This is a genomic window from Blautia faecis, from assembly GCF_020554845.1.
Classification (GTDB): Bacteria; Bacillota; Clostridia; order Lachnospirales; family Lachnospiraceae; genus Blautia_A; species Blautia_A faecis.
Genome location: NZ_JAJCIA010000022.1, coordinates 1 through 57,671 on the forward strand (window position 1 = coordinate 1; position 57,671 = coordinate 57,671).

At 44.0% G+C, this 57,671-nt stretch carries 48 protein-coding genes and 2 pseudogenes (1 of these 50 running past the window's edge); 11 read left to right on the plus strand and 39 right to left on the minus strand.

The window, feature by feature from the left end:
* Positions 1–135: 135 nt before the first annotated feature.
* A complete protein-coding gene (locus LIZ66_RS11555) occupies positions 136–2,166 on the minus strand; it encodes a diguanylate cyclase domain-containing protein (protein ID WP_227200845.1) in 2,031 nt (676 codons plus the stop codon).
* A 217-nt stretch (positions 2,167–2,383) separates the two neighbouring features.
* Positions 2,384–2,572: a DUF6783 domain-containing protein gene (locus LIZ66_RS20005; RefSeq protein ID WP_373131549.1), complete on the minus strand. Its 189-nt coding sequence runs from the start codon at positions 2,570–2,572 to the stop codon at positions 2,384–2,386.
* On the opposite strand from LIZ66_RS20005, the gene LIZ66_RS11560 reads away from it, so the two are divergent.
* The 3 genes from LIZ66_RS11560 to glgD all read left to right on the plus strand — a co-directional run bounded on the left by LIZ66_RS11560 (position 2,566) and on the right by glgD (position 5,211).
* Complete coding sequence (locus tag LIZ66_RS11560; RefSeq protein WP_179988292.1) at positions 2,566–2,796, plus strand: hypothetical protein; 231 nt, start codon at positions 2,566–2,568, stop codon at positions 2,794–2,796. The two genes, LIZ66_RS20005 and LIZ66_RS11560, sit on opposite strands and share 7 nt — an antisense overlap.
* 155 nt (positions 2,797–2,951) lie before the next feature.
* Entirely contained in the window at positions 2,952–4,094 is a 1,143-nt protein-coding gene (locus LIZ66_RS11565; protein ID WP_195590329.1) for a glucose-1-phosphate adenylyltransferase, read from the plus strand.
* 1 nt (position 4,095) lies between these two features.
* Positions 4,096–5,211 carry a glucose-1-phosphate adenylyltransferase subunit GlgD gene (gene glgD / locus LIZ66_RS11570; RefSeq protein WP_195590328.1) on the plus strand — a complete coding sequence of 372 codons (1,116 nt, stop codon included), beginning with the start codon at positions 4,096–4,098 and terminating at the stop codon, positions 5,209–5,211.
* An 88-nt stretch (positions 5,212–5,299) separates the two neighbouring features.
* Here glgD and LIZ66_RS11575 read toward each other — a convergent pair whose 3' ends face one another.
* Positions 5,300–7,726, minus strand: coding sequence for a GGDEF/HDGYP domain-containing response regulator (locus LIZ66_RS11575; RefSeq protein ID WP_187565798.1), 2,427 nt, complete (start codon positions 7,724–7,726; stop codon positions 5,300–5,302).
* Positions 7,727–8,131: 405 nt separating this feature from the next.
* Between LIZ66_RS11575 and LIZ66_RS11580 the strand changes: the two genes are divergently transcribed.
* From LIZ66_RS11580 to LIZ66_RS11590, 3 genes and pseudogenes are all read left to right on the plus strand, one after another.
* Positions 8,132–8,299, plus strand: coding sequence for a hypothetical protein (locus tag LIZ66_RS11580; RefSeq protein ID WP_227200846.1), 168 nt, complete (start codon positions 8,132–8,134; stop codon positions 8,297–8,299).
* Positions 8,300–8,317: 18 nt separating this feature from the next.
* Positions 8,318–9,298: pseudogene (fliB, locus tag LIZ66_RS11585) on the plus strand (flagellin lysine-N-methylase); the annotation flags it as partial.
* 92 nt (positions 9,299–9,390) lie between these two features.
* On the plus strand, positions 9,391–10,026 hold the full coding sequence (locus LIZ66_RS11590; RefSeq protein ID WP_227200847.1) for a GNAT family N-acetyltransferase: 636 nt from the start codon (positions 9,391–9,393) through the stop codon (positions 10,024–10,026).
* 137 nt (positions 10,027–10,163) lie between these two features.
* Here LIZ66_RS11590 and LIZ66_RS11595 read toward each other — a convergent pair whose 3' ends face one another.
* From LIZ66_RS11595 to LIZ66_RS19370, 16 genes are all read right to left on the minus strand, one after another.
* On the minus strand, positions 10,164–12,554 hold the full coding sequence (locus LIZ66_RS11595) for a glycoside hydrolase family 31 protein (RefSeq protein ID WP_148463177.1): 2,391 nt from the start codon (positions 12,552–12,554) through the stop codon (positions 10,164–10,166).
* 132 nt (positions 12,555–12,686) lie between these two features.
* The gene (locus LIZ66_RS11600; RefSeq protein WP_195590323.1) at positions 12,687–14,051 is read right to left on the minus strand and encodes a GH1 family beta-glucosidase; all 1,365 of its coding nucleotides are present in this window, start codon (positions 14,049–14,051) and stop codon (positions 12,687–12,689) included.
* Between the two features lie 275 nt (positions 14,052–14,326).
* Positions 14,327–16,846, minus strand: coding sequence for a beta-mannosidase (locus LIZ66_RS11605; protein ID WP_173769786.1), 2,520 nt, complete (start codon positions 16,844–16,846; stop codon positions 14,327–14,329).
* A 179-nt stretch (positions 16,847–17,025) separates the two neighbouring features.
* Entirely contained in the window at positions 17,026–18,834 is a 1,809-nt protein-coding gene (locus LIZ66_RS11610) for an amylosucrase (protein ID WP_173769792.1), read from the minus strand.
* A 73-nt stretch (positions 18,835–18,907) separates the two neighbouring features.
* Positions 18,908–20,401 (minus strand): glycoside hydrolase family 32 protein, encoded by a 1,494-nt coding sequence (locus tag LIZ66_RS11615; RefSeq protein WP_173769785.1) that lies wholly within the window; start codon positions 20,399–20,401, stop codon positions 18,908–18,910.
* Positions 20,402–20,498: 97 nt separating this feature from the next.
* Positions 20,499–21,362 (minus strand): carbohydrate ABC transporter permease, encoded by an 864-nt coding sequence (locus LIZ66_RS11620; protein WP_330382723.1) that lies wholly within the window; start codon positions 21,360–21,362, stop codon positions 20,499–20,501.
* Positions 21,359–22,240, minus strand: coding sequence for a carbohydrate ABC transporter permease (locus LIZ66_RS11625; protein WP_118581952.1), 882 nt, complete (start codon positions 22,238–22,240; stop codon positions 21,359–21,361). The genes LIZ66_RS11620 and LIZ66_RS11625 overlap by 4 nt, the downstream gene beginning before the upstream one ends.
* A gap of 205 nt (positions 22,241–22,445) precedes the next feature.
* Positions 22,446–23,708, minus strand: coding sequence for an ABC transporter substrate-binding protein (locus LIZ66_RS11630; protein WP_173716089.1), 1,263 nt, complete (start codon positions 23,706–23,708; stop codon positions 22,446–22,448).
* 604 nt (positions 23,709–24,312) lie between these two features.
* Positions 24,313–25,299: a LacI family DNA-binding transcriptional regulator gene (locus LIZ66_RS11635; protein WP_118581958.1), complete on the minus strand. Its 987-nt coding sequence runs from the start codon at positions 25,297–25,299 to the stop codon at positions 24,313–24,315.
* Between the two features lie 98 nt (positions 25,300–25,397).
* Entirely contained in the window at positions 25,398–25,940 is a 543-nt protein-coding gene (locus tag LIZ66_RS11640) for a DUF308 domain-containing protein (protein WP_173716088.1), read from the minus strand.
* Entirely contained in the window at positions 25,937–27,769 is a 1,833-nt protein-coding gene (gene ftsH / locus LIZ66_RS11645; RefSeq protein WP_173716087.1) for an ATP-dependent zinc metalloprotease FtsH, read from the minus strand. Before ftsH ends, LIZ66_RS11640 begins: the two co-directional genes overlap by 4 nt.
* Before the next feature lie 34 nt (positions 27,770–27,803).
* On the minus strand, positions 27,804–28,244 hold the full coding sequence (locus LIZ66_RS11650; protein WP_226820626.1) for a hypothetical protein: 441 nt from the start codon (positions 28,242–28,244) through the stop codon (positions 27,804–27,806).
* 182 nt (positions 28,245–28,426) lie between these two features.
* Positions 28,427–28,534, minus strand: coding sequence for a DUF6783 domain-containing protein (locus tag LIZ66_RS20010; RefSeq protein WP_368369207.1), 108 nt, complete (start codon positions 28,532–28,534; stop codon positions 28,427–28,429).
* A gap of 247 nt (positions 28,535–28,781) precedes the next feature.
* Positions 28,782–29,324, minus strand: a complete 543-nt coding sequence (locus LIZ66_RS11655; protein ID WP_227200848.1) for a TetR/AcrR family transcriptional regulator — start codon at positions 29,322–29,324, stop codon at positions 28,782–28,784.
* A 222-nt stretch (positions 29,325–29,546) separates the two neighbouring features.
* Positions 29,547–30,200 (minus strand): hypothetical protein, encoded by a 654-nt coding sequence (locus LIZ66_RS11660; RefSeq protein WP_148463192.1) that lies wholly within the window; start codon positions 30,198–30,200, stop codon positions 29,547–29,549.
* A gap of 118 nt (positions 30,201–30,318) precedes the next feature.
* Entirely contained in the window at positions 30,319–30,483 is a 165-nt protein-coding gene (locus LIZ66_RS19370; RefSeq protein WP_306797090.1) for a DUF6783 domain-containing protein, read from the minus strand.
* Between LIZ66_RS19370 and LIZ66_RS19375 the strand changes: the two are divergent.
* From LIZ66_RS19375 to LIZ66_RS11670, 3 genes and pseudogenes are all read left to right on the plus strand, one after another.
* A pseudogene (locus LIZ66_RS19375) lies at positions 30,421–30,564 on the plus strand (DUF6783 domain-containing protein); the annotation flags it as partial. The gene LIZ66_RS19370 and the pseudogene LIZ66_RS19375 sit on opposite strands and share 63 nt — an antisense overlap.
* Positions 30,565–30,609: 45 nt before the next feature.
* On the plus strand, positions 30,610–31,299 hold the full coding sequence (gene thiE, locus LIZ66_RS11665) for a thiamine phosphate synthase (RefSeq protein ID WP_227200849.1): 690 nt from the start codon (positions 30,610–30,612) through the stop codon (positions 31,297–31,299).
* Positions 31,293–31,952 carry an HAD family hydrolase gene (locus LIZ66_RS11670; RefSeq protein WP_173772272.1) on the plus strand — a complete coding sequence of 220 codons (660 nt, stop codon included), beginning with the start codon at positions 31,293–31,295 and terminating at the stop codon, positions 31,950–31,952. Before thiE ends, LIZ66_RS11670 begins: the two co-directional genes overlap by 7 nt.
* Positions 31,953–31,995: 43 nt before the next feature.
* Here LIZ66_RS11670 and LIZ66_RS20015 read toward each other — a convergent pair whose 3' ends face one another.
* A complete protein-coding gene (locus LIZ66_RS20015; protein WP_368366522.1) occupies positions 31,996–32,121 on the minus strand; it encodes a DUF6783 domain-containing protein in 126 nt (41 codons plus the stop codon).
* Between LIZ66_RS20015 and LIZ66_RS20020 the strand changes: the two genes are divergently transcribed.
* Positions 32,086–32,184, plus strand: a complete 99-nt coding sequence (locus LIZ66_RS20020) for a DUF6783 domain-containing protein (protein WP_334285441.1) — start codon at positions 32,086–32,088, stop codon at positions 32,182–32,184. The genes LIZ66_RS20015 and LIZ66_RS20020 overlap by 36 nt on opposite strands.
* 56 nt (positions 32,185–32,240) lie before the next feature.
* On the opposite strand, the gene LIZ66_RS11675 is transcribed toward LIZ66_RS20020, so the two are convergent.
* The 5 genes from LIZ66_RS11675 to LIZ66_RS11700 form a co-directional block, all read right to left on the minus strand.
* Positions 32,241–35,552, minus strand: a complete 3,312-nt coding sequence (locus tag LIZ66_RS11675) for an SbcC/MukB-like Walker B domain-containing protein (protein WP_227200850.1) — start codon at positions 35,550–35,552, stop codon at positions 32,241–32,243.
* Entirely contained in the window at positions 35,549–36,700 is a 1,152-nt protein-coding gene (locus tag LIZ66_RS11680) for an exonuclease SbcCD subunit D (RefSeq protein WP_173716080.1), read from the minus strand. The genes LIZ66_RS11675 and LIZ66_RS11680 overlap by 4 nt, the downstream gene beginning before the upstream one ends.
* Before the next feature lie 100 nt (positions 36,701–36,800).
* Positions 36,801–38,303, minus strand: coding sequence for a DUF4186 family protein (locus tag LIZ66_RS20360; RefSeq protein WP_306797089.1), 1,503 nt, complete (start codon positions 38,301–38,303; stop codon positions 36,801–36,803).
* A 516-nt stretch (positions 38,304–38,819) separates the two neighbouring features.
* Positions 38,820–39,029, minus strand: coding sequence for a hypothetical protein (locus tag LIZ66_RS11695; protein ID WP_173735824.1), 210 nt, complete (start codon positions 39,027–39,029; stop codon positions 38,820–38,822).
* A gap of 186 nt (positions 39,030–39,215) precedes the next feature.
* Positions 39,216–40,898, minus strand: coding sequence for a phospho-sugar mutase (locus tag LIZ66_RS11700; protein WP_227200851.1), 1,683 nt, complete (start codon positions 40,896–40,898; stop codon positions 39,216–39,218).
* A 506-nt stretch (positions 40,899–41,404) separates the two neighbouring features.
* On the opposite strand from LIZ66_RS11700, the gene thrH reads away from it, so the two are divergent.
* Positions 41,405–42,010 (plus strand): bifunctional phosphoserine phosphatase/homoserine phosphotransferase ThrH, encoded by a 606-nt coding sequence (gene thrH / locus LIZ66_RS11705; RefSeq protein WP_173735825.1) that lies wholly within the window; start codon positions 41,405–41,407, stop codon positions 42,008–42,010.
* A gap of 161 nt (positions 42,011–42,171) precedes the next feature.
* On the opposite strand, the gene LIZ66_RS11710 is transcribed toward thrH, so the two are convergent.
* The 14 genes from LIZ66_RS11710 to LIZ66_RS11775 form a co-directional block, all read right to left on the minus strand.
* Complete coding sequence (locus LIZ66_RS11710) at positions 42,172–43,170, minus strand: LacI family DNA-binding transcriptional regulator (protein ID WP_227200852.1); 999 nt, start codon at positions 43,168–43,170, stop codon at positions 42,172–42,174.
* Between the two features lie 104 nt (positions 43,171–43,274).
* Complete coding sequence (gene rbsD, locus LIZ66_RS11715) at positions 43,275–43,676, minus strand: D-ribose pyranase (protein WP_173716076.1); 402 nt, start codon at positions 43,674–43,676, stop codon at positions 43,275–43,277.
* A gap of 100 nt (positions 43,677–43,776) precedes the next feature.
* The gene (locus tag LIZ66_RS11720) at positions 43,777–44,823 is read right to left on the minus strand and encodes an ABC transporter permease (protein WP_118582012.1); all 1,047 of its coding nucleotides are present in this window, start codon (positions 44,821–44,823) and stop codon (positions 43,777–43,779) included.
* Positions 44,824–44,842: 19 nt separating this feature from the next.
* Positions 44,843–46,381, minus strand: coding sequence for a sugar ABC transporter ATP-binding protein (locus tag LIZ66_RS11725; protein ID WP_148463203.1), 1,539 nt, complete (start codon positions 46,379–46,381; stop codon positions 44,843–44,845).
* A gap of 14 nt (positions 46,382–46,395) precedes the next feature.
* Entirely contained in the window at positions 46,396–46,983 is a 588-nt protein-coding gene (locus tag LIZ66_RS11730; RefSeq protein ID WP_173774067.1) for a DUF2291 family protein, read from the minus strand.
* A gap of 174 nt (positions 46,984–47,157) precedes the next feature.
* A complete protein-coding gene (locus LIZ66_RS11735; protein ID WP_118582021.1) occupies positions 47,158–48,141 on the minus strand; it encodes a D-ribose ABC transporter substrate-binding protein in 984 nt (327 codons plus the stop codon).
* 429 nt (positions 48,142–48,570) lie between these two features.
* On the minus strand, positions 48,571–49,461 hold the full coding sequence (locus LIZ66_RS11740; protein ID WP_173774066.1) for a ribokinase: 891 nt from the start codon (positions 49,459–49,461) through the stop codon (positions 48,571–48,573).
* A gap of 211 nt (positions 49,462–49,672) precedes the next feature.
* The gene (locus tag LIZ66_RS11745) at positions 49,673–50,728 is read right to left on the minus strand and encodes a nucleoside hydrolase (RefSeq protein WP_173718358.1); all 1,056 of its coding nucleotides are present in this window, start codon (positions 50,726–50,728) and stop codon (positions 49,673–49,675) included.
* A gap of 24 nt (positions 50,729–50,752) precedes the next feature.
* Positions 50,753–51,721, minus strand: coding sequence for an ABC transporter permease (locus LIZ66_RS11750; RefSeq protein WP_173774065.1), 969 nt, complete (start codon positions 51,719–51,721; stop codon positions 50,753–50,755).
* 42 nt (positions 51,722–51,763) lie between these two features.
* Positions 51,764–52,900: a sugar ABC transporter substrate-binding protein gene (locus LIZ66_RS11755; protein ID WP_173718356.1), complete on the minus strand. Its 1,137-nt coding sequence runs from the start codon at positions 52,898–52,900 to the stop codon at positions 51,764–51,766.
* A gap of 75 nt (positions 52,901–52,975) precedes the next feature.
* Positions 52,976–53,929 carry an ABC transporter permease gene (locus LIZ66_RS11760; RefSeq protein ID WP_173774064.1) on the minus strand — a complete coding sequence of 318 codons (954 nt, stop codon included), beginning with the start codon at positions 53,927–53,929 and terminating at the stop codon, positions 52,976–52,978.
* A gap of 12 nt (positions 53,930–53,941) precedes the next feature.
* Entirely contained in the window at positions 53,942–55,444 is a 1,503-nt protein-coding gene (locus tag LIZ66_RS11765) for a sugar ABC transporter ATP-binding protein (RefSeq protein ID WP_173774063.1), read from the minus strand.
* A 250-nt stretch (positions 55,445–55,694) separates the two neighbouring features.
* On the minus strand, positions 55,695–57,407 hold the full coding sequence (locus LIZ66_RS11770) for a sensor histidine kinase (protein WP_173774062.1): 1,713 nt from the start codon (positions 57,405–57,407) through the stop codon (positions 55,695–55,697).
* A gap of 28 nt (positions 57,408–57,435) precedes the next feature.
* Positions 57,436–57,671 carry the final stretch of a response regulator transcription factor gene (locus LIZ66_RS11775; RefSeq protein WP_173774061.1) on the minus strand. 1,333 nt of this gene lie beyond the right edge of the window, so 236 of the gene's 1,569 nt are visible here — the last part of the coding sequence; its start codon lies off the right edge, out of view; its stop codon occupies positions 57,436–57,438.

The following is a 57,671-nucleotide window of genomic DNA, read 5'->3' on the forward strand; positions in this document are numbered from 1 at the left end:
TTTTAGCAGGATAATATAAATGTGTAATATCTAATCTTAAGTTTATGATGTTGAGTTCAGCTGGTGGTTTCTCTTTGATTTGACAAAGGGGCTTGTGATACCGCTCTAAAGGGTGGCATCACAAGCTCCCAATTCTCACGCGCCTTCATTATTCGCCCTGCTCACCGACTTCTTCCTATGCTTCTTCGCCTCATAAAGCTGCTGGTCTGCAAGGGAAATCACCTGCTGGATGTCTGTTGAAATATTTGGGCGGAACTCGGCAATTCCAAGGGAAATCTCCACCAGGAAGGGCTTGCCGGATTTTTCATTAAACAGCTTACATGCCATCTTCACACGCTCCCGGAACTTCTCCCCGAAGTCGGCTTCCTCGCATTCCAGCATGATAATATATTCATCACCGCCCACACGGCCCAGAATATCATTGCTGCGCAGACATCCCTTTAATATTTCGGCAACACTCCTAAGGGCAAAGTTCCCTGCCGGATGCCCCCAGGTGTCGTTAATCTCTTTTAAGTGATCCAGATCACCGTAGATCATATATGCCCGCTGGCCATTCCCAGCCTGGCAAACCCGCCTGGTGTGCTCCATAAACCCGCGCAGATTCAGAAGTCCGGTCAGCTCATCATACTCGGAAATAATACCAAGAACGCGGTTTTTCTCCTTAATCTCTTCTATATCCCTGGACATCTCCAGCCGTCTGGCCGCCTCTGCCTTGCTTATCTCCAGATAATGCAGGGACAGACCAATCTGCAGGCTAATCACATAGAAGAACGGGAAATCCTCCTGGTCAATGTCACAGGCCAGAAGTCCATACTGCTTCTCCCCGGAAAAAAGAAGAAAGACCATAAACTGGTGGCGCTCTTCGTTCTCCATCAGATCACAGATTCCGTTTTCCTTCATAACCAGAGGTCTTTCATAAGCCGCCTTGGTAATGATCTTGCCATTCTCATAGCTGGCAGCAAGATGAAGGTTATAAGGGCAGGTCCACTTCCGTTTGCCATCGTAGACAATCGGTTCATCCAGAAGAAAAAGATGAGTACATCTTGTATGAAGCTCCCGCATTTTCTCCATAATTTCCTTCAGAAAAGCCTGCTCGTCATCCATGCAGTCATTTAAATCCCGGGCAAGAACCGGAATAAACCAGGATTTTCTCTGAAAACTGATCAGCTCCAGCTTCATTCCAGTAATGGTCTTATTCAGCCTGTGCACCTGGGCGCCAAGCCCCACAGGTGTCTCTTTCTTCGAAACATCCTCTGACACACAGCCGCAGGACTCTCTTTTTACAAAAGAAACCGGCACGCGTCTGGATACCGCTTCTTTTCCGGGATCTTTTCCATCCAGGCGGTTTACCAGATCGTAGACTGCCATTTTACCCATAAGCTCTCCGTCCTGCTGAATTGTAGTAAGGGGCGGTTCCATCCCGGATGCACGCTCGCAGTCATCAAATCCGGTAATCATAATATCCTTGCCAACCACAAGCCCACGCTTCTCGCAGACACGATAGCCGGCAAAAGCCATCTCATCATTGGCAAATACAATGGCCTGGGCATCCGGGTTGCTATCCAGAAGGTATTCCACCTGTTTGTCCACAAACTCGGAATAGTCCCCCTGGGCAATCATTCCATGGGTTACAGGAAGCCCGTATTTCTTCATGGTTTCCAGATAAGCTTCCTTGCGCTCAATGGCATCTGTGTTATGCTCCGGTCCTGCCATGAACAAGATTCTGGACAGATGATGCTCTTCCACCAGATGAGAAATGACCATCGCAATACCACCTTTGTTGTCACAGATCAGGGAGTGACAATTGGGCACATCCACGACTTCTGTAAGAAAAACCGTGGTGATCCCATTATATTTCCGGGCAAATTCGTTGGGATCAACCTCCCGCAGCTGGATTCCCAGTGTTCCATAATTAATGATCAGACCATCCAGTCCGCCGATCAGGCTGTAGTCATGTATGGTATTAAATTGATAGTCATAGGAATTTTTCTGTTTGCTGCCCAGGACATCTTCAAAAAAGTCCTTCGTCCGGGTTCCCAGAAAAAAACAGACATTTACATCCAGCTCTGCCGCCGCCTCAGAAATCCCCTTGATATGCTCTTTTGGAAAATAGGTATGCACTCCTCCGATGAGGACTCCAAGATTATACCTCTTTTTTTCTTCCATCTTCACACCTCTTGCTGCAAAAATTTGATATTTTTTCTTTCTCCTTCATATCGCACTTCATCTGTTTTTCACGTTCTTTTTTATCCAAAATCAGCTTTTGGCTTTCGTCTATTATAACAATGTTTCCTATAGCATGTAAAGTCGCTTTTGTGAACTTTCGCTAAATATGTGAATATTTGAGTCCTTCATTGCAGTGCAGATTTTTTTCTGGTATACTTTAGGCATCAAGCGCACATCTGCAAATTAAAGCAGTAAAGAATTGGACTTTATCGGTTATAGAGGGAACCGTTTTCATCGTCCCAGAGCATGTTTGAAAAAGGCTTTCTGCAAGATGTGCGTCACAATTTGCGGGAACAATTTTCCAAACACACTCTGGCGCTTGATAGGAAGGATAAAAAAATGGCAATTAACCCCATGAAATTACTTGAACTTAAGAACCTGTGGAACGCTTTTACAAGGCGTCACCCGAAATTCCCACAATTTATTTCCGCCGTACAGCAGGCCGGCATTTCCGAAGGAACCGTGATCGAAGTTCAGATCACCACACCAGATGGCAGAACTTTCACTTCCAACCTGAAGGTACAGCAGGAAGACATCGAAGCTGTGAAAAGTCTACAGAATTACCAGTAAATATTTAGCTAAATTTCATCTGGATTTTACAATATTTTTGCACAAAAAAATTGTATTTTTATTGAAAATATTGTATAATATGGCTTAAAGCATTCCTGTTTGCAGATACATTTCCGCGAACAGCAGCCTTAAAGAAATGAAAGTGAGGGTTCACCATGAAACAGAACAGTATGTTAGCAATGATTCTGGCTGGCGGCCGTGGCAGCCGTCTTCACGATCTTACCAACAAAGTGGCTAAACCGGCAGTTTCCTACGGCGGTAAATACCGTATCATTGATTTCCCCCTCAGTAACTGTGCCAACAGTGGCATCGATGTAGTAGGCGTACTGACACAGTATGAGTCAGTTGAGCTGAACAGTTATGTTGCAGCCGGCGGACGTTGGGGACTGGATTCCAAGGACAGCGGTGTATATGTACTTCCGCCTCGTGAGAAAGCAGACACCGGACTCGACGTATATCGCGGAACAGCCGACGCGATTTCCCAGAACATTGATTTTATAGATCAGTATGATCCGGAATACCTTCTGGTACTTTCCGGTGACCACATTTATAAAATGAATTATGACAAGATGCTTGCCTTCCATAAAGAGAGACAGGCCGATGCTACCATCGCCGTTATCGAGGTTCCTCTTAAGGAAGCCAGCCGTTTCGGTATTATGAACACTGACGGCGAGACAGACCGTATCACCGAGTTTGTTGAGAAGCCGCCGGTACCTGAGAGCAATCTTGCCTCTATGGGTATCTATATTTTTAACTGGAAGCTTCTTCGCAAGCTGCTTCTTGCAGATATGAAGAACCCGGATTCCAACCATGACTTTGGCAAGGACATCATCCCTACTCTTCTTGGCGATGAGAAACGTCTTTTCGCTTACCGTTTCAAGGGCTACTGGAAGGATGTTGGAACCATAGATTCTCTCTGGGAAGCAAATATGGATCTTCTCAGCCCGGATAATGAGCTGGATTTAAGCGACCTTACCTGGAAAATTTACACCGAAGATGTAACCGCACTTCCGCAGTATATTGGCACAGAGGCCAGGATCCAGAACGCTTACATAACCCAGGGCTGTGTAATTGAAGGCGAGGTTACCAATTCCGTAGTCTTTACCGGAGCTAAGGTAAGACCAGGTGCAAAGGTAATTGACAGTGTACTTATGCCGGGTGCCATTGTGGAGGATGGTGCTGTCGTAATACGTGCCCTTGTTGCCAATGGCGTAAACATCGGCAAGGGTGCTCTTGTAGGAAGTGCTGACAGTGAGCACATCGAGCTGATCGCGAGACGAGTAAAGGGGGCCGAATAATATGTATAAAGCATTTGGAATTGTAAACTCATCATCCAGAAACATCCGTGTAGAGGGACTTGAGGACTACCGTCCAATCGGAGCTTTCTCATTCCTGGGCAGATATCGTATGGTCGACTTCCCGATTTCCAACCTGAGTAACAGCGGCATTGACCGCATTCAGGTCTACGTGAAAGAGAAACCAAGAACTCTGGTTTCCCATATCGGCACCGGACGTCATTATAACATTAACTCAAAGAGCGGACGGCTGCAGGTTCTTTTCACTGACAGCGACCAGAGAAACAATATCTATAACACCGATATTGCTTCCTATTACGAAAATATGGAATGCATCGAAGAAATGCATCATCCATATGTAGTAATCACACCAGATTACATGGTTTATACTGCTGATTTTTCCAAGCTGATCGAGCAGCATATCCAGTCTGAGGCTGACATTACCCTGTTTTATCACGCAGTAGACAATGCGAAGGATGCTTATCTGAACTGTAATATCCTGAATCTGAACAAGCAGAAGGGTGTGCTCTCCATTGAGCCAAACCACGGAAATGCCAAGAACCGCAATATTTTCATGGACACTTACATTATGAAGAAGGATCTGTTTATCGAGCTGATCCGCAAGGCAAAGGCAATTTCTTCAGCCTTTACTCTTGCAGACATTATCAATGAGCTGCATAATGAGCTGGATGTAAGAGGAGTTTCCCACCGCGGCTTCTTCGCTTCCATCACAGATTTCCAGAGCTATTACAACGCCAATATGGATCTGATCGATATCAAGGCTGCACAGACACTTTTCGATCCGGAATGGCCAATTTATACCCGTACCAATGATTCCTGTCCGACTCACTATTATGAAACCGCCCAGATCCGCAACTCTGTCGTTTCCAACGGCTGTCAGGTGGAGGGAACCATTGAGAATTCCATTCTCGGCCGTGGCTGCATTATTCACAAGAATGCCGTGATCAAAAACAGTGTAGTTCTTTCCGGTGCTGAAATTGGTGAGGGCGTACATGTAGAGAATCAGGTAGTAGACAAGATGGTCAAAATCCTTCATGTGAAGGAGGTTGTCTCAGATCCGGCACTTCCTGGATACATTAAGAGAAGAGATATTCTGTAAATATTGCATTCCAGAACCTGTTTGAAAAATCAAACACACTTAGGAAAAACAAAAGTCCCGAGCGGTTTTGCCCGCCGGGACTTTCTTCTTATATTCTTACCTGCTCCAGCATTTCCTCTACCCTGCCTGGTATACTGGTACCGGCAGTAACAAGCTTCAGCTGCACTCCAGGCAGCTCCGGAAATCTCAGGGCCTCTACTCTTCTGCACATTTCCTTCTGGATTTCGGAAAGCTCCTCTTCCGTAGCCTTAAAAAATACTGTCACAAAATCATCGCCGGAATATCTGAGCACATCGCCTTTACCAGCCGCAACATCCCGAAGCACACCTGCAACCTGGCGCAGCACATCATCTCCAGCCTGATGTCCGAAATTCTCATTGATCCTTTTAAAGTTCTTAATATCCGCAAACATAAGAGCTGCTGCATTGTCCATTTTGCTCAGCTTCTCCACATAATAGCGTTTATTATAAACTCCGGTTACCGGGTCTATATAAACCTTCTCCTTATGAATCCTTACAGATGACAAGATCTCATCCCTGGAATACCCATCGGGCATAAAATCACCATCTATCCTGGAAGCCATCTCCAGACAGCAGGGCTTCCTATCAATCTCCACATACATGGATACCACCTGATACGGATCCTCCCCTGCAACCTCAAGCTTTGTCATGCGCTTCCCGGTCTGCATGCTGAGTCTGGAAATACAGTTGCTGCATTTTTCCAGGCAATTCCATATGTCTGAGCAGGCAGTTTCACTCTCCCACATTTTTCCGTCTTTTTCTATATGGATAACCTTATTCGTTATAGGATCTACATATCGGACCAGATCATAGGGTATCTGCAGGTACTGAAGCAGAAGCCACGCTTCCGTTCCATCTGTAGAGAAGCCGCATTTCTTAAACCGGTCATAAAAACCGGAAAATTCTGCGCTGCGGTCTTTTTCCAGGACTTTCAAACCTTCCTCCCGGACGTTTTCCATAACCATATAATCATCCGTAATATCTGTCAGCTTTCCAACAACGCCTGTATAGCCTTTTTCAGCACCATCAGTCCAGATCACCCTGCATTGGCACCGGTAGTGGCAGGGATTTTTTCCATCTGTGAGCAAAAGATTGCTTGTCACGTCCGGTGTTTCCCGGGTGGCCTGGGTAATCTTCCGGATAAGCCGTTTCAGGGATTGCTCCTCCACAAGATCTTTCAGCACTCCGCTCTGCAATGGAGAAAATGAAGGTTCTGTAATCCCGCTTCGTTTACAGCCAGCCTGGTTAAAGGTGAGTAGCGGCGGTGAAATGGTATAAGTAAAAACAATATTTCTGCTGCCCTCCGCCAGGAAATTATAGCGCATTCTCTCAAATTCCAGCTGCTGCACAATTTTCTCTGAGGAATCCATCTCAAAATCGTGAAATCTGCTAGCAATATCAGAAAGGTCTGTCTGTTCATACCTTTCCTTGGATTTATAGCCCATTTTTTTCTTCAGGGAAGAAGAAATATCCAGAAGGCACTCCAGCATCAACGGATTAAATGCACCGCACTGTCCTGCCAGTATCATCTCGATGGCCTTCTCATGGGAATAAGCATCTTTATAGCATCTCTCACTGGTCAATGCGTCATATACGTCAGCTAACGCCACAACCTGTGCTGAAACAGGGATTTCTTCCCCTTTTAATCCATCCGGATATCCGCCTCCATCGTAGCGTTCATGATGCCAGCGGCAGATCTCGTATGCAGTCTTGACAAGAGGCTCCTCCTTCTGGTCAAGCGGCAGTTCTGACAGCATATTGGCTCCTGCCATGGAATGTCCCTTTATTACTGCAAATTCTTCGGCTGTAAGTCTGCCTGGCTTATTCAGGATTTCATCCGGAATACTGATCTTGCCAATGTCATGAAGCGCAGAGGCTGTGGTAATCATCCGGATCTGCTCCTTGCTCAGGGCATATCTGTTATTTTCCTTCTGAACCAGCTGGCGAAGGAGCATTTCTGTGATTGTCTGAATGTGCAGCACATGAAGTCCGCTCTCCCCATTGCGGAACTCCACTATATGAGAGAGGATATTGATCATCAGCTTGCTGCTTTTTTCTCTCTCGTAAATCTGATTGGAAACAATACTGGTCATTCGGCGCTGCTTGGCTCCAAGAAGTATGGCATTGGCCGAACGGCGTAATACCATATTTGCATCAAAGGGCTTTCCGATAAAATCAGTGGCGCCCAGATCATACCCACGTTTTATGTAAATAGGTGAATTTTCTGACGAAATAATCACAACCGGAATAGCATCAATCCAGTGTTCTTTATTCATATAAGAAAGAACCTCGAAACCATCCATGTGGGGCATAACAATATCCAGAAGAAGCAGGGAAATCTCCTCGGCCTGTCTCTGAAGGCAGTCAACTGCCTGCACACCGTCGTTCACCTGTATGATATCATATTCCTCTTCCAGAATTGCAGCTAAAAGTTCGCGGTTCATTTCTGAATCATCCGCTATAAGAATCTTTTGTTTAGTTATAACTTCACTCATTTTATAATTTCCCTCGCTGGTGCAGGTACCCCCCCACGCCAGTTTCCGTTTTACTGTTAAGCTGACAGCTTTTATAATATGGGTGCTATCATGTCCTGATATTTCTGTCGTTTCATGTGAATTTTTCTTCGGTCTGAAATTCTTAAAATTTGTTTTGGAAATTTCAACAGAACTGTCAAGATTTAATTATCGCAGTGCAGGTATCAGAAAGCTATCGTTCGCGGACTGGTCAATAGCTGCCTAAGTTCTTTCCGATCCTAACTTTACCTATATGAGTTTAACAGTCCGCCGCATGAATGTCAACCATCTATAACTTTTTTTGTCCAGAGGATTTACACAGCTTTGAAATACCGTTACAATAGTTGTATTTGAAATATACTGATCACTGTTACCAGGAGGTTTTTTATGGAGATTACAAGACCTGATTATTATAAAGAGTTTTCCTGTATTGCAGGTGCCTGTCCCGACACCTGCTGTGCCGGCTGGCAGATCGTCATTGACGACAAAAGCCTGAAAAAATATAAGCGTGTGAAGGGTACTTTCCGGAATCGCCTTCATAATGATATTGACTGAAAGGAGAAGGTTTTCCGTCAGTATGAGAAGCGGTGTGCATTTTTAAATGAGGACAGCCTTTGCGACATCTACAGCGAGGTTGGAAAACGAATGCTTTGCGACACCTGTCGGAAATATCCGCGGCACATCGAAGAATTTGAAGGTCTGCGGGAATATTCCCTGTCTCTTTCCTGTCCGGAGGCAGCCAAGATTCTGCTTGGCAGAAGGGAAAAGGTAACCTTCCAGACAGCGGAGGTTCCCTCCCCGGAAGAAACTTATGATGATTTTGACTATATGCTTTTCACTGCCCTTGAAGATACCAGGGAATACTTTCTTGAGGTGCTGCAGAACCGGCAGATTCCCATGCGGCTTCGTATGTGGAAAATACTGGCTGCAGCCAGTGATTTCCAGCGCTGTGCAGACCGGAACCAGCTTTTCAAATGGGAAGAGATCCGGGAGCGCCATAAAGCCTCTGCATATGGCGAAGCCTTTACTTCCAAGGTGCAGAAGCATATGAATAAAAAGGCTGCGCCAGATGAACTTCTGAAGACCATGTGGAAGGCGGTTGTTCCCAAAATGGAGGTTCTCAGACCGGACTGGCAGGAATTTCTGAAAAAAAATTTACAGGCGCTTTATAGCAGTGCAGAGTCTTCCGGTGTCTCCCCCGCTTCTGTTTACTCTCAGAACCGGGCTGATTTCGAAAAGGCTTACCCAGACTGGAATATTCAGGAAGAGCAGCTGCTTGTGTATTGGATTTACACATATTTCTGCGGTGCTGTTTACGACGGCGAAATTTTCGCAAAGGTAAAAATGGCTGTGGTCTGTACCCTGCTGATTCATGAGCTGGATATGGGCGCTTACCTGAAAAATGGACGGGTGTTCTGTCTGGAAGACCAGATAGATATTTGCTACCGTTTCTCCAGAGAGCTGGAGCATTCAGATCTGAACCTGAATGCGTTTGAAGATTTACTTGCTGCTGATAAGCTGTTTGCTCTGGAAAACATGCTGAAAATCTGTTAAAACGAAATTTACGAAAATAAGACTGCACTTCATCATATGTGCTATAATACAGCTAAAATTTTCGTTTGCAACTACAAAGGAGGAATCCTGCCATGTCATTACCAGTTACTATCCGCCCGGCAGCCCCAGAGGATGCAGAGGCGCTCCTTTCCATTTATGCACCTTATGTAAAGCACACTGCAATTACCTTCGAATATGAAGTTCCCTCTGTAGAAGAATTCCGGAAGCGGATTGCACACACACTACAGCATTATCCTTATCTTGTAGCCGAACGGGGAATAAACAGCTCCGCACCAGGCAGCAAAGATGAAGGGAACTGCAGTGCATGTACTGAAATTGCAGGCTACGCCTACGCAGGACCGCTCCACGCCCGGGCAGCCTATGCCTGGTCTGTGGAAACTTCCATCTATGTAAGAGAATCCGAAAGAAAATCCGGAATCGGCAAGGCGCTTTACGCTTCTCTGGAAAAAGCGCTTGCCGCCCAGAATATGACCAACCTGAACGCCTGCATTGCCAGTCCTGTAGTGGAGGACGAATATCTGAATCATAACAGCATTCAGTTTCATCAGCATCTGGGGTATTCCATGGTAGGGGAATTTCACAAATGTGCTTACAAGTTCGGGCGTTGGTACAATATGGTCTGGATGGAGAAGATCATCGCAGATCACCCTGACAGACAGCCCGATGTGATTCCCTTTGCACAGATTCCTCCTGAAATTTACTGCTGATTTTAAATGCTCAACAGATTGAAAAATACTTCAATGTTCTATGCAGACTGTTCCCCCTTCTTAAATAACAGCTTATTAAAACACCCGGGAACAAATACTCCCGGGCTTTTTACTGTCTTTCATATTCTGTTTATATCTTACTCTATCGCAGTCAAAATCTCTCCCACAGCTCCCACAATTCCTTCTTCCGGATGCATTGCGGTAAGCTGGGTGAGTTTGGCGGCATTGGAAATCTTCTTGTCCAGGATTTCCATGATAGCTACTTTCTCCATGTATGGGATTTCAGCCTGGTTGAGAAGGTTAAATACCTGAGCTTTCACATCATTCTCACGCAGCGCCGGAATTCCCAGAGTAATGATGATTTCAGATGTTACAGAAGCTTCCGGAACACTTACCTTCAGGCAGCCAAGTGCTTCATCATACTCTTTAGAAGCTTCTACCACTGTACCTTCCACTTCGACGGTAACCTCAGTGTCCTTCACACCCCAGAACTCTACAGTCCAGGTTCTCTTCTGCGGGATCAGTTCCAGCCTGCCTGCTGCCTTTTGGATGACGAAGCGGCCAGTACTCCACTTCAGATCCATGTCTGTGAGAACGCACTCGTCTTTCAGGTAAGCGTTGGACTCGTTGTCGTCTTCGTAAAGCTGGAAGCTGCCGTCTGCACCGCCGTATACACGGATGGTCATAGTTTCCGGATTTCTGTCTGCTTCCTGTCCAAATATTTCCTCAGTCATCGGCACAATGGCACCTGCTTTTGCCAGAACCGGTATGGAATGAAGGTCACGGTACATATCCATCTCTCTGTCGCCGGAATATACCAGACCTGTGAAGAAATCAATGTAAGTACCCTCTGGCAGCCATACATGAGTCCTGGCTCTTCCAACGCCCTGGACAGATTTCTCCGTAACAGGTGCTACAATAAATGCGGTTCCATACTCATATTCATTCTTCACTGTGTAAGCCACCTGCTCTGCCGGATATGTGTAGTACATTGGCAGGATCAGAGGCGTGTTCTCTTTATATGCTCTGTGGTTCATGGTATACAGATACGGAAGCATCTGGTGACGGAGTCTTAAGAACTCCTTCATGACCTCACCGATCTCCATAGGGAACTGCCACGGTTCTTTTCCCATAAACTCATTCTTGCTGCTGTGCAGACGGTTAATTGGGGAAAATACGCCAAGCTGTACCCAGCGAAGTGCCAACTCATTGTCACGATAGCCAAACATATGTCCGCCGATATCGTGACTCCACCAGCCATATCCAATATTGGAAGCTGTGCTGGTAAAATAAGGCTGGAAATTCAGGGACTCCCAGGTTACGATACTATCACCGGAGAAGCCTACTGGATATCTGTGTGAACCAGGTCCTGCATATCTGGAAAAAGTAAGAGGACGTTTTCCATCGCGGGCATTGTCCAGGTAATGATAGTGGTTCAGCATCCACAGAGGATCCAGACCGGGGACCTTCGTGATATTGCCCTGCTGCCAGTCAATCCACCAGAAATCAACGCCTTTATTTTCTTCTGGATGAAGTACACATTTGAAATATGCTTCCAGGAATTTGCGGCTTGTGATGTCAAAATCGATGGGAGCTTCGTGTTCGGTATCTACATCTCCCAGCTCCTTCGCCATAGCCGGATATGCTTCCTCGAAGGCGCGGATTCCACCAGCCGGATGAAGGTTTACAGAGATTTTCATTCCATGGTCATGAAGCCAGTTCATAAAACGCTCCGGATCCGGATAGTACTTTTTGTTCCAGGTATATCCGGTCCAGCCGCTGCCATATTTTGGATCCACTTCCTCTACCAGATGCCAGTCCATGTCCAGAACACCAACAGAAAATGGGATCTTCTCTTTCTCAAAGCGGGTTACAAGTGCCTTGTAGCTGTCTTCTGTGTAAGCGTAATAACGGCTCCACCAGTTTCCAAGGGCATATCTTGGGAGCATAGGAGTTTTGCCGGTGAGACGGTAAAAATCATTCAAAGCTTCTTTGTAATCATTTCCATAAGCGAAAACATAAATGTCCACCCCATCTCCTGTGCGCACCTGAGTCCAGCCGTTTTCATCCAGAACCAGAGAATGGCTGTCATCAATCTGAGAACAGCCGCTTCTGGACATAATTCCCTCCTGAAGCTGGCATTCCCCATCTACCCCATCCAAGGTTCTTGCGGTTCCGCCAAGATTGTCGCCTTTTTCCCCATAATACCATACTGCACCAAAGGCGTTCTGACCGCCTACTGCGTTTAAGTTCAGACTGTTTTTGGTAAAAGGTCCGCCAGCGTAAGTAACATGCATTCTACTGGTAAAAAGCTCGAAGCCTTCCCCTTTCTTTTCCACACGGAAGTCTACCGGATCAAATTTACGGTTCCACACAACCTGGGTAGGACGGTCTTCGAATTTGCCGTCTTCCCTGTATTCCATTCGGATCAGACAGGGAGTCAGCAGGGTAAAGCGGTATTTATCACCCTGGATGGTGTTCTCCGGTCTGCCAACTGGTTCCATCGTCCACAGATTATTCTCAAACATATGTGTATCCTCTCAAACACTTAAGGTTTTTAGTTGTTTCTATATACGTTTTCTACTGCTTTTTCAACCAGTAAAAATTGCTGCTATACTTTTCTTTCTGCCCCTCTGATTTGCCATGGGCAACCTCCGGAATTACAGATTCTCTCCGTTTGTTTCGATAATATTTTTGTAGAAATATGCGGAATCCTTCCAGGTCCGCTTCTGTGTATTGTAGTCTGTATAAACAAGTCCGAATCTCTGGGAATATCCGTATGCCCACTCGAAATTGTCCATTACGGACCATGCGAAATATCCTGCCAGATCCACACCGTCCTCAGCTGCACGCTTGTAAGCGCCAAGATAACGAGCCATAAAATCTACGCGGGCCTGGTCGTGAACCTTTCCGTCCACACCTACCCAGTCATGGGAAGCCATGCCATTTTCTGTGATCATAAACGGCTTCTTATAACGCTCCTGCATAAATTTTGGCGCCCAGTACAGAACCTCCGGAGTTACCGGCCAGCCAATTGCAGTCTGTGGGAAACCATCGTAACGTGCTGCGCGGACTGCTTTTCCATCCTCACCAGCACGAACGGTTACGGCATTGTAAATGTTCTGTCCGTAAAAATCAAGTGGCTGTGAAATCAGCTTCATATCGGCATCTGTTACTTTCGGGAAAAACTGTCCGAATTCTTTCAGAATATCCTCCGGATACTGTCCCAGATAAACCGGATCACAGCAAAGAGCAACGTCCCAGCTGCAGGCTCCGATGGAGTTCTCCGGGAGACTGAAGTTTGCTTTTCTTGCGGCTTCAATATCTTCCGGCTTGTTTGTTTCCGGAACATAAAGGGCTCCACATGGTGCCATACTGATCTTTACAGGCTGTTTGCTGAACTCACGAAGCGCTTCTACTGCACGTCCATGGGCTTTCAGTACGTTGTGCCAGATACGGAAATAATCGGATGGGCCAACCTTCAGGCCTGGTGCATGCTCACCGGTCTGATATCCAAGGCCAACTATGCACTGCGGCTCATTGATGGTGAAGAAATTCTTTACTCTGTCTGAGAAATGCTCTGCCACTACTTTTGCATACTCGTAAAACCAGGATGGAGAATTTGGATTCATCCAGCCGCCCTGTAAATGAAGTGCGTATGGAAGATCCCAGTGATATAAGGTAACAAATGGCTCAATTCCGTTGTCCAGAAGTTCATTGATCAGGTTGTCGTAGTATTTCAGACCTTTTTCATTGACTGTGCCTGTGCCTTCCGGCATGATGCGCGCCCAGGAAAGAGAAAAGCGGTATGCTTTCATGCCCATTTCTTTCATGATCTGAACGTCTTCTTTGTAGCGGTGATACTGGTCGCAGGCTGCATCACCTGTCTGGTTCTCATAAATGTGTCCGCCGTCTTTGCAGAAAATATCCCAGATGTTCAGACCTTTTCCGTCCTCATAAGCTGCGCCTTCTACCTGATAGGAAGCGGTTGCACCGCCCCAGATAAAATCTTTCTTAAATCCCATGGTGTAATTCCTTTCTCTATTATGTAGGGGAGAATTTTTTAAATGCGTGTTTCGATTCTCCTGATTGGTTGATCTATGTATCGTAACATTTTATGTGATCGCTCTATTTTTACTTTTGCTTAATTCTACAAACCTCTGTCTACCAGCAAAAATTACGTATCTGACGTTTTGTTGCGGATTTCGAATATTTGGAGGATTGCGGGAGCAGCGTAGCTGCGTAGCAATCCGGGTATCAAATGAGTGTCAAAAGACCTTTTGACACTCATATCATTTTATTAATGATATGTATGATAAATATCGTAAATCCGAACGCCGTCTCTGGAAATCTTCTGGTTTTCTACCGGCACAAGTGTGACTGCTTCCTTGTCTGTAAATGCAACCACATTCTCGTTCCAGATGGTATCCGCGCTGATTCCCTCCAGCATGCAATACGGAACAAAAGTATCTGTCTGAATGGAAACGCTTCCGTCTGCATTCTCAGTTACCTTAAATGCAGGATCTTTCAGTTCCAGATATTTGACTGGGACAAATGTCTCGAATTCTTTCTTGGAAACCTTCTGTCCGTTCTGTTCATACTCATATTCGACAACAAAGAATACGCTGTCATCACGACCTGCGATCAATTCCTTGTATTCTTTCTCAAACAGGCATTCCGCACTGAGTGCAGGTACTTCTTTGGATACTTCCTGCTCCTCGATCACCTGGAAGTCCAGTGTTTTCACCGCGATTTTCGCTTTTACCGTTACCGGGTCAAGTGTCTCGTTTGAAATCCAGAAGCCTATGTGAGTCTCTTTTTTCTCAATGCTTCCTGCCACATTGTCGCAGAAGCCTTTTGCCATATAATGGAGGGCCTTGTATCTTCCGTAATAGTCCATACTGGACCAGGACGCAACCGGCCAGTTATCATTGAACTGCCAGTAAATACTTCCCATACATCTGCCGCGGTTTCTTCTCCAATGCTCCGTTGCTTCCTTCATGGCGTATCCCTGAAGAATCTGGCTTAGAAAGATCAGGCTTTCCAGGTCTTTCGGATAACGGAAGGTCTCAGATAAATAATATAGAATCTTACCGTTTGCCGCCGGATTTTTCTGATGGCTCTCCATAACTCTGGAGAAAAGGTTGCGGTCTTTCTCCCCGGTAAAGGTCTCTACTGTCTTGATAGATGGAAGAGACTGGAAGCCGAACTCGGAGCAGAAACGGAAATAGTGCTTCATGTACTCACTGAATGGTTTCTGACCATGCCATACATCCCAGTAATGGCAATCGCCGCGGTTCTCATCACATGGATTATCAAAGCTTCCTCCTGATGACGGGGAAGACGGCCAGTAGAATGCATCTGGTGCGTTTTCTTTTACCACATCTGCAAGGAGGAATTCGAACTGATACAGGTAGTCTCTCTTAAGAGACGGTGCATGTCCCTGGGCATCCTTCCAGTCTGTCCATGCGCATTCCAGCTCATTGTTTCCACAGATCAGGCCAAGGCAGGCATGATTGCGAAAACGGAGGATATTGTCTTTTGCTTCAATTGCAATATTCTCTGCAAAGTCCGGTGTTACGTCGTAAATGTTGCAGGCGTACATCAGATCTTCCCAAAGGAGAATTCCGTATTCATCGCAGAGAGCGTAGAATTCGTCGGATGGATAATATCCGCCGCCCCATACGCGAAGACAGTTAAAGTTTGCAAATACGCAGGCATTTACATCGCGCTCCAGGATTTCCCTGGTAATTCTTGGGTAGAAGCAGTCATCCGGAATATAATCTGCACCTCGGGCAAAAATCTTTACGCCGTTTACCATAATGGCAAATTCCTGGCCCCACTGGTCATCCTCACGGGATACCGTGACAGTGCGGAGACCGATGGGGTATTCCCTGGTATCAAGAACAGTCTCGCCGGCTTTCAGCTGGATCGTCAGGGTGTATAAAGGCTGTTTGCCGTAGCCGTTTGGCCACCACAAAGCAGGGTTTGTTACTTTTATATCAGAATCGGCGCCAGTGTAGATGAGAGCACCGGATGGGTCACGGAGTTCATAGAAAAGCTGTAAGCCGCTGACTCCGGGCTGTGCGCTGTCTCCAGATTCTGGCTGTGCTGCAGAATTTCCATTTGACTGCATAGCAGTATTTCCAGCTTTTACAACCTGTCCATCTGCTTTCTCAATTTCACTTCCAATATGAAGTGTCACGGCTCCATCCACATGCTTCTGGCGGATCAGGGATTCGCCCAGTCTTGCAGTATCAAAGCAGCAGAGCTCCACACCGCGGAAAAGTCCCGCATCTGGAAGCTTTGGGCCCCAATCCCAGCCGAACATGGAGTGTGCTTTACGAATGTACTGGCTTCCAGAGGTAGTTCCGGTGTTGGTAAAATGAATCTCTCTTCCTTTCTCCGGCTTGTAAGTCTCAATGAATTTTACCGGGGAGGCGATATGAAGTTCCAGAAGGTTCTCGCCTTCTTTTACCAGCTCTTTCACCTGGTAGACCCAGGTGCGGTGCATATTCTCAGTATGTCCAAGCTTCTTTCCATTTAAAAAGACATCTGCCACAGTATCAATTCCGTAAAAGGTAAGAAGAATCTCCTCACTGGCAATCTCTTCTGCGCTTACAGAAAAAGTGCTTCTGATGTCAAAATCATTTTTCCAGAATTCTGTCCATTTGTACTCATTCATTCCATAATATGGATCCGGAAGAATTCCTTCTTTGCAAAAAGTATCCATGGCGGAGCCGGGTACACTCATGTCATACCAGGTATCCTGGCCGCTGATGGATATCTGAAAATTATCTTTTAAGTCTCGCTTTATCATATGGTTATCCTTTCTTGTCAGCAAGCCTTTCAAAAGTATTAAGATATGTAAATATAATTTAACAGTCCTATGAGGCAATGTCAACCATATGCCACCGGAGATTTACTACTGAAGTTACAAGCTTTTGACCAAAAACACCCGGGAACAGAGACAGTCCTCTGTTTCCGGGTGTTTCTTCATCAGTTTATTTTTTTCAGCCAGAAGAATCCATATGCAGGCACATTTACACCTGCTGCCTCCATCTCCTGTCCGGTAATCAGATCCTTGTAAATTCCATCACGTTCATTAATCCATGCTGTCTTATCATATTCACTGAAGTTAAACAGGCCGTAAATTTTCTCTCCTTCATAATAACGGCCAATGCAGAGAATACTGTTATCCCATGTATCCACAGTCCAGGTATCCGCATTTGTCATAAATGCCTTCTCTGTTTTGCGGATTTTTTCCAGCTGGAGCAGACGTTTGTTCAATTTACCCTCCACAGTTCTGGCGTTGCCGCTCATGGCTGCGCGATCCCAATTCATAGCCCCTCTGTGAATGTATCGGGAATCCGGTGCTTTGTCCGGATCATTTTTGTATGAATAATCATTTACCTGTCCGATTTCATCTCCACTGTAGATCACAGGAATTCCTGACTGCATGAACATATAGGCATGAAGCATAACATCCAGCTGGATTGCTTTTTCCATTGCCGCTTTGTTTTTCTCAAATCCCGCCTTCTCAATACCGCACATGGATGCAGTGGTTCCGCAGAATCTTGCATCTCCAGTAACCGGATCCTCATTGTAAAGCACTCCGCGGCTGTTGCTCTCCCCTGCAAAGCCCTGGAAATAGTCATTGAGATATTTCTTATGAGAACGTTCTTCAATACCTTCCTGCTGAAGTGTGGCATAGTCCAGTCCCCAGCCAATATCATCGTGGCAGCGCAGATAATTCAGGAATACGTAATCCTTCGGCAGACCATTTACAATATCAAGCTGTTTTTTCAGAAGACGCACGTCCCTGGTGGCAACGGTATGCCATGTAGTAGCCATTGTAGTTACATTGTAAAGCATATGGCATTCCGGTTTTTCCACAGTTCCAAAGTACGGCACAACCTTTTCAGGCTCCATAACCACTTCTCCAAGAAGAATCACTCCCGGGCATACAATCTCGCTGATCAAGCGCATCATACGCACAATGGTGTGTACCTGCGGAAGATTCCGGCATGGTGTGTTCAGTTCTTTCCAGATATAGGGAACCGCATCAATTCGGATTACATCAATTCCCTTGTTTGCAAGGAAAAGGAAATTATACATCATCTCATTGAAAACCCGAGGATTTCCATAGTTCAGATCCCACTGATAGGGGTAAAAGGTGGTCATTACATAATGCCCGATTTCCGGCAGCCAGGTGAAATTACCCGGTGCAGTAGTTGGAAATACCTGAGGTACTGTTTTCTCATAGAGGGACGGAATATACGAATTGTCGTAGAAGAAATAACGGCTCATATATTCCCCGTCGCCCTGGCGGGCTTTTTTTGCCCATTCATGATCCTCAGAGGTATGATTCATTACAAAATCCATACATACACTGATGCCTTTTTTATGGCAGGCATCTGTAAGTTCTTCCAGATCATCCATAGTTCCCAGATTTTCCTGTACTTTACGAAAATCAGCCACTGCATAACCGCCATCAGAACGGCCTTTCGGCGTATCCAGAAACGGCATCAGATGAATGTAATTTACATTGTTTTTTTCCAGATAGTCAAGCTTGCTTTCCACACCTTTCATGTTTCCTGCAAAATTGTCTATGTAAAACATCATGCCAAGCATGTCATTTTTCTTGTACCAGCCCGGATCTGCTTCACGCTTTCGATCCAGTGCCTTCAATGTGCTGCTTCGTTCTTCATAGAAGCGGTGCAGCTGATCGCATAACTCGAAAAACATGGAATCATTTCCATAAAGCTCCATGTACAGCCAGCGTAATTCATCTGTTTTCTTTGCCATACGATCCTGAAAGATCTTATCTGTTTTCTCTCTTTGCTTCACTTTATATCCTCCTCGTATCTGCCGGCAATTCTCAAAGCTTCAGCTCGTACTTTGTAACATCCATCTCCACTTTGCCATCTGCAAAGAAGGAAATTCCATCTGCCTCCAGATCTGTATAAATCGTTGCAGTCATCACATGCTCTCCATCATTTACAAAAATCTCAGCACTGAAACGGTCCAGGATCAGGCGAAGCTTAATCTCTCCATTTTCACTGTTCACAAGGCTTCTTCTCTGATGGATAATTGCGCGTCTGGAACCGGAGAACTTACGGTCAATTTTCAATACGGATTCATAAGGGCGAAAGCTTACTGCTGTATGGTACGTATCATTCTGGGCAAAACGCACTGCAAATTTCTTATAAATATTCTGCGCATCTGCCGGGCGAAGAGTGATTTCCATATCCACGCATCTTCCCTCTATGCCATCCAGACGAATTACATCCTCAAAAGCAACATTCTTATATTCTGTCTTATTTGTGCGAAGCTTCTCAATTTCCCGAACCGGTTTCTGGATCAGGCGGCCGTCTTTAATGGAAAGCTCTCTTGGAAGGCTCATCTGTCCAAACCATTTTCCCTTCGGAATTCTGTTATTCGCACATGTATCCCAGTTCTGCATCCAGCCAATCATAATTCTTCTTCCGTCTGGTGCTTCCACTGTCTGCATTGCATAATAGTCGATACCATAGTCCACTGCCTGGTCTTTTTCCGGGATAAAGGTTTTGGTCTCCTCATCAAATTTACCAATCAGGCAAAGAGTTCCGTCACCATTGTGGTACTCAAAGTCTTTTGGAAGCATATCCTGAGGGCTTACGAGTACTACGTCTTTTCCATCCAGGGTAAAGAAATCCGGGCACTCCCACATTTTTCCGAATCTGCCATCATTAGAAAGCATTACGGATTCAAACTCCCAGTTAAACCCATCCTCACTTCTATACAGAAGAATACGGCCGCCTGTTCCGTCCGCTCTGTCATTTACGATCACGCAGCGGTAAGTGCCATCCTCGCATTTCCACATTTTCGGATCACGGAAATCAAAGGGACTGCTGTTTTCCGGCATGTCTTCTGCCGTAAGAATCGGATTGCGTACATCCTTTTCATAGTCCATTCCATCACCAACTGCAAGGCTTTGTGTCTGTATGTCGCGGACACCTCCATCCGGCTGTGCTTCTTTTCGCACACTGGTGTACATGAAAAGCTGTTTTCCATCTGGAAGCGTAATGGCACTTCCTGAAAAACATCCCACATAATCATATGGCATGTCCGGGGCAATGGCTGCCGGAAGGTATTCCCAGTGAAGAAGGTCATCACTTACCGCATGTCCCCAGTGCATTGGTCCCCACTGGGAATCATATGGATAATACTGGTAAAATAAATGAAATTTGTCTTTGTAATAAGAAAAACCATTGGGGTCATTCATCCATCCAACTTTTGGAGATAAATGAAATTCCGGTCTCTCCAAAGGTGTAATATTCTGAGCCATTGCATCTTCGTATCTTCTGGCATCTCTTAAAGTCTGACTTATCATAATCATATCTCCTGTTGTTATTTATTATTCAAAACACATTTCAAGATAGCACTTATGGAGCCCAAAAATATCACTATCTTTGGACCCCATTTTGGTTTTAGCCTTTTACTGCTCCGGAGGTAACACCTTCAACGATGTAACGCTGCAGGAACAGATACAGAACCAGGATCGGGAGCATAGCCAGAAGGAGGGCGGCCATTACCAGTCCGAGGTCTGTTGAATAAGTACCATAGAATGCCTGTGTTGCAATCGGAAGAGTATACAGTTCTTTACGTCCGAGAACAAGGCTTGGAAGAAGGTAATCATTCCAGAATGCCATTGCATCAATAATCGCAACTGTTGCGATGGTTGGTTTCAGAAGCGGAAATACAATTTTCCAGTATGTCTGCCATCTGGTACATCCATCAATAAATGCTGCTTCTTCCAGTTCCATCGGAACGCTGGTGTGAATTGCACCGTGGAACATGAATGTTGCCATGGAAAGGGAAAATCCCACATGCATAAGGATCAGAGTAATACGGCTGTTCAGTACTCCAAAGATACCACCGTAAAGAGAAACCAGCGGGATCATAAGTACCTGGAACGGAATAACCATAGATGCAATCATCAGGGAAAACAGAATACCGCATGCTTTCCATTTATTACGAACAATTACAAACGCTGTCATTGCAGAAAGCATAATTGTAAGGATCGTAGAAACTGTAGTAATCAAAAGAGAGTTTGTAAAAGATGTTGCAAAGTTCATCTTTTTCATGGCATCTGTAAAGTTAGTCAGAATAAAGCCGTGAGAGCCAACCAGTGCCAGCGGATCTGCCGTGATATCACCTTTTGTCTTAAACGCATTGAAAATTACCATGATAAACGGGAAGATAAATGCCAGAAACAGGATAACCAGCACTGCTATTGTAATAAAATGGCTGACTTTTTTCTTCTGAGCTGCTTTTTTGTTTTCATCCATCATGCTGCCACCTCCCCTTTCTTACCAATGTAAACCTGAGTAACTCCTACGATTGCGCAGACAACAAACAGAATTAATGCCTCTGCCTGGCCGGTACCGTAATTTTTGTAAGTAAATGCCTGATTGTATACGTGCATAGCTGCCATTACAGAAGAGTTAAATGGCTCACCTTTTGTCAGGGAAAGGTTTACATCATATACCATAAAGCATCTTGTGATCGTTAAGAAAAGACACTGTACAAAAGAAGATCTCATAAGTGGGATCGTTACGTTAATGGTTGCCTGTGTCTTGGTGCAGCCGTCGATCTGGGCTGCTTCCATAAGGCTCTTGGATACGCTCATAAATCCGGCTACATAGATCAGCATCATATATCCTGCGTACTGCCACACAGATACGATGATCAGACATGCCATTGCACCGTTGGTGGTTGCCAGCCAGGAGGTGGAAAGAGCACCTACAGAAAGAGATTTTCCAAGTGATACAAATGCACGGTTAAATACGAATTTCCATACATAACCAAGTACGATACCACCGATCAGGTTCGGAACAAAGAAGCCTGCACGGAAGAAGTTCTGACCTTTAATTCCGCTGGTAAGAAGGTATGCAAGGAAAAATGCTACCACGTTTACCAAAATTACAGCGATAACAGAATAAATCAAGGTACGTCCAAGTGCCTGCCAGTAAGCTGCATCCTGGAATGTAGCAATGTAGTTTGCCAGTCCAACAAATGGTTTGTCTTTTGAAACACCGTCCCAGCTTGTAAATGTAAGATATAATCCGTAGATAAATGGAAGGATTACAACTGCACTAAACAGGACAGTGGAAACGCCAGCGAACATCAAGTACTGTTTTACTTTATATTTCATGGTGTTTTGTTCCATAATCACGATCCCCTTTCCCTTTTCTTTTTTGTCTCCACCCTTTTCCCGCTGCCTCCGAAAATCTATAATCCAGTACTTTTCTTTTTGTGAGGGAAAGAGGCCGCACGCCGCATGGCACAGGCGTGCAGCCTCTTGAGGGGTGGCAAATTTCTATAAAACTACAGTATGTTTGTTAAATTAATAAGTTGTTACCAAAGGATAATTCTTAGTGCTCTACAGGAGTTGTGTTCTTCCAGTAGTCTTCAATCTCTGCTGCAAACTCAGCTCTGTCAATCTGTCCTGCGAGATATTTCTGGAAGGTTGCACCACAAATGGAAAGATGATCATCCGGAAGGTAATTGTAGTTATCAATCAGAGAGCCTTCATCTGCATATTTCTTAACAGATTTTCCAAGTGGATCGGATACTTCTTTTTCATTGTTAGAGAATGCAGGTACAAGTGCACATGTCTCAGCAATGAAGCTCTGTCCTTCATCGGAATCAGCAAGCCATGTAAGGAAGTCCTTAGCTGCCTGACGCTGCTCATCACTTGTTGCATCAGAGGAATCGATCATCATGAATTTGGAACCTCCACCAACAAGCTTCTCATTGGATCCGTCATCTGTGTTCTGCGGTACCGGCATCATTCCCATATTCTCTGTATAATCATATGCATTGATTACAGACCAGTCCCAGTTTCCTCCGAACATGAATGCGATCTGTCCTTCAGCAAGCATCATCTCGGTTGTCTCACGCTCTGCAGCGATTGCAGAATCTTTTGCGTAGTTATTCTCCATCATTACATCGAAGAAGTCCATAAGAGAATTGAATTTCTCATTGTTTGCAAGGTCTGCTGTTCCTTCATAAAGAGAGGAAACAAATGCTTCTACATCTGGCTGCTGCTCGTAAACCTCAGCAAGGAAGTGAGCTGCAAGGGACCAGTCCTCTTTCATGATACCGGTAGGTGTTTCCATTCCACCTTCTTTCAGTTTCTCAAGAAGCTCTTTAAAAGAATCAAGTGTCTTGTAATCATCCGGATTGAAGGTCTCGCCTGTGATTGCTTCGATTGCATCTGCATTGTAAATAACACCGCGTGCTTCAAGGCAGGTCGGGAAACCATTGATCTGTCCGTCAACTCCGATTGCGTAATCAGTCTCATTAACCCAGCTCTGATCGCTTAAATCAATTGCATGGTCTGCTGCAAGTGAATAGATATCTTTCGGGTCTACCATAGCGATTGTATATGGATCATTCGCAGAATATCTGGTAGCCAGATGAGCAGATACTGTATCACTATTGTAATAAACCTCTACGCCAACGCCGGTCTCTTCTGCATACTGAGCAGCTAATTCTTCGAACTGGCTCTGAACCTCCATCTTGGAGTTAAAAATTGTGATGTTCACATCGTCTGCCATAACCGGTACAGATACACTTGCCATTGTTGCTGCTGCAGTTGCAACTGCAATTGCCATTGAAATACGTTTTTTCATTTTTGCTTCCTCCTGTTTTTTACGTTCTTGTTCGGACGTTTTCTTTATGGTTGTATGATAGCATTGCGTCTCAAATATGTCAAGCGGTTGTCATATATTTTTGTCCATTTCACATCACTTTGTTACATTTATACTATTTAGCTCTTTATGTTTTGTGCACTTTTACATGCTTTTTTCGTGTCTGTAGTTCATTTATTTTATTTTTCTTGTTTTTTACGAAAATTGCTTCATTTTTTATCACAACCGCATGTCATATTCCTTATGCATCTGATCAATTCCGCGCGAAGCGTTTTTTTGTATAGCAGAAATATTACAGAGTAATTTCCTGCTATACAAAAAATCAGCTGTCATATTGTATTCTGAAATGTTTCAAAAACACCCCAGAATACACAATATGACAACTGACTGGAAAATTTTTCGAAGATAAAAAAATATTAACAATTCAGTAAAGCGGACATTCGCAATCCGCTTCGCTGTTTGCTCATGAACGCAGTCGCTTCGCGATCTGTCAGTGGGAGCTGAAGGCTCCCACTGACAGAAGCATCCCCCCTCACTCGCCGCTTAGTGCTCCGCGCACTTGAAGCGGGGAAATGCTTATCTGCGTTCAAGTCGTCCCTCGCTCAACCAGTGTAACCGGAAATACTGTCTTAGTAGGTACAACTTTCCCCTCATCAATCTGCGCAATAGCTGCTACTGCCAATTCTGCCATCTGTTCCACAGGCTGATGAATTGTCGTAAGTCCCGGACTTGTAAACTGGGCAATATTCACATCATCAAAACCTACGATCTTCAGTTGCTCCGGAACCTTGATTCCCAGATCTGCGCATGCCTGCAGTACATAGGCACCAATAACATCTGAACTGGCAAATACACCGTCCACATCAGGATTATCCACCAGTGCCTGTCTTACATATTCATAATATTCCAGAGAATCAAAAAGACGGTTATCCGTTACCATAACCACATTTTCTTCATTTCGATTCTTACAGATATCACGAAATGCAACCTCGCGGAGATCTCCTGGCATATGAATGTCAACCCCTGCACTTACTCCGCCGATAAACATCAGCTTCCTGCAGCCTTTCTCAATCAGAAGCTCCGTTGCCAGCACACCGCCCTGATAGTTATCACATTCAATCCCGGATGTCCCTTCATCCATAGAACGTTCCAATGTGATCAACGGGAAATCAAGATCTTCAAATTTCTCAGTTTCAAAACTTCCACTGCAAAGAACAACGCCGGTCACTCTTTCGCTCTTGCACATCTCAATACACTGTTCCTCACGTTCTTCTTTATACCTGGAAACAAAAAGCATGATACGATATCCCTGCTTCGCAGCCTCTCGCTCCAAACGGCTTAGTACCTTGGCAAAATAAGGATGTTCAATATTCGGCAAAATAACTCCTATCGTATTACTCTTCTGCTTTGACAGTGCGCGAGCTGTCTCATTAGGCTGATAATTCAGCTCTTTCATCACCTGATATACTTTCTCACGGGTCTTATCACTGATATATCCTCTGTTATTCAGGACTCTGGAAACTGTTCCTACCGTTAGGCCTGAGGCCTTCGCCACATCCTTAAGTGTTGCCATATATGTAAATCTCCTTTATTGCGAGCTGCAGTTTTTTATTTCATCTTGATTTTATCACCTCGTAGTTTCTTGTGTCAACCGGTAAATACATCCTGTTTCTACATCCACCCGGCATCCATGTCACTGCAGGCCATCACCACGCAGTCGATTCCAAGAAGGATCAGATAACCGCCAATAATAAAGCCCGTTGAAAACAACGCTACCCACGGCCAGATGATCATCAGACAACCAAGGATGATTCCAAGGATATTTACAATCAAGGTAAAGTAATAGTAAAATTTTCCTGCCAGACGGACCAGAGGGATGTGGGTCAATCTGGAAACAGAATGAGCGATGAACCAGATTGGGAGAAGCAGGGTCATAATCAGCTCTCCGGCATTTGGGTACATCAGAAGCATTAGTCCGGCAAGGAGACTTAAAATTCCAGTCACCAGAGCAATGGTAGGTCCGAAGCCGATATAGCGCTCTGTTTTTGCATAAAATACAATATCTGAAATTCCGGTGATGACAGCAAGAAAACCATACGCAAAGGTAATTCCGCGGAGCATGCCGCCCGGATTACACAACGTATAAATCCCAAGAAGGATCAGCAGGATTCCCTCAATGAGTTCCAGCCAGCCATAACGTGAACGTCTTCTCATTTTTCCTCACTCTCCTCTTTGTTATTTAAAATTTTCATAAACTCTTCGCCAGTTATCGTTTCTTTTTCATAAAGGAACATAGCCAGTTCATCCAGTTTTTTACGGTTGTCTGTCAGGATCTTTTTGGCTTTTTCATGTTCTCGCTTTACTAATTCTACGACCTTCTCATCGATTTCCTTCTGGGTATCTGCAGAGCAGGAAAGGGATGCATCGCCGCCAAGGTACTGGTTGGAAACGGTTTCCATAGCCACCATGTCGAACTCGTCGGTCATTCCGTAGCGAGTGATCATAGCTCTGGCAATCTTGGTTGCCTGCTCGATATCGTTGGAAGCGCCTGTGGTAATCTCGCCAAACACGATTTCTTCTGCAGCACGTCCGCCAGTGAAGGTTGCAATCTTATTTTCCAGTTCTTTCTTTGTCATCAGATACTTGTCACCAGTTTCTACCTGCATGGTATAGCCGAGTGCACCAGAAGTACGCGGAATAATAGTAATCTTCTGAACAGGAGCGGAATGGTTCTGAAGGGCTGCCACCAGGGCATGTCCGATTTCGTGATAGGAAACCACTTTTTTCTCCTGGTCAGAGAGAACTGCGTTTTTCTTCTGGTAGCCAGCAATTACCACTTCAATGCTCTCTTCCAGGTCTGCTTCTGTAACGATTGTACGTCCGTCACGGACTGCACGAAGTGCTGCTTCGTTTACAATATTTGCCAGCTCGGCTCCGGATGCACCAGATGCCATACGTGCGATAGTGTGGAAATCCACGTCATCGGATGCTTTGATTTTTCTTGCATGAACCTTCAAAATTGCTTCACGTCCTGCAAGATCGGGAAGCTCAACTGGTACGCGGCGGTCGAAACGTCCTGGACGGGTAAGTGCCGGGTCAAGGGATTCCGGGCGGTTGGTAGCTGCCAGAATGATAACCCCATTGTTGCCTTCGAAACCATCCATCTCTGTAAGCAGCTGGTTCAGTGTCTGCTCACGCTCATCGTTGCCCCCTACCTGGCCATCACGTTTTTTACCGATGGCATCGATCTCATCAATGAATACGATACATGGGGCTTTCTCTTTCGCCTGCTTAAAAAGATCACGAACTTTGGAGGCACCCATACCTACAAACATTTCTACGAATTCAGAGCCGGACATGGAAAAGAATGGGACATTCGCTTCTCCGGCAACGGCTTTGGCAAGCATTGTTTTACCGGTACCTGGAGGGCCTACAAGGAGAACGCCTTTCGGCATGGAGGCTCCCACGTCTGTGTATTTCTTTGGGTTATGAAGGTAATCTACAATCTCTGCAAGGTTTTCCTTGGCTTCATCCTCTCCGGCTACATCTGAGAAACGGATTCCTTCACTGGACTGAACGTAAACCTTGGCATTGCTTTTTCCCATGCCAAATGCCATGGAGTTTTTGCCTCCAGCCTGTTCCATCAGCTTCTTCGCCATATAATTTCCAAGAACTATGAAAATGATCAGCGGCAGTAGTCCGGTTACCAGGAAGCTGAGAATCGGGGAGGTCTGCTGGTCGATGTCCTTAGTAAAGGTGGCACCGCACTCATACAGGCGGTCAGTGAGATCCGGGTCATTCATAAGACCGGTTTTGTAAATTTTTTCATTGTTCTTGTCGGTAAAGACGATCTGGTTATCTTCCACTTCTACTTTACCGATGTTTTTGTCATTGATCATGCTCATGAAGGTACCGTAATCGGTTTCTTCTACCTGATGCTCCATCAAGATTGGGGAAACCACCAGATTAAAGACGATCAGTACCAGAAGCACAATGCCGTAGTAATAGATCAACGGCTTTTTTGGGGTTTTTACTTCTTTCATGGTTGTAGTCCTTTCTTATGTAAACTAATAGTGTCTACTCTTCTGCCTCTTTCTTCTCTTCCAGACGCTGGGCTTCAATAGCCTCCAGCGATACCAGAAGTGCCCGGTTTACTGCCTGCATTGCAAAATCAAGGGCGTATTCTGCGGTGAGGATTTTCTTCTCCGTTCCCGGGAGCACATTTCCAAATATTGGCTCCTTATTTTTCAAATTTATGTTTTCTGCCTCCAGCACTTTTCCAACTGCTGCCTCCACCTGGTCGTAGACGCCTGCCAGCTTCATTACACAGTCTGTCTTGGAATGGCGAAGTCTGTTTTCCAAAGTGATACGGCTTTCCTGACATTCCTGTCGAAGATTCTGGATCTGTTGGTGGAGTCTTTCCGTATCCATACTCTCCGCCAGCTGAATCCGACTGTGGGTCTGTTCCAGTTTTTTATCCAGCTCGTACATTTTTACGGATAAAATTTCATGTGCCATATATGGTTCCCTCCTCTCCTTGCGGATTACGTTATCATTTCTAGTACATCGAAAATTAAGTTTCTGCTATATTGGCGCAGGATGATTTCTTCATATGCAAGGCGGAGGAAGGAGACGTAGCGGTGGCTACGGCGACCGACGACAACGCAGCAGATGAAAAATCAGACAAGTCAATATGGCAGTTACTTAATATTCGATGTACTAGCCTTCCTCAAACAGGCTCTAGAACATGTTTGAAAAAGGCTTTCTGCAAGATGTGCGTCACAATCACGCTCCGTAATCCTGATAATTTTATTCTAGTACAAGCAAAAGAAAGTGTCGATAGTCAGAAATTTCACCGTGTATAGACAAAACGGGCAAAGTGTAAAAAATACACCTCGCCCGTTTGATCTCTTATTTAGTTTCCTCCATGTATTTGCAATCGGCCTCTGGATTCTATTCCCAGTCAGTCTCCGCCTCCGTCAATTTCACTTTCAAAACTGCTTCAAGGTCAATAAACGCAGGAATAAAACTGTCACGAATAAACAGGAGCATTTTTCAGCACAGAAAGACATCTTCTGTAGCATTCTTTCCCATCATAATCAAATAGACTTCGTGTACGATCATATCCAGATTCTTCGTATCCTCCGGTGTCCAGTCCTGGAAAATACCAAAGATAGCATGGCTGTGGTAACGGAGGATCAACTTCAGTTCCTGGCGGCTGTAGTTCCGGTACAGATTTTCTTCCTCCACAATGCTCTCAAACAACTCGTAGGTTCCTTGCATAAGGGTTTGTTCCAGTTCTTTTCCATAATTACTTTCTATTCCTTTTCGCACTTCAGGTATAGCATTGATGGCAAAAACAAACAGATACTTCAGCGCTGCTTCTGCGCCGCCCTGCTCTTTGCACGCCTCCAGCAGCCGCCTGGTTCCCTGCTTTATGCTCCACTGAATCAGATCCGGTATTCCTTCGAAATGGTAGTAAAATGCCTGCCTGGTGATCTGGCACTCTTCCACAATATCCTTTACTGTAAGCTTCTTTACTTTTTTCTCCAGAATCAGCTTACGGGCTGCTTCTGCGATGATCTCTTTCATGTCCATATACTGTGGTTCTCTTTCCTTTATCCGGTGTTGAATCATAAACAGTCTCTAATTCTTATACCTTAATAGCTACATGCAAATCATATTATCGGCAACAACGACCAACTACAGCTCATACTATTTCACAGGTTATATATCTTTAACAATTTTCCCACTGCATTTTCCTATGACGCTTATTCCCACTGCATTTTCCAATGATGCTTATATTCATACTTTGGGTTTCTAATTTGACTCTTCTGAATCTGCAATATCTTCCTCATCTACAGTATCTTGTTTCTCTGGTACCACTGCATCTTCTCGCGCCTGCATAGCGGCTCTCTCACGAATGCTCTTCTTCGGGGCGGCCGGTTGAGATTGCTGGGAGGATTTCTTCCTGGCTGGGTCTACTGCAAATTTGCGTTCCGGATCAGCCTTGGCAACTTTGCCTAAGCGGGTGGCACCCCAAAGTAAAAACAGCGGAAGCACAATGGCTGTAAAAAGAAGCCCCAGATTCATCAATCCGGTAAAAAACAGAATTACCTGCATGACAATCTCAGTTATAAGAAGAGATATGGCCAGTTTCACAGAAAATCTGCTCTTATCTACTCTGTTGGAGTTCCTTACAGATAGAAATCCAACTACAGCTTCCCAGATTCCTACTGCAATAAAACAAATACCAATCCCTTTCAGAAGTCCACTTCCCACTCCGGCATTCTCAAGAAGTTCTACATACTCTGCAGTTCCCTTGTCTGCTTCCAGAGCTGTCATAAAGAAATTGATTCCATACATGATCGTGGAGGTAATGGCTGAAAACATCAGGAAAATACCACCAAACATCAGACACATCCTGCCATTCATCGCCTGCCGTGTCACCTTCATCCTCTCAAATTGATCCATAATCAAACCTTCCTCTCTTTTTTGTAAACCAACAAAAACACAATTTTAATATTAGTCTAACATATCACTTTTCGTTATTCAATGTACAGATTTCTGTTCGTGTAACAAACATTATGGGTTACGATTCTCGATCTTCGCAGAAACACGCTCTAGAGCGTGTTTGAAAAAGGCTTTCTGCAAGATGTGCGTCACAGTTTGTGGGAGATTTTGTCCGGATGAGGGTGCCGTAGCGGGCTACGGCAACCGAATTCGGGCAAAATCTCCCGCAAAGTGGGGCGTGCAGATTGCGGGAATGATTTTTCAAACAGGCTCTATCTTAATAATTACCTTTACTTTCCAGATTCAGCTTTATATAATGTATTAGAGTGTGTTTGAAGCACAAGTTACATGTGAAAGGCAGGTTTTACCAATGAACTGCAATAAAAAAGAGCTTTTACTTTATGCCGTTACTGACCGCAGCTGGTTAAATGGCAGAACTTTATATGACCAGGTCGAAGAAGCCTTAAAAGGTGGGGCCACCTTCATTCAGCTACGCGAAAAAAATCTGGATACAGATAGTTTTCTCAAAGAAGCTGCGGAAATCAAAGAGTTATGTGCGCGCTATCATGTACCATTCGTGATCAATGACAATGTAGAAATTGCAAAAGAAATCAATGCCGATGGCGTTCATGTAGGGCAGGAGGATATGGCTGCTGGTAATGCCAGAGCCATCCTCGGTTCTGACAAAATCATCGGCGTTTCTGCGCATACAGTTGAAGAGGCTGTTCTTGCTGAAAAAAATGGCGCAGATTATCTGGGAGTAGGTGCCGCATTCCAAACCGGAACCAAAAAAGATGCCGGCAATATCAGCCATGAAACTATAAAACAAATATGTGAGGCTGTAAATATTCCCGTTATTGCTATCGGTGGAATTACACATGACAATGTAATGGAGCTGGCTGGAAGCGGTATCTGCGGAATTGCAGTTGTAAGTGCCATCTTTGCAGCTGAAGATATTACAAAAGCAACCAGAGAGCTTAAAGAGCTTACTCTCAAAATGAAAGATTCTACTTGTATTTCCAAAGACAATGCATCTTCCAGGAAAGGAATTTCATGTTAAGGGGTGCCATCTGGGATCTGGATGGTACGATTCTGGATTCTATGTCAGCCTGGGATCATGTAGGCGAAAATTACCTGCGAAACCAGGGAATTGAACCTGAACCGGATCTGGATGAAGCAATCGCCACTATGAGTCTCCACCAGGCAGCTGACTATTTTATTGAGCACTATGGTGTAAAACAGACCCAAGATGAATTGATCAAGAGTGCTGTAGCAATTGTAGATGATTTCTACCGCTATGAAGCTCAGCTGAAGCCTCATCTGAAAGAATTTCTGGCTCAGCTTCATGAGACCGGAGTCAAAATGTGTATTGCCACTGCTACAGAGCGCTCCCTCGTGGAAGCTGCCCTGGCACGTTGCGAAGTGCTTGATTATTTCAGTGAAATCTTTACCTGCTCCTCTGTGGGTGCCGGAAAGGACGAACCAACCATTTATCGGGAAGCCTTGAACTTTCTTGGCACTGACCGAACCAATACCATGGTCTTTGAAGATTCTCTTCATGCCCTTACTACAGCTAAGAAAGATGGCTTCTATACCACTGCTGTGTACGACTCTCATGAAGAAAATCAAGAGGAAATACAGCGTCTGGCAAACTGTCGGATTCATGATTACGGTGAGTCGGAAGAGTTTATTAATTTTACAAAAAATCTATAGAACTTTTTATTTGGCGGGAAGCTTAATTGCTTCCCGATATTCTTTATTCAACCAAGTATCTACTACATTGACGCAGGATGATTTCTTCATATGCAAGATGGAGGAAGGAGCCGTAGCGAGCTACGGCAACTGAATTCGGGCAAAATATACCGCAAAGTGGAGCGTACAGATTGCGGGAATGATTTTTCAAACAGATTCTAGTACATCGAAAATTAAGTTTCTGCTATATTGACGCAGCAGATGAAAAATCAGACAAGTCAATATGGCAGTTACTTAATATTCGATGTACTAGCTTATTTGCCACTTCACATGACTTCCCTTCTCGTCTTTGCTGACGATCAGCTGATCTTCAATCTCCTGCTTCAGCTCGGTCACATGAGAAATAATTCCAATCAACTTGCTTCCTCCCGCCAGTTCCTGAAGAACCTTTACCGCCTGTTCTCTGGAATGCTCATCAAGGGAACCGAAGCCTTCATCCACAAACATTACATCAAGATGTATCGCTGCAGAGCTCTCCTGGATCTGATCTGCCATTCCAAGTGCCAATGCCAGGGCTGCCATAAAGGATTCTCCTCCGGAAAGGGTACGGACTTCACGCTCTTTGCCGGTAACATTAGAATATACCATAAGATCCAGACCACGATTCTTGCCTTTCCCCGCATTCTCCTCGTCTACCATACGAAGTTCAAACTGTCCGGCAGACATATTCGCAAAGCGGCGATTGGCCGCATAAAGAATCTTCTCCAGGTAATATCTCTGCACATAGGTTTCAAGATCCATACGGTTTCCGGACATATTTCCAGACAACAGCTTATAAAGAGTTTCCAGCTTGGTATGCTTTTCAATGATTTTACCTCGCTTCTCCATCTGAGGGCTAAGAATATCATATGCCTCTTTATCAGCTTTATACTGTTCTTTATAAAGTTCCAGTTTCGTCTGAGTCTGAAGCCGTACTTTCTCAGCTTCCTCCATCTGGGACTTGGCAGCTTCCATATCTGGCTTGCTCCTGCCATCTATGGCTTTTCCAGCTGTTTCTGCAGTGGTCTGTGCGGCTAGTTTTTTTCGCTGCCAGCTGTCTGCTTCTTTTTGCAAAAGCTCCGCTGTTTCACGGGTATAGTTCTCTGCTATGTCCGCCCATTCTGCCTCTGTCATATTTTTCTCATTCATCAAAGTCTGATAAAAGGCCTGCCGCTCCTGGTAAAGCTTCTGGTGATCTGGAAGTTCCCCTTCAAATCGTTTAATCAAGCTGGTACAGTTAACCAGCTCTTCAGAAGACGCTTTTTCTTTCTTTTCAGCTTCCTTGGAAGCAGCTTCTGCAGCTTTCCATTTTCCTTTTGCCTGGTTAAACTCTGTCATAGCCGCCTCTTCTGATGGATATTCCCGGGAATCATTCAACTGCTTCAGAAGAGCTTCTGCGCTCTTGGCTGACGCTGCTGCCTCAGTCAGCTTTTGTCCGCATTCCTCTACGGCAGTTTTTCCTGATTTCTTCCGCTCTTCTACCTGTCCCAGAGCATCCTGAAGATTACGCAATGTTTTCTGGGCTGTATTAAGTCTTGTACCCTCTTCCTGTAATAAAGTTTTCCAGGTTCCAAGAAGTGTCTGTATCTGCTTCAGCAAGGCATTCCAATTACACTCTTTATCCGCCATCTGATCCTGGGCTGCACCAGGGACTTCTGAATTTCTGCTCTCCTGGAAATTTTTTATATTGTCTCCCAAAGAATCAAATACTTCCAGCATTCCTGCTTCCGGGAACTGCTCATGATCATTTAAAATACGCGTGCACAGCTTCCTTCCTGTCTCTTCCAAAAGTCGTTCTTTTTCTGCAACTATATCCACAGCTGACCTTGCTTCACCGGCAGACTGTTCCTGCCTGTTTCGAAGCTCAGAAACTTCTTTTTCTGCCAGTTCCAATTGCTCACGGGTGAGATCTCTATGAAGGGTAGAAGCTATGCATGGATTCGGATGTTCTATTGCGCCGCATACAGGACATGGTTTCCCCGGCTGAAGCTCGCGTGCCAGAAAACCAGCCTGCTCATCCAGAAAAATTCTCCGCATAGACTCATATTCCTGGCTCTTTGCGTCATATCTGATTCTATTCTTCTGGTATGTCTCTCGTGCTTTCTTCGCCAGTTTTTTCTGTGTTTCTACACCTTTAAGAAGATCTTCTGTTTCTTGTACTTCAATGCCAAGTACTTCCAGTTCCTGATTTTTCCCTTTCCAGACAGCAATTTTCTCATTAGTGTCGGTCAGCTTCTCTGACTGAGCCCTCCAGTCTGCTTCCTGCTTCTCCATTTTCTCCAGATCTTCTCTGGCTTTGCGGTCTGCGGCCTGCGCTGCGGTCAGATTTTGCTGGCTGGTCTTTACACTTTTTTCTGCTTCCTTGATCTGCTTAAGGAGCTTCACTTCTTTATTCACGCGCTCATAAATAGTGGTGTACGCCTTAAGCTCCTTCTCTGCCGTTTCTTTCACCGCCTTCGCTGTCTGAATGACAGATTGTGACTGTTCTTTTAATAAAGGAGCTCGTTCCTGCTGCTCCTTTAAGGCACTCTCACATGTCTGCATATTACGCAAGGCATCCTGACAGCGTGCGTATTCGCCTTTTATTTCGTATGCTTTCTTAATTTTCTCTGACAGAATGGTCTTTTCCCCTATTTGTGCTTCCACTTTCCCACATTCAGAAAGCTGAACCTCAGCGTTTTCCAGCTGCGCATATAAATTCGTCAGCTGAATGGAACTGTTGTAGATATCCCTTTTTTCGTCGCGGAGTTTTGATGCGGATTGTAATTCTTTCGAGGTAAAATTCACACTTTTCTCCAGTGTTCTGCATAACTCGCCCAGATGATCCAGAAAGCAATCCATCACTACAATTTCCCCATTCAAAACCTGCTTTTTTAGCCCTTCTATTTCCTGCCACTGGTCATATTCCTGGGGAATTACCACATGGGCAGCTTCAGTCTGACATGCAGTTTTGATCTGAGCAATCTCTTTTTCCAGGGAACGCTTGCGATTCATCAGCTCGTCCACAATATTCTGGTATAATTCAGTGTTAAACAGCTTCCGGAAGATGACTTTCTTATCATCAGATTTTGCACGAAGAAGCTCCATAAATTCTCCCTGAGCGATCATGGCAACCTGCATAAACTGGCTTTTGGTAAGACCGAGGATCTCCCCCAGCTTGCTGTCAGCTTCCTTCTGTGGATATTCGGTACCATCTGGCATGATCAGGCTGACAGACCCCGGTACTTCACGGCTTCCTGTATTTTTCCCCGCCCCTCTTGTCAGAAGCTTCAGATGTCTGGGAACACGGCGGACAGTATACAGCAGGCTATTTTCTCCTGTCCCTTCGGAAAAAACAAGCTCTACAAATGGTTCAACGTTCAACTCTGCATACTGGCTTTGCAGTACAACACCATCTTTCTTGTTTGTACTGGAGCTGGCTTCACCGTAAAGAGCAAATACAAGGGCATCAAATATAGTTGTTTTTCCTGCTCCGGTGTCTCCGGTCACAAGAAACAGATTCTGATTCGGCTCCTGAAAATCGATCTGTGTCAGTTTTCCGTAGGAACCAAACGCCTGCATGATAAGTTTCACAGGTCTCATTTCGTCACCTCCTGTACTGTATTGATAACCTCCTGAAGAATTTCCTGCTCTTCCGCATCTGCATTTCCGAGGAACTGGCAGCAAAGTTCAAATGGATTCAATTCACGCTCACTGTCTGCATGTCTGGTATAATCAACCTGCCGCACAGTCTCACGGCGTATCTCTAGAAGCCCTGGAAAAGCCAGACGCAGACGATCCTGCATATCAATTACGTCCAGATCCACCTTATCCGTAAGAATTACTGTCACATAATCTTTACAGCGCTGTGCCAGAACACTCTCTAAATCTCCCTTGATCACTTTTATCTGGCGCAGCGGTTCCAGTGGAATTACTTCTGTAGTGATTTCGCCCTTTTGTTTTATGTCAACCATTATAATTCCTTTATTCTGACCTGCTTCACTTACAGAGCATGCCAGCGGCGTTCCACAATAGCGATAAAACTCGCCGCCTGCTTTCATTGGCTTATGAATATGTCCCAGTGCCGCATAATCAAATTTCTGCAGAATATCGGCTGACACCTGGTCAATATTTCCTACTGTCCGGATCTCAGAGTCCATTCGTTCAACTTCTTCTGCACTCTCCCCCATAGGCAGATAGAATTGATGGCTGACCAGAATGTTTCTCTGGTTTATGTCAACCTGTTCACGTTCTATCAGTCTGTGGATCGTATCATTGTAAGAAAGATTATTTCCATTCTCGTCTGTACCAGTGATCAGCTTCACCATGGAAGGCTTCACAAAGGGAAGCAAATAAAAATTCACCGGACCATATTCATCCTGAAGTACCACTTTCTCAATCTGATCTTCTTCTGTCTGCGGCGGCATTCCGATCATATAAATTTTCTGACGATCAAGTACACTCCGAAAGCAGTTCACGCGGGGCGCGCTGTCGTGGTTTCCACTGATCATCATAATTACAGAATCCGAAACTGCATTTCGCAGCTTTCCGATAAAATGATCAAACACCTCCACTGCTTCTGCAGACGGAACTGCTTTGTCATAGATGTCCCCTGCGATCACGATCGCATCAGGTACTTTCTCTGCGGCCTTCTGAATTATTTGATCCAGTATATATTCCTGATCTTCTCTGAGATCACGATTGATTAATTTCAAGCCAATGTGTAAATCTGATAAGTGAAATATTCTCATAAACCGTTCCCCATTCTTATCTTCTCAAAATTCCTGTTAAACTATATATTTCATATACCTTAATGTTACCGATTGTATATATAAAACCAACTTCATAGCCCTATGCATTTCTGTTATATTCTCTCTCAATCCACGCCATCAACACATCTACTATGTATTCCTGCTGCTCTTCTGTGAGCTGCACTCCTGCTGGAATTCTATGCCACTTATACAAGCATCCCCGACAGCAGCAGCCAGTAGCATGCTGAGCCAGGAATACAGGGTGCCCGCGCATTGGAGTCTGTTTGCCATCATTGGGAATCTGAGCCGGAGCCAGACGTGTTCGCACAAAATCTGAGGCATGACTGCGGATGGTATCCATTCCTTTCTCCCGGATATACTGTATATCCTTGTCCTTCAGATGAAAACGACTGCGAAAATTCGAGCGGGACAGGCGGGCAAACAGATCACAAAACTGGTCCTGTTCCGGATCATATTTTCGCAAATACTTCTCATATCCATTCAATATTTCTGCAATTTTCAAATTAAGCTCTGAACTATTATACGTATAGTTCTCATCCTCTAAACGAAAATAGAAATCTATATTAACTTTCAGCTTATTGTTTCCACGCTTTATTCCTCTGCCGCTATTTCTGAAGTTACTACTATTCGTCGTATTATTAATTCCTTCATTTTTTTCATTTGTTCCACCGCCTTCTTCCTGCACCAGAAATTTCACCTGCGCTGCATGCCTCTTCAGAAGAGGAATAATGCAAAAATACAGCCGGTCCTCTTCCATATGAAGATACCCCAATACCTGTTTGTCTTTATTCATAAGCTGAATCTGATTCCCATGGAAAGCTTTTGGAAACAGATATTCGCCAGACTGCAAGCTTGCTATAAGCCTGCCTTCCGGGGATGCGGCTTCTGCCGCCAGAAATGCTTTAACCCGATAAATTCTCTGACCTTTCCTATCTGTGCTCTCTGGTTTCATCAGGGAATCCAGAACCAGTAATGGGTTCACATATTGCATAGAAAGATATTCAAACAGCTTCGCCTGGATGCGAAAACGGTATTCCTTCAAATCTGGTACAGAAGATAAGTCTTCTGCGTTTACGGCATTCTCCGTTCTCTCAAGGAGGACTGCCGCTGCATGACGAATACTGGTAAGAAAAAGCGCGAAATCCTCTTCCTCCGGATCCCACATATATTTTCCACAGGCAGCCTGATAATACAGTTTCCCCTGGGCTTCCTTTCGTTCTTCTTCAGAAAAATTCATACTATAGTGCAGATAAATATTCCTTGGTATAAAAGCAGCCTCGTTCCATTCACCAGACCATTCCTGATGCTGTTCCCTCTTCCCAGATTTATGATTGTCTGTGCCATGAGCCTCTGTTCCATAAGCTTCCGTTCCATATGCGTTCTGCATTTCCCGACTATCGCTCTGGCTCAGTATCCGATACGCTTCATTTATCTCCTGTGCACGCTGAATATGAGCTTCCCTTACTTCATTCAATGAGTCCGGATGAAAACGGCTGATCATCTTATGATATTTTCGCTTAATTTCTCTTTCATCATCTTCTGGGACAATCCCCAGAAGTTCTATTGCATCTTGTGTATTCATTATATATTCCCGATATTTTTATTTCGTTTTTGTCTTCATATTCTTTCAGTATACATTATTTCAAGTAAAAGGGCTATAAATTTCCAATTTAACTTACTCTGAGTAGATGTCATTATAAATGGGAATCGGTTAGATATTGTTATGATTTATGGCTGGGAAACTAGTTCCCAGCCATTTTTTCTGATGTGTCTTGTTATAATTTTATCGGATGTGTTTCGAAAATCTTTCGTTTTCTTATTGATCTTAGGTATTTTGGTTGATCTTTAGCGGCTTATGAATCTTTAGTAATTTACAAATCTTTGGTGAAACACAGAACTTTCGTACTTCTAAGTTCTTTTGTATTTTCAGATTCTTTTGTGCTTTATTGCTTTCTTTCGTATTTCAGATTTCTTAAGTGTTTTTCGTATTTCTCTTTCGTTGATGTATCTATACTACCATATCTGTCGCTTTTTGTCATCTGGCAAAGTGAACATATTTTCGATTGTATTTTCATCTATTTTTTATTCTATCAATATATTATATCAATACCAGCATGATAATCCCAACTATCACAAGAAGGGGAAGTGCTATGTAAATCAGACCTTCCAGGACTAATCCAATTAGGACAAGGGGAAGGAATATAAGGCGAAAAAAGATTTTCGTAATTCCCCAGGTTGCGCGGAAGGCAAGTCCGATCATTTTGCCAAATATACCAAACATTAAAATGATAAATAACAGCGTCAGCATAAATTGTCACCTCGTTTTCTTTTCAGGCATTATACAATATGGTCTGCCCTTTACTGTAATCAACGACTTAATGGGGATTTTCACTTCAAATAAAGAAAAAATTTACCAACAGCGCAAAAAGCCCCCTGCGGAATCATTCCGCAAGGGGCGATCATTCACTATACGATTATATACTTCGCTTAAACCTTAAGCCATCATCGGCTCCAATGCCTTAGCCAGTTTCTCTTTCTCAGCTTCTGCCTCTGCAAGATCTTTACCCAGTGTAGTGTAATAAATCTTAATCTTCGGCTCTGTTCCGGATGGACGAACAACTACTGTCTCGTTATTCTCCAGTTTGTAAATAAGAACATTTGCTGCTGGAAGACCGGTCTCCTCAGGCTTCTTATAATCGGTAACCTTCACTACCTTGTAGCCTGCAATGTCTGCCGGCGGGTTGTCACGGAATTTCTGCATGATTCCTGCCATAGTGTCCATTCCGCTGAGTCCCGGGAATTCAAAGCTGTCAACCTTGTTCAGGTAACGGCCATACTGTGCGTAAATCTCCTCAAGTCTCTGCTTCAGGGAGCTTCCAATGCTTCTGTAGTATGCAGCCATCTCGCAGATCAGCATGGATCCAATAATGGCATCCTTATCACGTACATACGGTCCTGCAAGGTATCCATAGCTCTCTTCAAATCCGAAAATGAAACGGTCCACTTCACCAGCAGCCTCAAGCTGTGCGATCTGGTCGCCGATCCACTTAAATCCGGTAAGTACACTTCTAAGCTCTACACCGTAGTGCTCTGCAACTGCGTCTGCAAGAGGTGTGGAAACAATAGATTTCACTGCAACCGGGTTCTTCGGCATTGTGCCTTTCTCGATACGGCCAGCTGCAATATAGTCAAGAAGAAGAACTCCCACTTCATTACCACTTACCAGCTCATAGGAACCGTCCGGGCATTTCATGGCAATACCAACACGGTCTGCATCCGGGTCAGTAGCAAGCATAAGATCTGCTCCTGTCTCCTTGGCAAGCTTCAGTCCCTGCTCCAGAGCTGCGAAAATCTCCGGATTCGGGTAGCTGCATGTGGTAAAATAGCCGTTCGGGTATTCCTGTTCCGGAACAATTGTTACATCTGTGATTCCGATATCCTTCAGGATCTGAGTTACCGGCACAAGTCCGGAACCATTCAGCGGGCTGTAAACCAGCTTCAGTCCTGCTGTCTTGCAAAGACCTGGACGAACCTGGCGTGACTCGATTGCATCGTAAAGAGCACGTTTGCAGTCGTCACCAACAAAGCGGATCAGACCTTCCTCAACGCCCTCTGCAAAGGACATATATTTCGCACCAGTCAGAACGTCTGTCTTCTGGATCTCATCATAAACGATAGCCGCAGCATCATCTGTCATCTGGCAGCCATCCGGACCGTAAGCCTTGTATCCATTATATTTAGCAGGGTTATGAGATGCGGTAACCATAATACCCGCGTTGCACTCATAGTAGCGTGTCGCAAAGGAAAGGGCCGGTACAGGCATTAATGCATCATAAATTCTGACCTTAATGTCATTGGCAGCCAGAACTCCTGCTGCTGTTTTCGCAAATATATCACTCTTCAGACGGCTGTCGTAGCTGATTGCAACGGTCTGAGTGCCGCCCTGAGTCTTCACCCAGTTAGCAAGACCCTGTGTAGCCTGACGCACTACATAGATATTCATACGGTTGGTACCTGCTCCAAGAACTCCACGGAGTCCTGCTGTACCAAATTTCAGAGCTACTGCAAAACGATCTTTAATTTCTTCATCGTTTCCTTCAATCTTAGATAATTCTGGTTTCAGATCTGCATCCTCGAGATCCTCTGCCATCCAGCGCTTGTACTCTTCGTTATACATTTTAACCACTCCTGCCATTATTATACTATTTATTTTGTCTAATATTACTACAGATATTAATAATATACCACATTTTTCACGAAACGGCAATATAAGCGACAAATTTCTACCAGACATTTTTTCTCTGTTTTCCACTAATTTCCGACAATTATACATTTCAGCCGCAGTTCACAGGGAGTTACTGTTCACTGGTAACGTTCCGCGAGGTGTTTTTTGTGAACAAAGTTCACAGAAAACCCGAGAGTTGCGGCGCGAAATCATGCAAAGCATGATTTCTGTGCATCGCGAAGCGCGTTACTGTGAACGGAGTGAACAGTAACCACAGGGAACATTCCATTCTCACATTTTCAATTTAGGTATAGCGTTCCCGGCTTTTTTACGCTATAATAAGATAGTGTGTGAAAGCAACCATCCTAACTGCTTTCCCTTTATCTGACATTGAGATTTGAAAAAACACTATAAAATTCAATTGCAGCACTCTTTACAGCTGCAGAACGGAGGAGATTATGGAAATTGTCTGCTTAGACTTAGAAGGTGTGCTTGTCCCGGAAATCTGGATCGCATTTGCCGAAGAGACCGGCATTCCGGAGCTGAAACGAACCACAAGAGACGAGCCTGATTACGATAAATTAATGAAATACCGCCTGAACATTCTGAAAGAGCATGGTCTTGGCCTGAAAGAAATCCAGGAGACCATCGCCAAGATCGACCCGATTCCAGGCGCCAGGGAATTTCTGGACAAATTAAGAGCACAGACTCAGGTTATCATCCTCAGTGACACTTTTTCCCAGTTTGCAGGTCCTCTTATGAAAAAGCTGGGCTACCCAACCATCTTCTGCAACACACTGGTAGTGGGCGAAAATGGCGAAATTACTGACTTCAAAATGCGCTGCGAAAAATCCAAATACACCACTGTGAAAGCCCTGCAGTCCATTGGCTACGACACCATTGCCAGTGGAGACAGCCACAACGACCTGGGTATGATCCAGGCAAGTAAGGCAGGATTCCTGTTCAAGAGCACCGACGCGATCAAGGCTGAATATCCGGAGATTCCGGCTTACGAAACTTATGACGAGCTGTATGACGCAATTATGAAGGCAATTAATGGTTAACATAAAGCAGAGACTTGTTTTCTATCTATCCCATGGAAAACAAGTCTCTTTTTTTCAAACACGCTCTAACACAGCAGTTGGGCAAATGATATTCCAAGCAGGTCATTTCAGGAGCGTTGCACCGACCTGCGTAGAATATCATTTGCCCAACTGCGTACCTCCTATATCTTCTTCACGCTTTCCCTCTCAATAAACTGCGTACACATCTGCATCTTGATCTTAATCCCGTCATTATCTTTCAGAATATCCCGCAATCGCCTTACAACAGCTCTTCCCATCTCCTGCTTCGGCACCCGGAGTGTAGTCAGCGGCGGATACGAAATTGAGGAAAAAGTAAGGTCGTCAAATCCCACAATGGAAATATCCTCCGGAATCCGGATTCCAAACTCTGCCATAGCTTTCATAGCCCCCAGGGCGATCATATCGTTGTCTGCGAAGAAGGCTGTAGGCAGCTTCACCTTCTCAGACAAATACCGCTTCATATTCTCGTAAGCACCGTCGATGGTAGTTGCCATTGTAAAAATATAGTCCTTATTCAGGGGAAGTCCCGCCTTTTGCAGCGCTGTCTGATATCCTGCAAAACGAGACCGGAAAGGTTTGATCCTGAAATCTCCCCGCAGATAACCAATCTCTTTATGCCCATTGGAAATGAGATACTCTGTAGCCATACGCGCTGAATCTGCATTATTGATCAGCATGGCATCAAAGCTCATATCCTCTTTCCAGTAATCAATCACAATAAACGGACAGGTCATCCCGCGGATCAGGTCAATGTCCGCATCCACCATCTCTGTTCCCAGAAGGATCACAGCCGACGCCTTGTCATTCATGATCCACTTCGCCTGTTCCTGGTATCCAGGATCTCTTTTATCCAGATTGCACATCTGCATTTCCATTCCACAGGCGCGGCATTCCTGTTCCACCCCGGAAATCAGCTGGATAAAAAAGGGGGAATCCTCAACCACAGCACCATCCCGCTTAAACATGACAAATTTTATTTTGCGGATATGATTTTCCTCAAAATACCCAAGATCCTGCGCCACTTTAAAAATCTTCGCAGATGTCTCAGCATTCACGCCTTTTTTGTAGTTTAGTGCATTTGAAACAGTTGCCGGAGAAAATCCTGTGATCTCACTGATTTTTCTCACACTCACTTTCATTTTAGTTCCTCCTCTGTCGGTAAAATAATGCCATACATCTGCGAAAAAAAGACGCTGCAAAAACAAGCTATCACCTGTTATTCGCAGCGTCTTCTCTGATCATTTTATGCCGGGAACGCAACTCCCGCTCTTAAAATTATGTTCGGATAAGGTGTAAACTCACCTGTACGGATTGCAAATTTGCACTGTGCAGACATCTTTTTCAGATCTACATGGTCAATTCTGCTCTCCTCTGCCTCAGGAAGGCTCTGCTGAATATATGCAAGAAGCTCCGGATTTTTTTCCTCAATCTCATTTGCAATGGTATAGGCTTCCACTTCTGTCTCCGCCAGCACTGCATCCATCACCTGTTTAAAGGTAGGAACCCCTCCGCATACAACCAGGTCTACAATCTCCACGCCCTTTGGAATGGGCATTCCTGCATCACCGATCATAAACAGATCTTTATGTCCCAGCTCTGCGATACAACGGATCAGCTGGGCATTTAAAATCCCTGATTTTTTCATGCTATTCCTCCTGCATCTCTGATTATTACTATAAATCTTTTTCGGATTTTTTTCAACTTTTCAAATTATTTTAACATTAAGGAAGATTTTGGTTACTTAATTATTTGTTCTCGTTTCTTGCCTGAAGTGCCATCTTCGCCTGAAGATTTCTCTGTGTCTGGTCGATTACGACTGCAAGAATGATAACCAGACCACGGATAACCTTCTGCCAGAACTCGGATACACCACACATTGTCATACCATCATTGATAACACCGATAACAAATGCACCGACTACAGTTCCGATAATGGTTCCGGAACCACCGCTCATGGAAGTACCGCCAAGTACGGTAGCTGCGATGGCGTTCATTTCCCAGCCATCACCAGATGCAGGATGTGCTGCGGAAAGCTGTGCGGTGTTGATCATACCAACCCATGCTGCACAGAAGCCAGAGATCATGTAAACGATAATTTTGATCTTGTCTGCTTTGATACCGGAAAGACGAGCAGATTTCTCGTTGCCGCCGACTGCAAGTACATACCATCCGAATGGAAGCTTCTTCAGGATGATAACGGAAATAATTGCAAGCACTGCGAAAATATAAACACCGGTAGGAATGCCGGCAATATTGCTTCCAAGGATTTTGAAGCCTGTGTTGCCAAGTCCGTCATAGCCCTTGATATCAGAGAATGTTGCACCATTGGAACGAAGGTTTGCAAAACCACGGCAGATATACATGGTACCAAGGGTAGCGATAAATGGTGCTACACCTAATTTTGTTACAATAAGACCGTTGACTGCACCGATGATGCATCCAACAACCAGCATGGTAATAATGATTACCGGAACGCTGAAATAAAGGGTTACACCTGCAAATTTCAGTGTAATACCTTCCTGGATCATTCCACCGGCAAGCATACCAACAAGTCCGACTACAGAACCAACGGAAAGGTCAATACCGCCGGTAATGATTACAAACGTCATACCAAGTGCAAGGATTCCATACAGGGCTACGTGCTTGGCAACCATGGTCAGTGTAGATGCTGACAGGAATGTGGTTCCTTTTACAATGGTAAAAAAGATGACCAGGAGTACCAGTACAATAAAGGTACGTCCTTTTAACAGTGTCATTAACAACTGATTATTATTTGATTTTTTGTTATTCATTGTTCTGCTCCTCCCCGGCTTACGCATTTCTTCCGGTTCCAAGTCCGGCATAAGATGTACGTACAAGTGTGTCTTCTGTAATCTCATCTCCGGTCAGCTCGCCGGTCTTTTTGCCATTTGACAATACAACGATCCTGTCTGCGATTGCCATGATCTCTTTCAGCTCAGATGAGATAACGATAATGGAAAGTCCTTTTTCCGCAAGGTCGTGAATGATCTCAAAGACCTCAGTCTTCGCACCGATATCAATACCACGGGAAGGCTCATCCAGAAGTAAGATCTTCGGCTTGGTCAAAAGTCCTTTGCCGATTACAACCTTCTGCTGGTTTCCACCGGACAGTGACAGGATTGGAAGTCTCTTGTCCGCCACTTTAATATGGATATCCTTGATCTGCTCGTCAACTGCCGCATTCTCTGCTTTCTCGTCAAGGAACAGACCTTTTACATAATCCTTCATAGAAGAAATAGCGGTATTCTTGCCGATATCAAGAGTCTGGATCAAGCCCTGGCTCTGACGATCCTCAGGTACAAGAGCAAAACCGTTTTTGATCTGGGCGGCAACATCTTTGATATTTAACTTTTTGCCCTCATAGAGTACATCACCGGTGTGTTCCGGATGAAGTCCCATCAAGCACTCAAACAGCTCGCTTCGTCCAGCTCCCAGAAGTCCGTAAACACCAAGGACTTCACCTTTTTTCAGATCCAGGCTTACGTGGTCAAGAGTCCAGCCGCCGCCTTTTTTCGGAAGGCACATATCCTTAATTTCCAGCACCTTCGGCTGTTTGGAAAGGTCAATGCTTCTCTCAAAACGGTGATACTGGGTGTTCTTTCCAACCATATTCTCTACGATCCAGCTGAGCTCAATGTCCTTTACATCAGCATCTGCAACGTATTTTCCATCACGAAGAATGGTAACGTGATCGCCAATCTCCATGATTTCTTCCAGACGATGGGAAATATATACGATGGAAATTCCGGCTTCCAGAAGCTCTCTCATAATCTTAAAAAGCACCTTAACCTCTGCTGCAGAAAGAGAGGAAGTAGGCTCATCCATGATCAGAACACGTAAGTCATCCTGATTCAGATTTCGTGCGATTTCCACCATCTGCTGCTGTCCTACACGAAGATCTCCAACCATGGTTTCCGGTGGAATTTCATGTTCCAGACGCTGCAGGATTTTTTTCGCACCCTCTGAATGGGCTTTGTCATCCAGGAAAAAGCCTTTCTTTTTCTCATGTCCCATAAAAATATTCTGGTAAACTGTCATATTCGGGAAAAGAGAAAGCTCCTGGTGGATGATTCCGATACCTTTTGCACGGGCTGCATTGGTATCCTTGAAGTAAACCTCCTGGCCGTCCATGTACATCTTGCCTGCTGAAGGCTGCTCGATTCCGGCGATCATCTTCATCAGGGTAGATTTTCCGGCACCGTTCTCACCGATCAGAACGTTTACCTTTCCTTTCAGAAGATCGAAGGAAACCTGATCCAGAGCTTTGGTTCCGGGATAAATTTTATCAATTTTTTCACAATGGAGAACAACATTCGGATCATCAAACATAATGCTTCCTCCTTTTATTCAATCGTCAGCTCAACTGCTGTAACAGATACTGCATCTGTACCGGCTTCTGCGCCGCCTGTAAATGTAACAGTCTTGCCAACTACATTTTCGTCGATTCCAAGTGGGTCAATTACCTGTGCAAGCGCCTGCTTGTTCAGTTCTTTTCCATAGCTTGACCATTCTGTCTGGTTGGTAAAGCTTTCAAAATTCTTCAGAGACTGAAGGTCACGGATGGCTGTGCTGGAGTTCGGTCCATCTGTCCGGACCTGAACCTCTGTAGTTCCGGTATATCCATCCAGTTCTACTATCAGATAATGTTTCGGGGTGTCTGTATTGTATTCTTTGATTTTTCCTGTGCCTTTTACTGCAGTTGTTTCTGTAATTCCATCACCATTTAATATTTCAGAAAGATCCTGTGCCTTATCGGAAATGTCCGCTACAACGGCTCCCCAGTCACCCTGGGACTCTGCTGCGGAATCAAATTCCTGTTTTCCTGTATAAGAAGCTTCTTCGCCAATGGGCACTACAGTTACAACACCACAGCCGGTGAAGGTTACTGCTGTACATGCGGCCAGAACTGCCAAAATTCTTCTGCTTTTCATAATCATCTCTCCCTGCTTTCTATTATAAAAGGCGGCGCTGGCGCACCGCCTTCCAAAGCGTGTTTAAAAAGACTTTCTGCAAAATATACCACAAAGCGGGGCATGCAGATTGTGCGAATAATTTTTCAAACACTCGTTCATTTTTTTATAAAAATCTGTTTCCTGGCAGCCAGATTATTTAGCTTCTGGTTCTGTGTAAACAAATGCGTTCAGGCAATCTGTGTTGTCAGCTGTGATTGCTACACAAGGAACAAGCTGTTTCTCTTCTTCCGGAGCTGTACCGTTAAGGTAAGCGTCTGCCTGCTCAACTGCCATCTCAGTGATCAGAGCGATCTGCTGAAGAGCGGTACCAACCATGTCACCAGATTTGATGTAAGCGTTTGCTTCGTCAGATCCGTCAAGACCGATGATCTTAATGTCGTTACGTCCTGCATCCAGGCAAGCCTGAACAGCACCACATGCCATTGTGTCATTACCGCAGATAATACCGGTGATCTCTGGATTGGACTGAAGGATTGCTTCTGTCTTCTCATAAGCTTCTGTCTGATCCCAGTTAGCGGACTGCTGAGCTACCATCTCAAGATCCTCATACTCATCAATTACAGAATGGTAGTTATCAGAACGAACCTGGCAGTTTGTATCGGATTCAAGTCCAAGGAGCTCTGCGTATTTGCCTTCGTAGTTCATAGCCTCAACCCATACTTCTGCGATTGCTGCTGCACCCTGTGCGTTATCTGCAACGATCTGTGCTACTGCAAGTCCGGACTGGTTGATCTCACGGTCGATAAGGAAAGTCGGGATTCCAGCGTCATATGCTTTCTGAACTGCTTCGATGGAAGCATCTGCACCAGCGTTATCGCAAATGATTGCTGCTGCGCCATCGTTGATAGCTGCTTCGAAAAGCTCAAGCTGTGTAGCAGCGTCGTCATCGTGGGAAGCACATTTTACTTCGTATCCAAGTTCTTCAGCTTTTTCTTTCGCAATTACCTGCTCTGTGTTGAAGAATGGGTTAGATGTGGAAGGTGTGATACAGTAAATGATCTTGCTTCCGCCGCCTGGAAGTAATTCTGCATTCTCTTCAGCCATTACCGGAACTGTCATTAAACCTCCAACCATCGCTGCTGTCATAGCCAATGCCATTGCTTTTCTTGCTTTCATAAATACGTCCTCCTTGAAATATAATTAAGATCTGTTTTTGTTCGGTTTTCTCTCCGAACTGTTGATAATTTGATTATAAACGTTTGTATAAATATTTCAATAATTTTTTTAGTTTTATGTGTTATTTTGTATGAATGCACAAGGTTTTCGTTGTGATTTTAGTAAGCTTTTACTATAAAATTCATGTGTTTCCAACTATCCATTCGTGCATTTATGTAAATGTTTATATAAACATTTATAAACAGTATGTAAAACATAATATAAATTTTGCGCGTTATGGAGACGGCTGCCAAGACTATCCAGAGCTAGGCAACAGCTCTGGTGAATAAGACCTGTTCTCTGCAAAAAATAAGGCAATCACCAAGGTCTCATGCAAACATGGACTTTGGTGACTGCCTCACACAGATACACGCTTATGCAATTTGAAATCTACAACATTCCCAGCTCTTTCTTCACTTCATCCGCTCTCGGAATGGACGGTGTAGCGCCTGGTCTTGAAACAGCAATGGAGGAGGCCTTTGCAGCCATTCTCAGCGCCTCCTGGATGGATCTGCCCTCGATAACTGCAGCAATGAAATATCCTGTAAATGTATCACCAGCCGCTGTGGTATCCACAGCTTTTACCTTGAAAATATCCTGGAAAACTTTTTCTTTTCCATCATAATAAACAGCGCCGTCACTTCCAAGTGTAAGCACGAAACGTGCATTAGGAAATTTCGCAGCCATGGCATCCAGGATCTGATCTTTATCCTTGCAGCCAGTAATCTGTTCACCTTCAATTTCGTTTACGAGAAACAGATAAACCTTACTGAGATCGCAGGTGCTCAGCTTGTCATCAAAAGGTGACGGATTCATAACGATCTTCATCTTTTTCTCATAAGCCTGGTCAATAATGTAGTCCAGCATATTGATCTCATTCTGCAGAATCAGATAGTCTCCTTCTCCAAAATCAGCAAGAACTTCATCTACAAATTCCTTTGTCTGCATCTGGTTGGTTCCACCGTATAAAATGATGCAGTTCTGGGCATTTTTGTCCACCTGGATCATGGTATGACCACCCTTTACCGGAAGTCTGCGGATATATTTGGTGTTTACACCAGCTTCCTTACAAGCCTCTAACAGAATATCTCCATCTGTTCCCACGATTCCCGCATGATAAACCGGCACCCCAGCCTTCGCCAGTGCAATAGACTGGTTCAGTCCTTTTCCCCCGCTGAAAACTTCCAGCTTGGAAGAATGCTGGGTTTCACCGCCTACAATGATGTGATCTACGGAATACACGTAGTCTACGTTTAATGAACCGTAATTTAGTACTTTCATGTAAAAATCCCTCCGTTTTTCATTGCTTATTTCGTTTTACTGTACAAATTTCATCTGAACAATATTTATGTCTATATTATGTTGTAAAACTATCCCTACGTCAATCAGAATTTCATCGTTGTCACCAAAAGAAAAAGCGGCTCAATCCATTTTCACGATTAAGCCGCATTCTTTTATTCATAGTAATATCTACAGCCGCAGACACATCTTATTACTTCGGAGCCTTCTGCAGTTTACTGAACATATCTCCCAGAAGTGCATCACGATAAATAAACCGAACCAGTCGCATCTCATGTCTTGTTTCATCCTGCTCCCATTTTAAATCCTGGGTCAGACGCGGCGTTGGAACCAAAGTGGATGGACACCAGTTTGGATTCACTACATAACCTACTGTAGATATATCCCAGATAATCCTTGAAGGCGAAAGCATGGAATCTGTCTTCGGTGCACCCTCATCGCCATAATCATCCAGCCCTGCACAATATGTCTGATGGAAAAGATCCAGCCAGTTCTGTGCCATTTCCTGTGACATCTGGCTTGTAACAGTCTCGCAAAGGTATGTTCCCACTTTACTTTTATCTTTAATATGATATTCCAGCTCTGGACCGGTAACAGAAAGATAAGAAGCAACAGACATACACGGTACTAGCACCAGCGGAACGCCGCTATCCAGAATTACCTGAGAAGCCAGCACGTCCTGTCCAAGGTTAAACTCAATTGCATGCGGCCAGTACAACGGCTGTCCAGACAACCATACAACAACCATTTTCTTGATGATTTCGGGATCCATCAAAATAGCGGAAGCAACGTTTGTAATCTCGCCAATTGCAATGACATAAAGTACATCTTCACATTCATGAACTCTTTTTACCAGATCCCTGGCAGCATCACTGTCCACGGGCTGATCTTTCACCGTCATGTACCTCTCAGATCCGCGGAATACTCTGTCTTTAAAATCCTCTCTTCCAAGAAGACCTAACAGCTTCAGGATTTCCTGGTAACTCAATTCAAGACCTTCCTTAAGATTTCCGGTCATAGGAATTGCCACACCATCGGTCTGCATCAACCGAGCAAAGAAATCTGAGGAAAAAGGGGCTGCATAGATTGCTTCCATCTGTATTTTTTCTGGTGAAAGCATTGCATATGAAATTGCAAACTGATCATCAACTTCATTATATGTATCTGAATCAATGACAACGTGGATTTTTTTTCGGGGAGGTTCCAGACGCTGTCTGCGCTCCTCTGGTGTTATAACTGGATATTTCATTTTTTATGACTCCTTTCCAAGCATTTATGAAGCACTCATAGCCTTTTGTCTGGCTGCTCTTTTTTCCTTGAGTTCTTCTATTCTTCCTGAATTCTCAAACAAAATCATTACAACCAGAAGGAAGAATCCAAGTACAACATTCTGGAATGTATCCGGAAGCCCTACTGCGATCAAACCGATAAAAATAATATTTAATGTAAACTGTGCGATAAATATTCCAATCGTCAGATCACAGATCCGCTGTAATACCAATGCCAACAGAACGCTGATCAACGGTTTAAACATAATTGTTACACTTCCAAGACTCGTCTGTGCCCCAACAGAGCCAGACTGACTTAGTGTAAGAATTGCAGCGATTCCGATAAATACACTTCCATATACGAATGATTTGCATTTTACCAGATCTGTTTTGATACCGGAGTTTTTCGCAACGGCTTCATTACTTCCTACAGCTCTCATATGGAAACTGAATACAGTATGATTAAATACAAAGTAAAACAAAACAGCTGATAGCAGGAAGATAATAACAATATTTGGAGAAGAACCAAAAATTGCATATTTATTATCAATTTGTACAAATCCGTAATGTCCTGCAAGTTTTGAACCAATGATTTCAAACACCATTGCCAGACCCATTGTCAATACAAGTGACGGAATTTTTAACCACCAGTTCAAAACACCTGTAATAATACCGACAACAATGGCACTGATAATTGCACCAAGGATCATTCCTGCAAACCCATACTGGGCTGCAAGAAGACCGCCGATAACACCGCTGATGACCAGACGTGAGCCAATGGTGAAATCGAATACTCCACAGATATTACCATAAGCAATGGCATATGCTGTGATAGTAGGTATAATTGTCTGAATAAAAATTGTATAAATACAATTCCAGTTACTGAACCTTTCAAAGCAAATAACCAAGAAGATCAGATAAACGATTACAGGCAGCATGATTACTTTCAGTGTATTTATCAAAAATCGTTTCATATAAATTTCATCTCCTTATTTTGCAATTGCATTTACAACTGCTTATTTGCTGTGACGCTCAACTACATCAGCAATAGAGAAGGTAGAAATCAGATCATTCATGTAGTCCATATCAATATCAGCATTGTAGAATTTGATCATTTTTTCTTTAATTTCGTCTGATGTGTAAACCGGCTCGTCGCCAAGGAAATACTCGTTGAACTGATCAGCTTCATCTGCTGTTGTAAGTTCAAGGTAAGGTGTAATAATGTTTGTAGGTCCATCTTCAACGATCGGAGTACCAATAACTTTGTTTACAAGGATAACTGCAGATACAAGCGGGTCAATCTGCTGCTGTCCACCGTAAGATACATGGAAAGTACCCTCTTTCAGGTAATCGCCAAGAGTTGTCTCGAAATCAATACGTCCGACTTTGATATCGCCAGCTTTACCATGGTCTGCAAGGGCTTTTTCAATTGTAGGAATTGCACCGCCGCAGTATGTTCCAAGTACCAGAATACCATTCATTTCCGGATATGCTGCAATATAACTCTCAATAGTCTTTGTCATATCTGTTGTTACAGTAATATCATAAGTTGTGTTCAAAATATTTACGCCAGCTTCTTCTGCACCTTCAGCAGCACCTTTATCACGAAGATCGGAAGAAGTATCACCTTTTGCAATATTGATAACACCTAAATCTGTCACACCCATGTCTGCCATTGATTTTACAATGTTAGAAGCGCAAGTCTCATCATCCTCATTGCAGCCGCCAGCGAACCATTCAGAATCATACATAGCTTCGCGGATGTCGTCATCGCTGATCGTACGGAACATTGTGCCCCAGTAAACACCAGCATCTGCACACATTGCATCAACTGCAGGAAGCATGGAATCAGAAGCCGGCATGAAAAGAATACCATCAACATCACGGCTGATCAGCTCACTGATATTATCGATCAGTCCGTCTGCGGAGTTATCAGTTACTACGTTTACCAGCTCGCCACCTGCTGATTCTACCGCAGCTTTTACGTTGTTGTAAATGGAAATCCAGGTTGGGTCTGTATTTGCAGTATCCCACGGAAATCCGATTTTGAACGGTTCCGGATCGGAGTTCTCTGCATATACGCTCACGCCAGAGAACATTGTTGCGGTCAGTGCTACTGTCATCCCGATTGCCATAAGTCTTCTTAATTTCATGTTTCTTTCCTCCTTGAAAATTATATAGTTTTTATTTTTTGAGCAAATGCTCATAGTTACAAGTTCAAAATCTGCTTACTTGATTACCGCCGCACTTCTGCGGTCAAAAGAAATTGCTACTACTACCACAAGAAGAATTCCCTGTACCACCTGTTGTGTCAATCCGTCAATTCCCACAAGGGACATTCCACTCTTTAACAATGCCATTGCCACACTTCCAATAATTGCTGCACGGAACTTTACATTCCAGCCGCCGGAGAGAGGCATTCCACCAAACAATACGGCCAGAAGTACATCAAACTCAAATGCATTTCCAGTTTTCGATGAAGCTGTGCAGGCTCTTACCAAAGTAAAAAATCCAACCAGACCACAAATCAGACCAACTAGCATAAAGGAAAGCATCCTTGTTTTTTCCACATTAACTCCAGATTGTCTTGCCGCTTCCCTGGAAGCTCCAACCGCCCGGCAGTTCTTTCCGAATGCACATTTCTGAAACAATGTTCCTGATACAACAAGAACAATTATCATTGTAAGAATCTTTACCCAGTCTTCATCAAACACTCGCATGGAAATCGGGATTCCCACGGAGCCATTAAGGAAATACGTTGTCAGTCCCCTGAAAATAAAGGAAATCGCCAATGTTCCAATGAAAGATTCCACTCTCAGATAAGCTGTGGCGAAACCGCTTAGCAGTCCGATTCCGGTTCCGGTAAGAAGTGCCACCGGTAAAATCAGTGCTGGGCTGATGGTTGCGGAAAAAGCTCCCATTGCTGCGGAAAATCCCACAATAGCTCCCACAGAAAGATCCAGTTCACCAAGAGCCATAACAAAAGTATACATCATGGAACATAAGGCAATGCTGAAAAAGTTATTAAAAATGTTCATCAGGTTTCGCTGTCCCAAAAGTTTTCCGCCTGTCAGTATCTCAAATAATACAAGAACTAATATCAGACCCAGGAATGCGAAATTGTTTACCAACAATTCTTTTATGTTTGTTTTTGGAGTCTCTGACGCTTTGCTGTTTTCCATCCTGCTCACCCCTTAAATCATTTTCTGTATTAACTTCGCTTCTGTCAGACCTTCATTTCGAAGAAATTCACCTGAAACAGCTCCGTCTCTTAGAAGAACAATTCGGTCTGACATACCGATCAGCTCCTGCAGTTCCTCAGAAATCAGCAGAATCGATTTTCCTTCTTCCTTCATCTGCATAATCAGCTGATAAATTGCAGCTTTTGTTCCTACATCAATTCCTCTGGTCGGACAGTCAAGAATCATGATATCTGAACCTTTTCCCAGCCATTTCGCCAGAACTACTTTTTGTTTATTTCCACCGCTTAAGGTGTTGCAGAATACTTTTACAGAATCTGCTTTTACTTCCATTCTCTCTGACCACTTCTCTGCCAGCTGTTTCTGTTTTCTATCGGAAATCGGGCCAAAAGGTGTAAGGTCTTTCAGCGATGGAAGACAGATATTATCTGCAATACTACTGATAAGCATTAAAGATTCCTGATCTCTGTTCTTGGATACATAACCAATTCCATGTCTGACAGCCCAGGAAGCACTTTTTACAGGTTCTTTCTGATCTTTCAGGACTTCTCCGGTCTCCGGCTTCAAAAGTCCAAACAGAACCTTTCCTACATCGTGCATTCCACAATCGCTCAAACCTCCAACCCCAAGAATTTCTCCTTTATGTAACTGGATTGTCAGGTTTTGTACAGATCCTGCAATTACGTTTTTGGCTTCCAATACAACCTGTTTGCTTATCTCCACTCCTGTGTCATCTCTGTAATAATGTCCTGATAACTCTCTTCCGATAAGCAGCTGTCTGATTTTGTCTGCATTAAATTCTTCTTTCTGTAAATTTGCTATAAATAAGCCATCTCGCAATACAGTAAGAGAATCACATTTATCCATGATTTCTTCAATATCATGGGAAATAAACAAAATAGCTTTTCCCTCGTCTCTTTTCTCTTTCATCAATTTGTAAAGCAGCTCACGTCCTGCAACGGATAATGCAGTCGTTGTCTCATCAATGATCCAGATTTTCGGAGATGTATATAAGGCTCTTGCCAGTTCCACCAGCTTTCGGTCTTCGAAAGAAAGCTGATCGATCAACATTTCCGGCTTAATATTATCTACGTAAATATTCTGAAGTGCCTTGGCAGCTTCCCGATTCATCTCTTTGACATTAAGTACGCCGCCTTTTGCAAACTTCTCTTCTTTACCAAAAAAGATATTTGCGGCTACTGATATTTTGGAAATTGTGCCCTGCTCCTGCACCACCATACTAACTCCGTGATTAATTGCATCCACGGTTCCTGTCGGTTCATATGGTTGTCCGTCCAGATACATTTTTCCACTGTCATATTTTTGAATTCCGGCTACAATTGATGAAAAAGTTGATTTTCCAGATCCGTTTTCACCAACCAGACCTCTGATTTCTCCGGCCTTTATGGTGATATCAAACTCTTTCAATGCATGTACTGTTCCAAATGATTTGCATATCTTTTCTGCCCGGAACAAATATTTTTCCTGCTCAGCCATGTCTTCACCCCGCATATCTTGCAATTCTTTGTGTTCCCTTGATTTCTGGCATTATTATAATCCGTAGTTTTTGTGCAATAAAGATGATTTTTTTCATATTTTGTTAGATTTTCCGTCTTTTTTATTGTTTTTTATTCTATTTTTTCATTTTCATTTATTCTTTTGCACAAAAAACGCTGTTGCACACAGCTTATTAACGCCATGTACAACAGCATCGTTTCTGATTTTCTCCAGCATTTTTAAACAGTCTTTAATTCTCACCAAACTCTATCAGAATCTTAGTTCCTTTTCCCATTTCACTTTCAATTTTCATGCAGTTCGTATTTCCATATAGATAATAAAGTCTTCCCCTTATATTTGACAAGCCAATCTTCTTTCCCCTGTCCTCAGGATTAAATTTCATACTATTGATCTCATCCAGTTTTTCCGCATCCATTCCTCCTCCATTGTCTTCCACGGACAAAACAAGATTTTTCTCCTCATTCCTGAAAACGGTGATTATGATTTTGCCACAAAATTCTCCACTTTCCTCATCAATCAATCCATGGAACAAAGAGTTCTCCACCAACGGCTGAATCATATTCTTAGGAATCTGCTCTTCCATCAGTTCCGGCGCAATATCCCATTCTACTTCCAGATTCCCATCATACATAAATTTCTCTATAACGATGTACTGATTTACGATTTTCATCTCGTTTGCAACGGAATCTGTAATCTGGATATCATTTACGCGCAGGCGGTCTTTCAGTATCGCAATCAACGCTGAATTTACTTTTACAATATCTTCGCAGCGTTTTTTTCGCGCAAGATAATTAATGCTGTTAATGGTATTGTAGATAAAATGAGGATCGATCTGGCTTACCAGAAGGCTGAACCTGATTTGCTGCTCTTTTGCTTCTTTTTCCCCAATTACTTCTATGCTGTGTTTCAAATCATCAATCATTTTATTAAAAGAGGATTCCAGCTGACCAATCTCATCTTCCCTGTCAGACTCCACTTTGCAGTCCAGATTTCCTTTCGCCGCCATAAGCATGTGTTGAGACAGGACCAGAACAGGGTTTATTAATGTATTTATATTTCTATAGTTCATAAACAATACCAGGAGCAGAAAAATAGCAAGAGTTCCAAAAAGACCTGCAATATATGGAAAAAGCACCATCCAAATAGATTCTTTATTCACAATAGAAACCACTTCGTACCCACAAGTAGCAGATTTGTCGTGGAAAACAATATCGCCAGTCAAAGCTTTCCGCTTATTTTTGCTGTCATTCTTCTTGTCGTCATTCTGCACCAACGCCTCCCGGGCGTCTACAATGTCTTCTTCCGAACCATATTCATAAAAAGTATTTCCTGTACTGTCAACCAGATACCATGCATCCAGGCTGCTTCCCGCCAGGCCGCGTATGTCTTTCAAAGTATTATTCAGATTTACAAACATGATAATCGTGCACCACTGGTTATTCAGGTAATAGTTTCTGGCATATGCCACTGTGCAATAAGAATTGGAACCTACGGTAACCTGGTACACAGGAGAATAGGAACGACCGAAACCAGTGCTCATCATATTAGAAAAATTCTCCGAATCCAGCACATTCAGATCTTCCTGAACAATATTGGTCAGCGAATCAATAGCAGGAGCATTTTGACCGATAATAGCTATTCCACGGATCATGCCCATATAACTTGTAAGATTGTTCAGTCTAACCGATGCCCTTGTCTTATTCTTCGTATCCGGATTTCTTAAATATGTCTGAATATCATTGTTCTGTTCCACAGTTGCTGCAACATTTTCCATGTAATTTTCTACAAGCGACAATGTATTTTCTACGTGCTGCAGCAAAGAAGCAGTGGTATTCTCAGATATCTGCACTTCATTTTCCTTAAATACAGGAAAGAAAAAGCCAAAGGAAATTCCGATGGCTATGATAAAAGAAATCAGTCCGCCAGTAAGTATACTCACCATCAAACGTTTTCTGAAAGATGTTTTACATTTATTTTTCGTTTTTTCTTCCCCCTTTTTTGGAATATTCCGTTGGGAACATACCGGTTTTTTTGTAAAAAGCCTGACTGAAATACTGGCTTGAATTGTAACCTACAGCAGAGCATATCTCATATATCTTATAGTTTCCATCTTCCATCATCTTCTTGGCAGCCTCAATTCTTATGTCTGTCAGATAGCTTTTCAAGGTGACACCAGTTTCCCTTTTGAACTCTCCACTCAGATATC

Bases quoted from the DNA above. Each gene is read 5' to 3' on its own strand.
- LIZ66_RS11725 (WP_148463203.1), bottom strand. From the start codon at position 46,381: ATGTTTGATGATCCGAATGTTGTTCTCCATTGTGAAAAAATTGATAAA.
- LIZ66_RS11655 (WP_227200848.1), bottom strand. From the start codon at position 29,324: ATGGACATGAAAGAGATCATCGCAGAAGCAGCCCGTAAGCTGATTCTG.
- LIZ66_RS11680 (WP_173716080.1), bottom strand. From the start codon at position 36,700: ATGAGAATATTTCACTTATCAGATTTACACATTGGCTTGAAATTAATC.
- LIZ66_RS11590 (WP_227200847.1), top strand. From the start codon at position 9,391: ATGTCATTACCAGTTACTATCCGCCCGGCAGCCCCAGAGGATGCAGAG.
- LIZ66_RS11620 (WP_330382723.1), bottom strand. From the start codon at position 21,362: ATGATGGATGAAAACAAAAAAGCAGCTCAGAAGAAAAAAGTCAGCCAT.
- LIZ66_RS11710 (WP_227200852.1), bottom strand. From the start codon at position 43,170: ATGAAAGTGAGTGTGAGAAAAATCAGTGAGATCACAGGATTTTCTCCG.
- LIZ66_RS11745 (WP_173718358.1), bottom strand. From the start codon at position 50,728: ATGAAATATCCAGTTATAACACCAGAGGAGCGCAGACAGCGTCTGGAA.
- LIZ66_RS11555 (WP_227200845.1), bottom strand. From the start codon at position 2,166: ATGGAAGAAAAAAAGAGGTATAATCTTGGAGTCCTCATCGGAGGAGTG.
- LIZ66_RS11675 (WP_227200850.1), bottom strand. From the start codon at position 35,552: ATGAGACCTGTGAAACTTATCATGCAGGCGTTTGGTTCCTACGGAAAA.
- glgD (WP_195590328.1), top strand. From the start codon at position 4,096: ATGTATAAAGCATTTGGAATTGTAAACTCATCATCCAGAAACATCCGT.
- ftsH (WP_173716087.1), bottom strand. From the start codon at position 27,769: ATGAAAGAAGTAAAAACCCCAAAAAAGCCGTTGATCTATTACTACGGC.
- thiE (WP_227200849.1), top strand. From the start codon at position 30,610: ATGAACTGCAATAAAAAAGAGCTTTTACTTTATGCCGTTACTGACCGC.
- LIZ66_RS20360 (WP_306797089.1), bottom strand. From the start codon at position 38,303: ATGAATACACAAGATGCAATAGAACTTCTGGGGATTGTCCCAGAAGAT.
- LIZ66_RS11720 (WP_118582012.1), bottom strand. From the start codon at position 44,823: ATGAATAACAAAAAATCAAATAATAATCAGTTGTTAATGACACTGTTA.
- LIZ66_RS11575 (WP_187565798.1), bottom strand. From the start codon at position 7,726: ATGAGTGAAGTTATAACTAAACAAAAGATTCTTATAGCGGATGATTCA.
- LIZ66_RS11765 (WP_173774063.1), bottom strand. From the start codon at position 55,444: ATGGCTGAGCAGGAAAAATATTTGTTCCGGGCAGAAAAGATATGCAAA.
- LIZ66_RS11565 (WP_195590329.1), top strand. From the start codon at position 2,952: ATGAAACAGAACAGTATGTTAGCAATGATTCTGGCTGGCGGCCGTGGC.
- LIZ66_RS11560 (WP_179988292.1), top strand. From the start codon at position 2,566: ATGGCAATTAACCCCATGAAATTACTTGAACTTAAGAACCTGTGGAAC.
- LIZ66_RS11755 (WP_173718356.1), bottom strand. From the start codon at position 52,900: ATGAAATTAAGAAGACTTATGGCAATCGGGATGACAGTAGCACTGACC.
- LIZ66_RS11595 (WP_148463177.1), bottom strand. From the start codon at position 12,554: ATGTTTGAGAATAATCTGTGGACGATGGAACCAGTTGGCAGACCGGAG.
- LIZ66_RS11740 (WP_173774066.1), bottom strand. From the start codon at position 49,461: ATGAAAGTACTAAATTACGGTTCATTAAACGTAGACTACGTGTATTCC.
- LIZ66_RS11625 (WP_118581952.1), bottom strand. From the start codon at position 22,240: ATGGAACAAAACACCATGAAATATAAAGTAAAACAGTACTTGATGTTC.
- LIZ66_RS11640 (WP_173716088.1), bottom strand. From the start codon at position 25,940: ATGAGAAGACGTTCACGTTATGGCTGGCTGGAACTCATTGAGGGAATC.
- LIZ66_RS11600 (WP_195590323.1), bottom strand. From the start codon at position 14,051: ATGGGATTTAAGAAAGATTTTATCTGGGGCGGTGCAACCGCTTCCTAT.
- LIZ66_RS11660 (WP_148463192.1), bottom strand. From the start codon at position 30,200: ATGGATCAATTTGAGAGGATGAAGGTGACACGGCAGGCGATGAATGGC.
- thrH (WP_173735825.1), top strand. From the start codon at position 41,405: ATGGAAATTGTCTGCTTAGACTTAGAAGGTGTGCTTGTCCCGGAAATC.
- LIZ66_RS11700 (WP_227200851.1), bottom strand. From the start codon at position 40,898: ATGTATAACGAAGAGTACAAGCGCTGGATGGCAGAGGATCTCGAGGAT.
- LIZ66_RS11670 (WP_173772272.1), top strand. From the start codon at position 31,293: ATGTTAAGGGGTGCCATCTGGGATCTGGATGGTACGATTCTGGATTCT.
- LIZ66_RS11615 (WP_173769785.1), bottom strand. From the start codon at position 20,401: ATGATAAGTCAGACTTTAAGAGATGCCAGAAGATACGAAGATGCAATG.
- LIZ66_RS11695 (WP_173735824.1), bottom strand. From the start codon at position 39,029: ATGCTGACGCTGTTATTTATCATTTTAATGTTTGGTATATTTGGCAAA.
- LIZ66_RS11630 (WP_173716089.1), bottom strand. From the start codon at position 23,708: ATGAAAAAACGTATTTCAATGGCAATTGCAGTTGCAACTGCAGCAGCA.
- LIZ66_RS11730 (WP_173774067.1), bottom strand. From the start codon at position 46,983: ATGAAAAGCAGAAGAATTTTGGCAGTTCTGGCCGCATGTACAGCAGTA.
- LIZ66_RS11610 (WP_173769792.1), bottom strand. From the start codon at position 18,834: ATGGCAAAGAAAACAGATGAATTACGCTGGCTGTACATGGAGCTTTAT.
- rbsD (WP_173716076.1), bottom strand. From the start codon at position 43,676: ATGAAAAAATCAGGGATTTTAAATGCCCAGCTGATCCGTTGTATCGCA.
- LIZ66_RS11750 (WP_173774065.1), bottom strand. From the start codon at position 51,721: ATGAAACGATTTTTGATAAATACACTGAAAGTAATCATGCTGCCTGTA.
- LIZ66_RS11735 (WP_118582021.1), bottom strand. From the start codon at position 48,141: ATGAAAGCAAGAAAAGCAATGGCATTGGCTATGACAGCAGCGATGGTT.
- LIZ66_RS11770 (WP_173774062.1), bottom strand. From the start codon at position 57,407: ATGGTGAGTATACTTACTGGCGGACTGATTTCTTTTATCATAGCCATC.
- LIZ66_RS11605 (WP_173769786.1), bottom strand. From the start codon at position 16,846: ATGATAAAGCGAGACTTAAAAGATAATTTTCAGATATCCATCAGCGGC.
- LIZ66_RS11580 (WP_227200846.1), top strand. From the start codon at position 8,132: ATGGAGATTACAAGACCTGATTATTATAAAGAGTTTTCCTGTATTGCA.
- LIZ66_RS11635 (WP_118581958.1), bottom strand. From the start codon at position 25,299: ATGGCAACACTTAAGGATGTGGCGAAGGCCTCAGGCCTAACGGTAGGA.
- LIZ66_RS11760 (WP_173774064.1), bottom strand. From the start codon at position 53,929: ATGGAAAACAGCAAAGCGTCAGAGACTCCAAAAACAAACATAAAAGAA.
- LIZ66_RS11650 (WP_226820626.1), bottom strand. From the start codon at position 28,244: ATGGCACATGAAATTTTATCCGTAAAAATGTACGAGCTGGATAAAAAA.